This is a genomic window from Niallia sp. RD1 (genome assembly GCF_024219955.1).
Taxonomy (GTDB): Bacteria; Bacillota; Bacilli; order Bacillales; family Cytobacillaceae; genus Niallia; species Niallia alba.
The window spans coordinates 3,500,830-3,558,500 of record NZ_CP100420.1 but is presented as its reverse complement, the minus strand read 5'-3'; the positions used below and the strand labels follow the sequence as shown (position 1 = coordinate 3,558,500).

58 protein-coding genes (2 of these 58 only partly in view) are annotated in these 57,671 nt (G+C 36.0%); all 58 read right to left on the bottom strand.

Annotated elements, in window-relative coordinates; genetic code table 11:
* Positions 1 to 299, bottom strand: partial view of a chemotaxis protein CheW gene (locus tag NKG37_RS16845; RefSeq protein WP_101730021.1) — the 5' portion only. Its footprint begins 178 nt before the window's first position; the window shows 299 of its 477 coding nt (coding positions 1–299); the start codon lies at positions 297 to 299; its stop codon lies off the left edge, out of view.
* Between the two features lie 390 nt (positions 300 to 689).
* Positions 690 to 2,759, bottom strand: coding sequence for a chemotaxis protein CheA (locus NKG37_RS16840; protein ID WP_254414984.1), 2,070 nt, complete (start codon positions 2,757 to 2,759; stop codon positions 690 to 692).
* 20 nt (positions 2,760 to 2,779) lie between these two features.
* Positions 2,780 to 3,889: a protein-glutamate methylesterase/protein-glutamine glutaminase gene (locus tag NKG37_RS16835; RefSeq protein ID WP_016201143.1), complete on the bottom strand. Its 1,110-nt coding sequence runs from the start codon at positions 3,887 to 3,889 to the stop codon at positions 2,780 to 2,782.
* 9 nt (positions 3,890 to 3,898) lie between these two features.
* Complete coding sequence (locus NKG37_RS16830) at positions 3,899 to 4,777, bottom strand: MinD/ParA family protein (RefSeq protein ID WP_254414983.1); 879 nt, start codon at positions 4,775 to 4,777, stop codon at positions 3,899 to 3,901.
* Positions 4,774 to 5,964, bottom strand: coding sequence for a flagellar biosynthesis GTPase FlhF (gene flhF, locus NKG37_RS16825; protein ID WP_016201141.1), 1,191 nt, complete (start codon positions 5,962 to 5,964; stop codon positions 4,774 to 4,776). The genes NKG37_RS16830 and flhF overlap by 4 nt, the downstream gene beginning before the upstream one ends.
* Positions 5,961 to 7,997 carry a flagellar biosynthesis protein FlhA gene (gene flhA / locus NKG37_RS16820; RefSeq protein WP_254414982.1) on the bottom strand — a complete coding sequence of 679 codons (2,037 nt, stop codon included), beginning with the start codon at positions 7,995 to 7,997 and terminating at the stop codon, positions 5,961 to 5,963. The genes flhF and flhA overlap by 4 nt, the downstream gene beginning before the upstream one ends.
* Before the next feature lie 73 nt (positions 7,998 to 8,070).
* Positions 8,071 to 9,150, bottom strand: coding sequence for a flagellar biosynthesis protein FlhB (gene flhB, locus NKG37_RS16815; protein WP_254414981.1), 1,080 nt, complete (start codon positions 9,148 to 9,150; stop codon positions 8,071 to 8,073).
* On the bottom strand, positions 9,151 to 9,930 hold the full coding sequence (fliR, locus tag NKG37_RS16810) for a flagellar biosynthetic protein FliR (protein WP_016201138.1): 780 nt from the start codon (positions 9,928 to 9,930) through the stop codon (positions 9,151 to 9,153).
* Between the two features lie 7 nt (positions 9,931 to 9,937).
* Positions 9,938 to 10,207 carry a flagellar biosynthesis protein FliQ gene (gene fliQ / locus NKG37_RS16805; protein WP_016201137.1) on the bottom strand — a complete coding sequence of 90 codons (270 nt, stop codon included), beginning with the start codon at positions 10,205 to 10,207 and terminating at the stop codon, positions 9,938 to 9,940.
* Positions 10,208 to 10,219: 12 nt separating this feature from the next.
* Complete coding sequence (gene fliP, locus NKG37_RS16800) at positions 10,220 to 10,885, bottom strand: flagellar type III secretion system pore protein FliP (protein ID WP_016201136.1); 666 nt, start codon at positions 10,883 to 10,885, stop codon at positions 10,220 to 10,222.
* On the bottom strand, positions 10,878 to 11,624 hold the full coding sequence (locus NKG37_RS16795; RefSeq protein WP_016201135.1) for a flagellar biosynthetic protein FliO: 747 nt from the start codon (positions 11,622 to 11,624) through the stop codon (positions 10,878 to 10,880). The genes fliP and NKG37_RS16795 overlap by 8 nt, the downstream gene beginning before the upstream one ends.
* Positions 11,625 to 11,648: 24 nt before the next feature.
* Positions 11,649 to 12,011 carry a response regulator gene (locus NKG37_RS16790; RefSeq protein WP_016201134.1) on the bottom strand — a complete coding sequence of 121 codons (363 nt, stop codon included), beginning with the start codon at positions 12,009 to 12,011 and terminating at the stop codon, positions 11,649 to 11,651.
* A 21-nt stretch (positions 12,012 to 12,032) separates the two neighbouring features.
* Entirely contained in the window at positions 12,033 to 13,259 is a 1,227-nt protein-coding gene (fliY, locus tag NKG37_RS16785) for a flagellar motor switch phosphatase FliY (RefSeq protein ID WP_016201133.1), read from the bottom strand.
* A complete protein-coding gene (gene fliM, locus NKG37_RS16780) occupies positions 13,249 to 14,247 on the bottom strand; it encodes a flagellar motor switch protein FliM (RefSeq protein WP_016201132.1) in 999 nt (332 codons plus the stop codon). The genes fliY and fliM overlap by 11 nt, the downstream gene beginning before the upstream one ends.
* A 32-nt stretch (positions 14,248 to 14,279) precedes the next feature.
* Positions 14,280 to 14,708 (bottom strand): flagellar basal body-associated protein FliL, encoded by a 429-nt coding sequence (fliL, locus tag NKG37_RS16775; RefSeq protein WP_016201131.1) that lies wholly within the window; start codon positions 14,706 to 14,708, stop codon positions 14,280 to 14,282.
* Positions 14,698 to 14,919, bottom strand: coding sequence for a flagellar FlbD family protein (locus NKG37_RS16770; RefSeq protein WP_254414980.1), 222 nt, complete (start codon positions 14,917 to 14,919; stop codon positions 14,698 to 14,700). The genes fliL and NKG37_RS16770 overlap by 11 nt, the downstream gene beginning before the upstream one ends.
* Before the next feature lie 52 nt (positions 14,920 to 14,971).
* Positions 14,972 to 15,841, bottom strand: a complete 870-nt coding sequence (gene flgG / locus NKG37_RS16765; RefSeq protein ID WP_169188381.1) for a flagellar basal body rod protein FlgG — start codon at positions 15,839 to 15,841, stop codon at positions 14,972 to 14,974.
* 75 nt (positions 15,842 to 15,916) lie between these two features.
* Positions 15,917 to 16,321: a TIGR02530 family flagellar biosynthesis protein gene (locus NKG37_RS16760; protein WP_169188380.1), complete on the bottom strand. Its 405-nt coding sequence runs from the start codon at positions 16,319 to 16,321 to the stop codon at positions 15,917 to 15,919.
* Between the two features lie 12 nt (positions 16,322 to 16,333).
* Positions 16,334 to 16,972, bottom strand: a complete 639-nt coding sequence (gene flgD / locus NKG37_RS16755; RefSeq protein ID WP_254414979.1) for a flagellar hook assembly protein FlgD — start codon at positions 16,970 to 16,972, stop codon at positions 16,334 to 16,336.
* A gap of 14 nt (positions 16,973 to 16,986) precedes the next feature.
* Positions 16,987 to 19,374, bottom strand: a complete 2,388-nt coding sequence (locus tag NKG37_RS16750; RefSeq protein WP_169188378.1) for a flagellar hook-length control protein FliK — start codon at positions 19,372 to 19,374, stop codon at positions 16,987 to 16,989.
* Between the two features lie 35 nt (positions 19,375 to 19,409).
* On the bottom strand, positions 19,410 to 20,006 hold the full coding sequence (locus tag NKG37_RS16745; protein ID WP_169188377.1) for a MotE family protein: 597 nt from the start codon (positions 20,004 to 20,006) through the stop codon (positions 19,410 to 19,412).
* Positions 20,007 to 20,459 (bottom strand): flagellar export protein FliJ, encoded by a 453-nt coding sequence (gene fliJ, locus NKG37_RS16740; RefSeq protein WP_169188376.1) that lies wholly within the window; start codon positions 20,457 to 20,459, stop codon positions 20,007 to 20,009. It lies immediately after the preceding gene.
* A 3-nt stretch (positions 20,460 to 20,462) separates the two neighbouring features.
* The gene (gene fliI, locus NKG37_RS16735; RefSeq protein WP_169188375.1) at positions 20,463 to 21,779 is read right to left on the bottom strand and encodes a flagellar protein export ATPase FliI; all 1,317 of its coding nucleotides are present in this window, start codon (positions 21,777 to 21,779) and stop codon (positions 20,463 to 20,465) included.
* Positions 21,776 to 22,540 carry a flagellar assembly protein FliH gene (gene fliH / locus NKG37_RS16730; RefSeq protein ID WP_169188374.1) on the bottom strand — a complete coding sequence of 255 codons (765 nt, stop codon included), beginning with the start codon at positions 22,538 to 22,540 and terminating at the stop codon, positions 21,776 to 21,778. The genes fliI and fliH overlap by 4 nt, the downstream gene beginning before the upstream one ends.
* Complete coding sequence (fliG, locus tag NKG37_RS16725) at positions 22,533 to 23,549, bottom strand: flagellar motor switch protein FliG (RefSeq protein WP_016201120.1); 1,017 nt, start codon at positions 23,547 to 23,549, stop codon at positions 22,533 to 22,535. The genes fliH and fliG overlap by 8 nt, the downstream gene beginning before the upstream one ends.
* 13 nt (positions 23,550 to 23,562) lie before the next feature.
* Positions 23,563 to 25,146 carry a flagellar basal-body MS-ring/collar protein FliF gene (fliF, locus tag NKG37_RS16720; protein ID WP_016201119.1) on the bottom strand — a complete coding sequence of 528 codons (1,584 nt, stop codon included), beginning with the start codon at positions 25,144 to 25,146 and terminating at the stop codon, positions 23,563 to 23,565.
* 162 nt (positions 25,147 to 25,308) lie between these two features.
* Positions 25,309 to 25,620 carry a flagellar hook-basal body complex protein FliE gene (gene fliE / locus NKG37_RS16715; protein ID WP_016201118.1) on the bottom strand — a complete coding sequence of 104 codons (312 nt, stop codon included), beginning with the start codon at positions 25,618 to 25,620 and terminating at the stop codon, positions 25,309 to 25,311.
* A gap of 20 nt (positions 25,621 to 25,640) precedes the next feature.
* Positions 25,641 to 26,093, bottom strand: coding sequence for a flagellar basal body rod protein FlgC (gene flgC, locus NKG37_RS16710; protein WP_016201117.1), 453 nt, complete (start codon positions 26,091 to 26,093; stop codon positions 25,641 to 25,643).
* Positions 26,094 to 26,095: 2 nt separating this feature from the next.
* The gene (gene flgB, locus NKG37_RS16705) at positions 26,096 to 26,479 is read right to left on the bottom strand and encodes a flagellar basal body rod protein FlgB (protein WP_016201116.1); all 384 of its coding nucleotides are present in this window, start codon (positions 26,477 to 26,479) and stop codon (positions 26,096 to 26,098) included.
* A 718-nt stretch (positions 26,480 to 27,197) separates the two neighbouring features.
* A complete protein-coding gene (gene codY, locus NKG37_RS16700) occupies positions 27,198 to 27,980 on the bottom strand; it encodes a GTP-sensing pleiotropic transcriptional regulator CodY (protein ID WP_047939996.1) in 783 nt (260 codons plus the stop codon).
* Between the two features lie 96 nt (positions 27,981 to 28,076).
* On the bottom strand, positions 28,077 to 29,486 hold the full coding sequence (gene hslU, locus NKG37_RS16695; protein WP_169188373.1) for an ATP-dependent protease ATPase subunit HslU: 1,410 nt from the start codon (positions 29,484 to 29,486) through the stop codon (positions 28,077 to 28,079).
* Positions 29,487 to 29,501: 15 nt separating this feature from the next.
* Entirely contained in the window at positions 29,502 to 30,044 is a 543-nt protein-coding gene (gene hslV, locus NKG37_RS16690) for an ATP-dependent protease subunit HslV (protein WP_016201113.1), read from the bottom strand.
* Positions 30,045 to 30,077: 33 nt separating this feature from the next.
* Positions 30,078 to 30,980 carry a tyrosine recombinase XerC gene (gene xerC / locus NKG37_RS16685; RefSeq protein WP_016201112.1) on the bottom strand — a complete coding sequence of 301 codons (903 nt, stop codon included), beginning with the start codon at positions 30,978 to 30,980 and terminating at the stop codon, positions 30,078 to 30,080.
* A gap of 820 nt (positions 30,981 to 31,800) precedes the next feature.
* Entirely contained in the window at positions 31,801 to 33,876 is a 2,076-nt protein-coding gene (topA, locus tag NKG37_RS16680) for a type I DNA topoisomerase (protein ID WP_254414978.1), read from the bottom strand.
* 424 nt (positions 33,877 to 34,300) lie between these two features.
* Entirely contained in the window at positions 34,301 to 35,170 is an 870-nt protein-coding gene (gene dprA / locus NKG37_RS16675) for a DNA-processing protein DprA (RefSeq protein ID WP_016201110.1), read from the bottom strand.
* Positions 35,171 to 35,422: 252 nt separating this feature from the next.
* Positions 35,423 to 36,340, bottom strand: coding sequence for a succinate--CoA ligase subunit alpha (gene sucD, locus NKG37_RS16670; RefSeq protein WP_169188372.1), 918 nt, complete (start codon positions 36,338 to 36,340; stop codon positions 35,423 to 35,425).
* Positions 36,340 to 37,515, bottom strand: a complete 1,176-nt coding sequence (gene sucC, locus NKG37_RS16665) for an ADP-forming succinate--CoA ligase subunit beta (RefSeq protein ID WP_169189650.1) — start codon at positions 37,513 to 37,515, stop codon at positions 36,340 to 36,342. Before sucC ends, sucD begins: the two co-directional genes overlap by 1 nt.
* 297 nt (positions 37,516 to 37,812) lie before the next feature.
* Entirely contained in the window at positions 37,813 to 38,109 is a 297-nt protein-coding gene (locus tag NKG37_RS16660; RefSeq protein WP_016201107.1) for an EscU/YscU/HrcU family type III secretion system export apparatus switch protein, read from the bottom strand.
* Positions 38,106 to 39,359: a hypothetical protein gene (locus NKG37_RS16655; RefSeq protein WP_254414977.1), complete on the bottom strand. Its 1,254-nt coding sequence runs from the start codon at positions 39,357 to 39,359 to the stop codon at positions 38,106 to 38,108. The genes NKG37_RS16660 and NKG37_RS16655 overlap by 4 nt, the downstream gene beginning before the upstream one ends.
* A gap of 45 nt (positions 39,360 to 39,404) precedes the next feature.
* The gene (locus tag NKG37_RS16650) at positions 39,405 to 40,181 is read right to left on the bottom strand and encodes a ribonuclease HII (RefSeq protein WP_254414976.1); all 777 of its coding nucleotides are present in this window, start codon (positions 40,179 to 40,181) and stop codon (positions 39,405 to 39,407) included.
* A gap of 324 nt (positions 40,182 to 40,505) precedes the next feature.
* Positions 40,506 to 41,360, bottom strand: a complete 855-nt coding sequence (gene ylqF, locus NKG37_RS16645) for a ribosome biogenesis GTPase YlqF (RefSeq protein ID WP_016201104.1) — start codon at positions 41,358 to 41,360, stop codon at positions 40,506 to 40,508.
* A gap of 28 nt (positions 41,361 to 41,388) precedes the next feature.
* Positions 41,389 to 41,925 carry a signal peptidase I gene (gene lepB / locus NKG37_RS16640; RefSeq protein WP_101730032.1) on the bottom strand — a complete coding sequence of 179 codons (537 nt, stop codon included), beginning with the start codon at positions 41,923 to 41,925 and terminating at the stop codon, positions 41,389 to 41,391.
* 300 nt (positions 41,926 to 42,225) lie between these two features.
* On the bottom strand, positions 42,226 to 42,570 hold the full coding sequence (rplS, locus tag NKG37_RS16635) for a 50S ribosomal protein L19 (RefSeq protein WP_016201102.1): 345 nt from the start codon (positions 42,568 to 42,570) through the stop codon (positions 42,226 to 42,228).
* A gap of 207 nt (positions 42,571 to 42,777) precedes the next feature.
* Positions 42,778 to 43,524, bottom strand: coding sequence for a tRNA (guanosine(37)-N1)-methyltransferase TrmD (gene trmD, locus NKG37_RS16630; RefSeq protein ID WP_101730033.1), 747 nt, complete (start codon positions 43,522 to 43,524; stop codon positions 42,778 to 42,780).
* Complete coding sequence (gene rimM, locus NKG37_RS16625; protein WP_016201100.1) at positions 43,524 to 44,042, bottom strand: ribosome maturation factor RimM; 519 nt, start codon at positions 44,040 to 44,042, stop codon at positions 43,524 to 43,526. The genes trmD and rimM overlap by 1 nt, the downstream gene beginning before the upstream one ends.
* Before the next feature lie 11 nt (positions 44,043 to 44,053).
* On the bottom strand, positions 44,054 to 44,431 hold the full coding sequence (locus tag NKG37_RS16620) for a YlqD family protein (protein ID WP_016201099.1): 378 nt from the start codon (positions 44,429 to 44,431) through the stop codon (positions 44,054 to 44,056).
* A gap of 363 nt (positions 44,432 to 44,794) precedes the next feature.
* Positions 44,795 to 45,025: a KH domain-containing protein gene (locus tag NKG37_RS16615; protein WP_016201098.1), complete on the bottom strand. Its 231-nt coding sequence runs from the start codon at positions 45,023 to 45,025 to the stop codon at positions 44,795 to 44,797.
* Positions 45,026 to 45,036: 11 nt separating this feature from the next.
* Entirely contained in the window at positions 45,037 to 45,309 is a 273-nt protein-coding gene (gene rpsP / locus NKG37_RS16610) for a 30S ribosomal protein S16 (protein ID WP_016201097.1), read from the bottom strand.
* A 175-nt stretch (positions 45,310 to 45,484) separates the two neighbouring features.
* Positions 45,485 to 46,837 (bottom strand): signal recognition particle protein, encoded by a 1,353-nt coding sequence (gene ffh, locus NKG37_RS16605; protein WP_016201096.1) that lies wholly within the window; start codon positions 46,835 to 46,837, stop codon positions 45,485 to 45,487.
* Positions 46,838 to 46,849: 12 nt separating this feature from the next.
* Positions 46,850 to 47,182, bottom strand: coding sequence for a putative DNA-binding protein (locus tag NKG37_RS16600; protein ID WP_016201095.1), 333 nt, complete (start codon positions 47,180 to 47,182; stop codon positions 46,850 to 46,852).
* A 320-nt stretch (positions 47,183 to 47,502) separates the two neighbouring features.
* Positions 47,503 to 50,262 carry a VWA domain-containing protein gene (locus tag NKG37_RS16595; protein ID WP_254414975.1) on the bottom strand — a complete coding sequence of 920 codons (2,760 nt, stop codon included), beginning with the start codon at positions 50,260 to 50,262 and terminating at the stop codon, positions 47,503 to 47,505.
* Entirely contained in the window at positions 50,246 to 52,021 is a 1,776-nt protein-coding gene (locus NKG37_RS16590; RefSeq protein ID WP_254414974.1) for a vWA domain-containing protein, read from the bottom strand. The genes NKG37_RS16595 and NKG37_RS16590 overlap by 17 nt, the downstream gene beginning before the upstream one ends.
* A 97-nt stretch (positions 52,022 to 52,118) precedes the next feature.
* Positions 52,119 to 52,979, bottom strand: coding sequence for a DUF58 domain-containing protein (locus tag NKG37_RS16585; protein ID WP_016201092.1), 861 nt, complete (start codon positions 52,977 to 52,979; stop codon positions 52,119 to 52,121).
* On the bottom strand, positions 52,976 to 53,989 hold the full coding sequence (locus tag NKG37_RS16580) for an AAA family ATPase (protein ID WP_040342514.1): 1,014 nt from the start codon (positions 53,987 to 53,989) through the stop codon (positions 52,976 to 52,978). Before NKG37_RS16580 ends, NKG37_RS16585 begins: the two co-directional genes overlap by 4 nt.
* A gap of 5 nt (positions 53,990 to 53,994) precedes the next feature.
* Positions 53,995 to 55,560: a coiled-coil domain-containing protein gene (locus tag NKG37_RS16575; protein WP_254414973.1), complete on the bottom strand. Its 1,566-nt coding sequence runs from the start codon at positions 55,558 to 55,560 to the stop codon at positions 53,995 to 53,997.
* A 7-nt stretch (positions 55,561 to 55,567) separates the two neighbouring features.
* A complete protein-coding gene (locus tag NKG37_RS16570; protein ID WP_016201089.1) occupies positions 55,568 to 56,413 on the bottom strand; it encodes an ABC transporter permease in 846 nt (281 codons plus the stop codon).
* On the bottom strand, positions 56,410 to 57,342 hold the full coding sequence (locus NKG37_RS16565; protein WP_016201088.1) for an ABC transporter ATP-binding protein: 933 nt from the start codon (positions 57,340 to 57,342) through the stop codon (positions 56,410 to 56,412). The genes NKG37_RS16570 and NKG37_RS16565 overlap by 4 nt, the downstream gene beginning before the upstream one ends.
* A protein-coding gene (locus NKG37_RS16560; protein ID WP_254414972.1) for a hypothetical protein crosses the window boundary here: on the bottom strand, positions 57,339 to 57,671 show its end. Its footprint extends 2,055 nt past the window's final position; the window shows 333 of its 2,388 coding nt (coding positions 2,056–2,388); its start codon lies off the right edge, out of view — the gene reads right to left on this strand; it ends in the stop codon at positions 57,339 to 57,341. The genes NKG37_RS16565 and NKG37_RS16560 overlap by 4 nt, the downstream gene beginning before the upstream one ends.

Below are 57,671 nucleotides of genomic sequence, written 5' to 3'. Positions count from 1 at the left end.
ACATCATTAGCAGAATCAACAATAATTCCTACTTCCATATCTTCTATCATGATAATAATAATTCTTGTGCTGTCTGTGTAAGGAATTTCTTCTAAATTAAAACGAAGTCGTAAATCAATAATTGGAGTAACGACTCCTCTTAAATTAATCACACCTTTAACAAAAGGAGCGATATTTGGAATTCTAGTAATATGCATGTTCTTCTCAATCGACATCACTTCATTGACAGAGATAGCATATTCCTTCCCCTTCAGTTCAAATATTATTAGTTTTTCTTCTGTTGAAACTACATTGCTCATTTCTTTCATCCCTCTCAAGTTAACCTGTCTGCTTTACATAAAATGCAAAGCCCTATATCATCACCATCATATTGTCTAGATTAATTTATCGTAAAAAACAATGGAATATCCGCTTTTCTTCAAGGCTGTTTCGTATCGTTTGTTGCTATTAACCCATAAGTCTGAATACACTTTGCCTTCCATGGGGCATGCTATACAGGATCTCACCTGTCTCGCTAATCCCTCTGCTATCTACGTGTATTCAGACTACTCTGTAATTCTTTTTAGAAATTCCCCTATTGAAAACAAGCTTGTAGAAAACAACCTTCTTCAACATGTTTCGATCTATTAAAAAGGTCAATACTAAACGAAAAAGCTTTGTTCAAAATTCATTTATCTTTCATGTAATGATTATTTAATTAAAGCATTACAATCCATAATTAACGCTACTTGTCCATCTCCTAAGATGGTTGCTCCAGATATAGCATAAGCACTTGATAGATAAGAACCTAGTGACTTTAAGACAACCTCTTGTTGTCCAATAAATCCATCTACAACAAGTCCAGCTAATTTATCGCCTTTTCTTACAATTACAACAGAATAATAGTCACTTTCCAGTCCTGCTGAAGGAACATCAAATATATCTTTTAAGAATAGTAATGGTACCACTTTGCCACGGAAATCAATTACTGTTTGATTATGGGCATACATGACATCATTTTTATTCACAATAGCTGTCTCAATAATAGAAGACAATGGAATAGCGTATTTTTCTGCTTGAATTTCAACTAACATAACTGAAATTATCGATAAGGTTAATGGCAATTGGATAGAGAAGAGCGAGCCTTTTCCTTCCACTGATTCGATCGTAATCGAGCCACCTAAGGATTCAATCGTATTCTTTACTACATCAAGTCCTACCCCACGTCCTGAAATATCAGAGATTTGATCTGCAGTCGAAAAACCAGATGCAAATATAAGTTCAGCAATTTGAGAATCAGTTAATGTTTTAGCCATTTCTTTTGTAACGATTCCTTTATTAATCGCTTTAGAAAGAACTTTCTCTTTATTAATTCCAGCACCGTCATCTTCCAACTCAATAAAAACATGATTTCCGCTATGATAAGCACGAAGAACAACCGTTCCTTCTTCCTCTTTATTATTAGCTCTTCTTACTGCTGGCGTTTCTACTCCATGGTCAAGCGCATTTCGGATTAAATGCACTAAAGGATCACCTATTTCATCAATAACTGTACGATCAAGCTCTGTTTCGGCACCAACGATTTGCAAATTAATTTTCTTATTTAAATCACGTGCAAGCTGTCTCACCATTCTAGGGAAACGATTGAAGACAGTCTCAACAGGAACCATACGCATATTTAAGATAATATTTTGAAGATCCCCTGTGATTCTGGACATTCTCTCAACTGTCTCATGAAGCTCTTGATCTTTAAGGGTAGAGGAAATTTGCTCTAATCTTCCTCTGTCTATAACGAGTTCTTCAAATAAGTTCATGAGAATATCCAAACGCTCAATATTCACACGAATGGTTTTATTGGAAACTTTAGTCGTTGATTGCTTCTCAGCTTGTTTATTGTCTGTAGCGGTAGCCTTCTCTGGAACTTGCGGATTCATTATTTCTTTCTCCACTTCTTCCACAATCTGAGTTTCTGTTAGAACTTGTTCCTTTTGATTAACAGATTGACTATTTGTATAGAACTCTCTTACAACTACCTTTTCTACTTCTGAGACTTTCATGATAGCTGCTTCAATTTTATCTGCTGTTTCTTTTGATATAAGGGTAACCATAAAATCATACTCAAACTTTTCTTCCTCAAGTTCTTCTACTGAAGGAATCGATTTGACAACTTCTCCTAATGATTCTAAAGCTTCAAATATCATATATACCCTTGCAGCTTTTAATAAACAGTCACTTTTTAACGTAATGTTAATTTCATAAGTGAAAAAACCTTGATCAGATGATTGCTGTAATACAGTAGTTTCAAATTCATCATACTGGTTTATTGTTGCTGGTGCCTCCTGCATGACATCTACAGTGGCCGCAACCTCAGTTTCTGAAGAATTGATTTGATTTAAAGGAAGTCCTTTTTCAATTTGTATAAGCTTTTCAACAACTGCCTCTACATTTCTTTTCCCATCTCCACCACTAGCAATTGACTCCACCATTGCATCCAGATCATCAACAGCTAAGAAAATGACATCCAATATTTCTGGAGAAAAAACAATTTTCTTATTTCTTATAGCATCGAGAACATTTTCCATTTGATGGGTTAGACTTGCTAAATCCTCATAACCCATTGTTGCTGACATTCCTTTTAATGTATGAGCTGCACGGAAAATCTCATTTACTATTTTCAAATTTTCCGGGTCCTTTTCCAATTCTAATAAATGTTCATTACATGCTTGTAAGTGCTCTTTACTCTCTTCAATAAAAACTTCTAAATACTGACTCATTTCCACTTGCTTCACATCCCTTGACGTTATACATATTTCATAATAGTTTCAGCAATATGATCTACCTTCTGAACTTCATCAATATAATTCGTGGCAATAGCTGTTTTGGGCATTCCGTAAACTATACATGTTTCCTGTGACTCAGCGATAGCTTTGACATTGCCTTTTCTCGCTAACTTCTTTAACCCATCTGTTCCATCTGATCCCATTCCAGTCATAATAACTGCTATTTTTGCATAGGCTTTCAAATCACTTACCGATTCAAACATGATATCAACAGATGGTCTATGCCCATTTAGAGGGGCTGACTGGTCCAAATCAATTGCTGTATGGACACCAACTGTTTTCACCTTTAAATGCTGGCCTCCTGGAGCGATATAGGCAACTCCATTACGGATAATTTCGCCATGCTCCGCTTCCTTTACCGTAATTGCAGATAACGTATTAAGACGATTTGCAAGAGAACGGGTAAATCCTGCTGGCATGTGTTGAACGATTAAAATCGGCGCTTCTATATCACTTGGTAAATTAGTTAATACTTTCTGTAATGCCCTTGGACCACCAGTTGATGTTCCAATGATTACTATCTTTTTCATGGATTGCATCCAATCATTAGGCGAAACAGTCTTTTGGACTATTCCCTTAACATCTTCTCTCGGTTCCATTTTACTATAAGAAGTTCGTGAAGTAATAGTCTTTTTTCCTTCACTTGAGAGATTTAATAATGTTTTCGGCTTTACATTGCTTGCTAATATAACTTTTTCTACTAATTCCTGCTTTACTTTATATAAATCTAGTGAAATAGATCCAGAAGGCTTTGTAATAAAGTCGATTGCTCCTGCCTGCATGGCTTGAATGGTGCTCTCTGCTCCAACCTTCGTAATACTTGATAGCATAAGAACTGGTACAGGATGTTCATTCATAATTCGCTTTAAAGCACTTAATCCATCTAAGATGGGCATCTCGACATCAAGTGTTACAACATCAGGTGTTAATTCCTTGATTTTCTTAATACCATCTTCGCCATTCCTTGCTGTACCAATAACGGTTATTCTCGAGTCTTCGGAGAGAAAATCTGAGATTAGCTTACGCATAAATGCAGAATCATCAATAACGAGAACTTTTACTTTCTCCACTTTACTCAACTACCTTTCAAACAAAAACCTTTTTAATTTAGACACAAAAGTATGTCTATTAGTTGAATAGGATTCTGTAAACTGTTGTTTACCATATCTATCGGCAATTTCGCGCAAAGCTTTAGCTGCTTCTGATTTTTCATTATAAAAGACAAAAGGCATTTGTTTTCTTACAGCTTGTGCCACATTTTGATCATCTGGGATATATCCTAAATTAATGAGATCTCGATGGAGAAATTTCTTTACTACTTGCTGAAGCTTTTGTAAGGTTTCCACACCATCTTTTCTCGTAAATGTTCGATTTACGACTAGATATAATGGGAGTAAAGGATTTCTGGTATGAATAAATTTCATTGCCGCATAAGCGTCTGTTATAGAGGTCGGCTCAGGTGTAGTAATGACAATACAATCATCAACAGACAAAATAAATTTTAAAGAATCTGTACTGATACCCGCTCCCATGTCAAATAAAATATAATCATAGCGATTTAATAAACCTTGAAAATGCTGAAAGAAGCTATCTAACTTCTCATCCTCCATATTCACAAAATCACTTAGTCCAGACCCGCCTGCAATATACTCTAAACCATCAAATCCTTTAGTAATGATATTCTCAAAATCAATACTATTTCTAAAAAAATCAACAATAGTATATCGAGATTGGGTTCCCATTAAAATATCAATATTTCCCATACCGATATCCATATCAATAAGCAAAGTACGATATCCTTGATTATGGAGGGAAAGGGCAAAATTTAGAGAAAAGTTAGACTTTCCAACCCCACCCTTACCACTTATAATCGCCAGCGTTTTATTATTCGATTGACTTTGTCGATTTGCATTCAATTGTTCGATTTTTTTTCTTAAGATAGAAGCCTGGTCAGTCATTCTTCATCTACCTCAATTATTTTATTTACAAGCTCTAGTGGGGTTGCTGGAACTATATCATCTGGAACATTCTGCCCTGTTGTCATATAAGCAACACCTTTTTTACAAGTTACAATTAAATTAATCATTGCACCATAAGAAGACGTTTCATCTAATTTCGTAAAGACAAATGAATCAATGTTTATTGCTGAAAATTGTTTATAGATCTCTTCTAAATCCTTTTGTTTTGCTGTCATCGATAAAACGAGCAACGTTTCCATTTCCCTTTTATAATCGACCACTTGCATTAAATCTTCAACATATTTTTTATTGCGGAAATTTCTTCCTGCTGTATCAATTAAAATAACATCGCAATCCTTCAGTTTTTTTGTTGCATGTTCAAAATCTTCCATGGAATAACAAACTTCTAAAGGAACATCTAATATATTTGCATACGTTTTGAGTTGTTCGATTGCCCCAATTCTATATGTATCTGTTGTAATAAATCCTACTGTTTTTTGTTGTTTTAAAATAATATTTGCTGCAATTTTAGCCAAAGTAGTTGTTTTCCCAACACCTGTAGGTCCAATGACATTAATATATTTTTTAGATAAAGAAACTTCCCCAAAGGAATATGGGGAAATTTCTCCTAAAAGAAACGCTTGTGCCCACTTGAAAACATGAACATCTAACACATCTTCGCCAGCTGCATACCATTTAGCCACAAGATCTTTTACCAATCTAGCTTTAATCATTTCGTTGATTTCCTGTTTATCCAGCAGTTTTACTACATTTTTTATTGGTGTGGGAATAGAAAAAGACACATTATTGCTTCGTTCACCGAAAGCTTGTACATTTTGATTAATTTCATCTAATTGCTTTGCGATATCTGGAAAATCAGAAATCTTTTTTTCTTTATTTGCAATAGATGAACCAGCTTGATTAATTGGTTCTATCCGTGATGATGGTTCTTTAATTAATACAGAATTGCGCACTTCACGATTCTTCGTTTGGGGCGGGATAGGTGTATCAGAAATACTTGGATCAATGGCAGCAAGTACTTCGATATTTCTCTTTTTAAAAAGGCCTAAAAATCCCCCTGTATAAATTACTTTCGAATGGAGAATTACTGCATCATTTCCTAATTCTGCCCGGATCTTCTTCATTGCCTCTGGCATATTTGGTGCTACATACTTTTGTATTTTCATTCGATATTCACAACTCCCACACTTTGAACTTCCACATTTGCTTCTAATTCATTGTAAGATAATACTGGAACTTGTGGAAAATAACGTTCTGTCAATTGTCTCACATACATACGAACAGCAGGCGAACACAGGAGGATTGGCAACTGCTCCATTACAGATAGTTGTTCTATTTGTCCTGCAATACTCTCTAGGATAGATTGAGAAATGCTTGGGTCTAATGCTAAAAAGTTTCCATGTTCTGTTTGCTGAATATTATCTACTATTAGCTTTTCCACTTTACCTGACAAAGTTACAACCTTTAGGGAATCATTTTGATTCGTATACTGATTAGTAATTTGACGTGCTAATGACTGCCTTACATACTCAGCTAAAAGATCGGTATCTGATGTCATTTTTCCAAAATCAGCTAACGTTTCAAAAATCACTGGTAAATTGCGAATGGAGACATTTTCTCTTAACAGTTTTGCTAAAACCTTCTGAATTTCTCCAATCGACAATGGAGTCGGCGTAACTTCCTCGATTAAAATTGGATAGCTTTCCTTTACATGATCAACTAATTGTTTAGTCTCTTGTCTACCTAATAATTCATAGGCATTTGCCTTAATAACTTCTGTAATATGAGTGGAAACAACAGATGGTGGATCCACTACTGTATAGCCAAATATTTCAGCTTGTTCCTTTGTGCTCTCCGTTATCCATTTAGCTGGTAAGCCAAAAGACGGTTCAATTGTATCGATTCCTTCAATAGAATCATCATCCATACCAGGACTCATCGCTAAGTAATGGTCAAGCAATAGTTCCCCGCGTGCTCTCTCATTACCTTTTATTTTTAATCGATATTCATTGGGCTGTAATTGAATATTGTCACGAATTCGGACAATAGGAATAACTAACCCTAATTCTATTGCTAACTGCCTTCTTATCATGACTACGCGATCTAGTAAGTCTCCCCCTTGGTTAGCATCTGCAAGTGGAATCAGTCCATAGCCAAACTCAAATTCGATTGGATCTACATTCAATAAACTTACTACACTTTCTGGACTCTTTAGTTCATCTGTTTGTATTTCTTCTTCAAGGTCTTGGATTTGCTCTAAGTCCTCTTTTGGTTTTCTCGATAAATAATAAGCACCAAAAATAAGAAGTGCTGCAATTGGAATCGTTAAAAAATCATCAATCGGCGTAAATAACCCTAATAAAAAGATTGTACCACCTGCAACATACAGCATTTTAGGATATGCCATTAACTGAGAAGTGATATCTGAACCAAGATTACCTTCTGAAGCGGCTCTTGTAACGACAATCCCTGTTGCTGTTGAGATTAATAAAGCAGGGATTTGACTGACGATTCCATCTCCTACTGATAATAATGAAAAATGCTGTGCAGCATCCCCTGCCGCCATTCTAAGTTGAGTCATTCCAATTACTATTCCAAAAATCAAGTTAATAAAAACAATAATAATACCAGCAATTGCGTCCCCTTTGACGAATTTACTTGCCCCGTCCATGGAACCATAAAAATCAGCTTCTCTACTAACTTTTTCGCGACGTTGTCTTGCCTCTTGTTCTGAAATAATTCCTGCGTTTAAATCAGCGTCAATACTCATTTGCTTACCTGGCATTGCATCTAACGTAAAACGCGCAGCAACTTCTGAGACACGCTCAGACCCTTTTGTAATAACAACAAATTGAATAATAACAAGAATTAGGAAAACCACTAACCCAACAGCGATATTACCGCCAACAACGAATGTTCCAAAGGTATGGACTACCCCACCTGCATCTCCAGTAGACAAAATAGATCTTGTCGTAGATACATTAAGCCCAAGGCGAAATAAAGTTGTTAATAATAATAGTGAAGGAAAAATGGAGAATTCTAGAGCTTCACTCATATTCATTGTTAATAATAGGATGAGTAGTGCCAACGTAATATTAAGTAATATAAGAACACTTAATAACCAGGTTGGAAAGGGAATAATCAACATTGCAATAATGAGAATTACACCAATCACTACAATTAAGTCTCTTCTTGCCATTTCTTCCGCTCCTTAAAAACATACATTTGTTTCTTTATTATTTACAATAATTCATTTACTAGTTATTCTTCCGTTATTTGTCTCTACTCTGGTAGACAAATGCAAGAATTTCTGCAACTGCTTTATAAAATTCTTCAGGCACTAGATCACCTATTTCTACTTGATTATACATAGCTCGTGCTAATGGACGATTTTCTACCATGACAACATTATTTTCTTTTGCAACTAATTTTATTTTTTGTGCTAGAAAATCTACCCCTTTTGCAACAACATAGGGTGCATCATACTTTTCTTCGTCATACTTTAAGCAAATAGCATAATGCGTTGGATTCGTAATAACGACATCAGCAGTAGGGACATCTTGCATCATACGGTGCATCGCCATTTCTCTCTGTTTCTGCTTAATTTTAGACCTTATTAGCGGATCTCCTTCCATGTTTTTGTATTCGTCTTTAATATCTTGTTTTGACATTCGTATATTTTTTTCATAGTCATAGCGCTGATACATATAATCCATAAGCGACAAAATTAAAAGCGACACAGAAGCATAAAGACCCATTTGCACCGTTAACTTCGCAATTGTTACGGCAATAGAACCAATAGATTTATGGGAAAGGATAAGAATTTCGTTCATTTTGCCCCATAAAACAGAAAATACCACGATACCGATTACCGTAATCTTTAGCAATGACTTCAATAGCTCTACGATCGAGCGCAGCGAGAACATCCTTTTAAATCCTGCAATAGGATTTATTTTCTCTAATTTAAATTTAATGGCTTCTGGAGAGAACAAAACACCAACCTGCATATAATTAGCAATGATGCCTCCTGCCATAGCCGCTATTAGAATAGGACTCAACAAAAGTGCCACTTCTTTGACAATATCAAAAAACAATGTCTGGAGATTATTCACAGATAAATTAATGGACGAAAAGTCACTAAAGGTAAAGGTAAGAATGGACATTAATCCATTTAACAGGTATTCGCCTGTAAAACTTAGTACACCAAAAACAACTAAAAGAACAAGTGCTGTATTCACGTCCTGACTTTTTGCCACTTGTCCTTTTTTTCTCGTGTCTTGTCTTTTCTTTGGAGTTGCCTTTTCTGTTTTTTCTCCTGCAAAAAACTGGAGATCTAATGATAGGAGTTTCATTTAACCCGCTCCTCCTAAAATATTCATAATCCCCCTCATTGTCGTTACAATGGAAGAGAATAAATGAGATACTGTTGACATTAGTACACCCATTACAATAAAAAGAACAACTAAGCCTGCAATTATCTTGATGGGTACACCAACTACAAAGATATTTAACTGTGGTACAGTTCTTGCGACAATTCCCAAACCAACATCCACTAAAAAGATGCTTCCGACAACAGGAATCGACATCTGAAAAGCAATCATAAACATCAAACTGAATGTTTTTATGAGAAACTCCGCTAGCTCCCCGTTACCCAAGTTAATCCAGGGCTGTTCCAGCGGAATAAACTGATAACTATAATAGATACCATCCAGTAATAAATGATGTCCATTAGAAGCTAGTAAAAAGAACATGGCAATAATCGTTAAGTATTGACCTGTTAGAGGACTTTGCATCCCTGTTTGAGGATCTATGACGTTTGCGATCGCAAAACCCATTTGGAAATCAATAAATCCTCCTGCGATTTGAATTGCGGCAAATAACATGTATGCGGCAAATCCAATTAGCAGTCCGACCAAAGCTTCTTTAAGAATAAGAAAATAGTAACTTGTATCAATTGTTAATACTGGTACATCCATTCCCCAAAACATTACTAAAGATAAAAAAAATCCTAAACCTACTTTAAAAGTCGTAGGAATCGTCCGATAAGAAAATAAAGGTAGCATTAAAAAAAACGAAGTGACACGAACAAGAATTAAAAGAAATGCTGGGAAATTTGATAAAAGTTCATCCATCATTCTTCTATCCAATAAACCTTGTTAAATTTGAAAAAATATCTTTTGTATAGGAAAGCATATGACTCAGCATCCATGATCCAAAAAAAACAAGGCCAACAAGGACCGCCACAATTTTTGGTACAAATGCCAATGTTTGCTCTTGAATTTGTGTTGTTGCTTGAAAAATACTTATGATTAGCCCGACTGCTAATGCAATAATTAGCAGTGGACCGCTGATAATTAAAACGGTAAGGACACCTTTCTCAGCAATAGAAATAACCATTTCTTGTGACATATTTTCACCTTCTTAAAAACTTTCTAGCAGTGATTTTACAACTAAATACCAACCATCAACCATAATGAATAACAGAATTTTAAATGGCAATGAAATCATAACAGGCGGAAGCATCATCATCCCCATGGACATTAAAATACTTGCTACAACCATATCAATGACTAAGAATGGAATAAAAATCATAAACCCTATTTGAAAGGCTGTTTTTAATTCACTTATCGCAAAAGCAGGTACCAATGTCGTTAGCGGGATATCCTCAATCGATTCTGGAGCTTCTGCTTTAGAATAATTTAAAAATAAGGCTAAATCTTTCTGCCTCGTATGCTTGCTCATAAATTCTTTAAGGGGTAATGCAGCATTGTCATAAGCTTCTTCCAATGTTATTTCTTCATTAAACAATGGAGTTAATGCTTTATCATTCACTTCCTGAAAAGTAGGAGCCATAATAAAAAATGTCAAAAACAAAGCTAACCCTACGATTACTTGGTTAGGAGGCATTTGTTGTGTTGCAAGCGCCGTTCTGACAAAGGAAAGAACAATCACTATTCTCGTAAAGCTAGTTAGTAATATAATGATACTAGGTGCTAAAGAAAGGACGGTTAATAATAATAACAATTGAACAGAAGTAGAGACATTACCTGGGTCATTGTTATTAAAAAACTGCATAAACTCATTCATTTTTTTCTGACGATCCTTTCTTTTTCTTCTCTAGTACTTCCATCTTTTCCTTACGTTCACTTGATATTCGTTCTAATTCTTTTGACAAACGAATGGAAAAAGATTCTTTTGTCTTCGAAGTAGAAGGATTAGAAGTTACTATATTCTTCACCTTTGTCACAATATCGCTTGGTTGTACTAGCTGATCTAATTTTCGATTATACTCTTCCAATATTTCTTTGTACTCTTGTTCATCCTCAATCTCTTTTATTAATTGGATGCTATCCCCAACGCCTACTATTAATAGACGTTTTCCCACTTTGATTAATTGAATCGAACGATTGGCACCTAGTGCTGTACCACCAATATTTTCAATTATTTGCGAGCTTTTATATCCGTGGTTTCTTTTATTTATAAATCGTAAAATAAAATACATTAAAAACACGACAAAAATTGTTGCAAAAATCATCTTAACAAAGTCCCAAATCGTCACTCCTATAGAACTTTCTTCTTCCGCATTTGTTTCTTCAAGAAGTAAGTCTGATTGATCCGAATTTTGTTCATTGGTTTTAGAATCTTCTTCTACAGTATCTTTTTTAGTACCTTTTTCAGTATCTTCTTGAACATTATTCTCTTTCGATTCATTATGTAATATGTCATATACACTTTTATCAATTTGTTCTGCATAGGCTTGATTTCCAAAGCCTAGCAGAACAATGATGAGTAGTGAACATCGAATTAAGAAATTTGCTTTATTCACATTCGGCACCCTCTAATTTAATTTTTAGCCTAATGTTTTACTGATTGCTTCCAAGACACGATCTGCCTGGAATGGCTTAACAATAAAATCTTTTGCTCCAGCTTGTATTGCATCAATAACCATCGCTTGTTGTCCCATTGCTGAACACATAATAACTTTCGCATTCGGATTAATATTTTTGATTTCTTTTAATGCAGTAATTCCATCCATTTCTGGCATGGTGATATCCATTGTTACTAGATCTGGTTGTGTTTCCTTATATTTTTCAATTGCTTGCATGCCGTCGGCTGCTTCTCCTACGATCTCATATCCATTTTTAGATAGAATATCCTTGATCATCATACGCATAAAAGCTGCGTCATCAACGATTAGTATTTTTTGTGCCATTTTCCTCAAAACCCCCAAAAATTATTTTAAATTCTTTAATCGGTCCTTTTGACTAACAATATCGGTTACACGAACACCGAAATTCTCATCAATTACCACTACTTCCCCTTGTGCAACCAATCGATTATTTACAAGAATATCAACAGGTTCTCCAGCTAACTTGTCCAATTCAATAATAGACCCTGAAGATAATTCTAATATCTCTTTAACAGATCGTTTTGTTCTTCCAAGCTCAACCGTTACTTGTAAAGGAATATCTAACAACATATCCAAGTTCTTTGTTTCCGTAACCGTTTGAGGCGCTGTATCAAAATTAGAGAATCCTGCAGGTTGCACGTTTGGTGGTGGACCTTGTGTAGTATGATGTCCTGAGCCAAAATGTTGTTGCTGATGATTCACATTTGACGAAATGGAATTATTAGTATGAGTATTGACATGATTATTAGCCATTTCATTAGAAGCTTGCTGATAATTATTTGTCGAACGTGACTCTTGCATCGGTTCTTTTGGCTCATATACTGAATTATAATCGACTTCGGGAATATTGGAAACTTCTTCTTCTCCAATATCAGGATTTAATAATCCTTCCACTAACTTTTTCGCAAAAGAAAGCTGTAATAGTTGCATGATATTTGAATCAATTAACTCTCCAATCTTAATTCGAAAGGAAATTTTTGCGAAAATGTCTTCATCAGGAATCGACTCAGTTCCTTCCCCTTGATTAAAGTCTAAAATATCGATACTAGGAGGAGAAATATCAACTTTTTTGCTAAAAATGGTGGACATGGATGTAGCCGCAGAACCCATCATTTGGTTCATTGCTTCTTGCACTGCACTTAACTGTATTTCCCCCAGCATTTCTTTATCAGCATTTAATCCATCACCACCAAGCATTAAATCAGCAATAACAGCTGCATCGGCTTGCTCGATTACAAGCAAGTTCATGCCAGAGAATCCTTCTGTATAATTGACTCTTATTGCTACATATGGGTGTGGGAACTCCTCTGACAGCATATTTTTCGATATTACACTGACAGTTGGTGTTGTAATATCTACTTTTTGATTTAACAATGTAGATAGCGCAGTTGCTGAGCTACCGAAGGATATATTTCCAATTTCCCCTAAGGTATCTTTTTCTATATCCGATAAGTACTTTTCCACATCCAATTCTGGACTATCGTTCGTTACACTATCTCCCCTTAAGAGAGCATCAATTTCATCTTGTGAAAGCATATCCTTACTCACCATCTTCCTTCCCCTCCTCTAAAGTTCCTAATACTTGAACAGCCATTTTTTTATTTAACTTACCAGGTTGTCCAATAAATTTAGGAATATCTCCAACTTTAATGATTAAGGGTTGTTGTATCGTTTGATTCATTTCGATAACATCTCCAATATCCAACATTAAAAAATCTTGGATGGAAATATCAGATGTACCTAGTTCTGCGACTATTGGCACAATCGACTGCTGAATATTCTCTTCTAAACGAGAAGTAAATTCAGGTAATCTTTCTTTCTTCTCTGCCTGCATCCAATAATGGCCAGATAGCTTTGGCATGATAGGCTCTAATACGACATGCGGAATACAAATATTAATCATTCCACTTGTATCTCCAATTGTCGTACTCAAGGAAATTACCACTACTGTTTCATTCGGAGAAACCATTTGTAAAAACTGTGGATTCACTTCAAATTCAGCAAGACTTGGTTCAATATCTATTAGATCCTCCATAGCCTCTCTAAAATGATCAAAAGCACTTTCAAAAGTATTTGACATGATTTTTGTTTCAATTTCAGTCAAATTTTCTACTTTATTTATACTGCTGCCTCTTCCACCCATCATTCGATCCATCATGGCATAGGCTATGTTCGGATTAACTTCCATCAAGATTCTGCCTTCTAATGGAGGAACATCAAATACATTTAAAATCGTCATTTTTGGTATCGAACGAATGAACTCTTCATATGGAATTTGATCTGCTGAAGTAACAGATATTTGCACATATGTTCTTAATTGGGCAGAGAAAAAAGTTGTTAACAACCTAGCATAGTTTTCATGTATTCTTGTTAAACTGCGAATTTGATCTTTCGAAAATCTTAACGCTCTTTTGAAATCATATACCTTAACCTTTTTTTCCTGCTGCTCTTTTTTGAGCTCATCTGCATCCATTTCACCAGATGATAAAGCTGAAAGCAGGGCATCAATTTCATTTTGGGATAAAATATCAGCTGACAAAATTACTCACCTCCATCTTTTTCTCTTTTATTTTATTGGAGTAGAGAGTTTACAATATAAACTTGGACTACTTTGCCTTCTTGCATCAGTTCATTAATTTTATCCTTGAGATCACTCTCTAATTCAATTTGTCCATTTTTTCCTTTTAAATCTTCTGTATTCTTCTCAGATAATTCTTGAATAATGATATTCTTAACTTGGAAGTCTCTTTTTTCTAATTCTTCCTTTGCTTTCTTACTATCTGTCTGAATCTTAAAGGATATTCGGATGAAATTATCGGAAGCTAAATTTGTTGTAATTTCTTCAATATCTACAGATGACTCCAAGATTTCTTCGATCGAAGGTTCTTTTTCCTTTTGATCGCCAGTAAACTTCCATATATAAATGAAAGCTCCAGCTCCTGCCAGTGTAATAACTAGTAATAAAACGAGCATTATAATAATAACTTTATTATTCTTCATCGTCTTTCTCTCCCACATGCGGTAATCCGAAGAGGTTCACTTTTTGAAAAAAATGATTCATTCTCTCTAATACTTCCTCTTCACTTTCTTTAACAACAAATTTGTTTCCATTTGTTAAAGTAATTGTTGTATCAGGAAAAGATTCGACTGTCTCAATAAATAAGGCATTTAATAAAAACTTTTTTGCATTTAGTCGAGTTAAATGTATCATTTTTCATATGAGAGGCTAGCCTAATAGGTAGCCCCTCCCCCCTCCAATTAAATTATCGTTTTAAGTTAACTAATTCTTGAAGAATTTCATCAGAAGTGGTAATGATTTTTGTATTTGCTTGAAATCCTCTTTGTGAAACAATCATTTCTGTGAATTCTTCTGAAAGATCAACGTTTGACATTTCAAGGAATCCACTATTAATAGTTCCAGATCCCGCATTACCAGATAACACCAATCCACCAAATACGTTAGGAAGACCCGCTAATGAGCCGGAGTTATTTGATTCTTGATACATATTTGCACCAACTTTTGTTAAGCCCTCTGGGTTAGAAACTTTTGCCATTAAAATCTGCCCAGCATCTTGTGTATCTCCATTACTATCAACATAAGTAATCTTTCCATCTGCTGAAATACTGAAGCTTTGTGCTGTGTCTGGAATTTTCGTACCAGATACTGCGTTCGCCCCAGCTCTTGTTACACCTGCTTGTGTAAAACCAGTAATACCATTTGCAACTTGTAAAGTCATACCATTAGAACTTACAATATTTCGGTCCCCGTCCAAGTAGAAGTTACCTGATCTTGTAAAGAACGAAGAACCAGCACTATCTTCTACAACGAAATAACCTTCACCTGAAATAGCAAGATCTAGTACTCTTCCTGTTGTTTGCATGCTCCCTTGTGTAGCAATTGTGTCAATAGAAGAGATTTGTGATCCTAGACCGATTTGCTTTGGATTTATACCACCAGTTGTTGCAGACGGAGCAGTTGCACCAGCTGATGTCTGGCTTATTAAATCACTGAATGTTGTACGACCTTTTTTAAAGCCATACGTATTAACGTTTGAAATATTATTACCGATAACGTCTAATTTTGTTTGAAAGTTTTTCATTCCACTGATTCCTGAATATAAAGAACGTAACATTGATAATTATCTCCCTTCGAATGAACTGCCTCTATCACTCAGCAGTTATGGCCTCCATTTTATGGTCCAGCCTTTTTAATTCATAATGATTGTTCCATTTATATTAGTAAAAATTTGGTCTGTTGCTTCTTCCAGATCCATTGCCGTAATCACTGTATTGTTTTTAGCACTTACGATTAATGCAGCATTATTTAGAAGTACGAGCGATTCTTTAATTCCCATTTTTTTTGCTTGGGTGACTTTTTCTTCAATCGCCTTCCATTTATCAGCATCTATTTCAATTCCTCGTTGCTGTAGTCTCTCATTTGCATGTTTGCTGATATTCAGCGTATTTAAGGAAGAAATGGACTGATGTAAATGGCTAGAAAACGATGTGATTTTATTTTGCGTATTATGTGCATTAGATTTAGACTTAATCGCCTCAATACCATTTTTTATTGCATCATGTGATTTTATTGAAGGATAAATAGGCTTATCCATCCCAATCACTTCCTATTCAATTTTTGTAATTTGACTCGAAGTAATTTTACTTCCTGCTTCATCGTCTAACGTTAATTGTAATTGTCCATTTTTTAAGGATACAGACTGAACTTTATTACTTACTTCTTCCTTATTTCCATTTAAATAAGAGATGGTTTTTCCGATTAATTGACTTGCTTGTACCAAGTTATTTTCCGTTGCATTTGTACTCATACCTGAAATATTGGCAGGAGTTACTTTTGTTCCATCATTAAGCGTGAATACTACACTGTCATCTGTATAAGCAACAGAGAGTACTTTTCCACTACCAGAAGTTAGTGAACTATTCCCAGCTTTGTCTGTTTCAATCTTACTCCAGTTCACTTCTTGTCCTACAAATTGTCCGTAAGAAATTAAGTTTGACTGAGTTTGCAAGGAAATTAAGTTTGTCATGGCAGTATTCAAGTTTTGCATTTGTTCAAGGCTAGAGAACTGAGCCATTTGAGCAATAAACTCTTTATCATCCATGGGACTAGTAGGATCTTGGTTTTGCAATTGGGTAATTAATATTTTCAAGAAATCATCTTTTCCTAATACAGAGCTGCCAGTAGATGTCTGTGATTTCTGATAGTCTGATAAATACAGAGAAGGGTCATTAATGGTATTTGGCATGGTAATTTTCTCCTCTAGACGTCCATTTTTAATAATTCCTCGAAAAAGGAAGTTTTTTGGTTATTCTCCTCATCATCTGCTTCTTTCTTCTCTCTTTGTGATGGAGATTGATGTTGCTCTTGCTGTTGTTGCTGATCTTTTTGAAGTTTCTCCTGTTGTTGAGAAGACACGATGATATCTATTTTATCTACTTGCAGATTTTGGGCAGTAAATCCGTGTTTTAAACTAGTAAGCTGTTTATCTAACACTTCTTTCGCTTCAGCAGTTGTTGTAATAATTCTCGCAATCATATTTCCTTCATTTTGCGTCAATTCAATTCGAATCGAGCCTAAATGATCCGGTGCCAAACGAATAGATAGCTTTTGGGTATCTCCAATTTTTGTGAATGTACTATTTGCCAATAGTTTCGCAAACTGCTCTTCCACATTTTTTGGCTGTACCCCTGCTCCTGTATTAGAAAGTACCATTAGCGGTTGTTGTTTAACAAAAGTGCTTTGTATAGAGGGCAATATTTTTGTATCAACTTCTTCTAGATTCACTTCAGATGATTCCTTCAGACTTGTATTGGCTACTAACAATTCACTCGATTTTCTTATTGAACTTACCATGATAGGATTAATAACTTTCTGAACAACTGTTGAACTCTTTCCTTCTAATTGTTTATCCACCTCAGAAAGAATCGCCGAAATAATCGATTTAAGTTCATTACTCGATTGTGCTATACGATTTTCTCCTCTATCTGCTTGCGTAATATTTGGGAGACTTATTTGTGACGAAGTTAACTTCGCACTTGTTGGATTAGCTTCTCTAGTAATGAAAGTACCTTTTTCTTTTAGTAGTCGATTTTGCATTGCCAATAAGTTTGTATCAATCGTCGTATATCGTCTTTGAATATCTCCACGATCCTTACTAGCTGTTACTTGTTCTTCTACTGTTTCTTCGATCGAATTGGTATCTGGAGTATTGCTATTCTCCTTTACACTTTCCATACCGCTGTTTACAGTTTGGGACGGATGTAAGAGAGGTTTATCTGTTGTATCATGATTACCTTGATTGTCTGCACTAAAAAACTGACTAGTAGCTGTAGGATTGGTCTTTTGCTTTTCATTACTATCTGGTGTTGACATTTCTTCTATCGTATTAATCGCACTAGTTACGGAAGAAAAGCGATACTCTTTTGGATTTTCATTTTCGTAATGTAAGTCCCCTAACGGCTGTGAAATTACTTCAGCTTCTTGAGCGTCTCCCACCCACAATTCGTTAACACTCACAGATTTATCATTTGTCTTACTATGTTTATCAACTGTTTGATGCGTGATCTCTGCTTGATCAATTTTAATCAATCTACCCTCAGAAGATGTCCTAATTTCATCTTGGAATATCCCTACAGTAGTGAGTTCTCTTTCGGTTTGGTATGAATTATTACCGATAGTCAAAAGATTGTTAACATGCTTAATCGATGGAAAGCTTGTCTCTTTTTGATCATCCCGATTCTCATTGATATGTTCCTTATATCCAATATTAGGATTTACAATAATTTCTTCATTCCGATCAATCTGTTTTTCAGGAATATGCATATCGGACTTTATTTCTGGTTTCAAAGCTTGCGTATTAAACTGTTCTTCTGATGATGCTTCAACCTTTTGTACAGGTTGCTGCTTTAAGTTCGTCTCAGTCACCGGTAAACTATTCTCGGTTTGGGATAAGTTATTATATCTGCTGATAAAATTACTTTCATTTGAAATCCAATTTCCCTTAATAGAATCCTCATCTTTTTCCATATTCTTCATGGTATTAGATGAATTTTCTTCTACGACTTTATTTAATGACCGTATTAAACTCTGCAAATCATGAACTGTTTCCGCAACTTTACCCTTCAAAGACATGTCTGGAACCAGCATCTCTACTGTATTCTCAAGCATCTTTAAATCAATAAGCAAGATCGGTAACTCTGTATGATTAAACATATCCTGTGTTATCTCTGGATTACTTTGTTTCTTTAATACTTGAGTGATTTGATCTTCCATATTAATTAATAGGTCAGCTAGTATCTTAGTCTTTTCCGATGTATCTAAATGTGGGAAATCTTCCCCAGTAGAAAAATGATGATACGTAGTCAATAGATGTTCAAGATTTGATGATGGCTGGTCATTTCCTACATCCAAGTTACTTTTACCATCTAAACCGATACTCGCATCTGATGAGCTAGACAGAATTGTCAAAAGATCGTTTAACCCATCTTTTTTTTGATTATCCTTTTGGATTGGATTACTTTGTTCGCGATTTGTTTTTAAAGCATTTATCATAGATAAAAACTGTCCATCTATTTTTTCGCTTGTTACTTCTTGATTGCCACTCGCTAACTCCGTATTTCTCCATGAATTAATTAATCCTAGCTTCAATTTTTCACCCCCTTTCAGTGATGACTGTTTGCCCTTTATGGGTTTACTGTAGCTTTATCTGATAATAGCTCTGTATATTTAGATGCAACAGCTGGTTCCATTTTCTCTAATATCGATGCAAGTTTTGCTGGCTTTAGCTCTGCCAAAATTTTCAATGCTTCATTTTCACTCATCTCAGATAAAATTGCTGCAGCATTTTTGGGAGACATGGTATCATATGTTTTCACAATCTCTGCAAGAGCTTTTTTTGTTTCCGCTTGAGCAGATTGGAGAGAATTTAATTCACTTTGTAACTTTTCCTTATCTGAATTGGCAGATTGAACTCTATTTTCACTATTTTCCAATTGTGTTTCTAGCGTCTTTATTAGATCATCTCGTTCTTTTAGCTTAGTTTGTAAAGAACTAATCGTATTTTTATTGTTCTCAAGCAGTTTATCCGTTGTTCTTTTTTCTTCATTGAGAAAAGGAATAGCATTTAACACCTCTTTTCCTTTCTCTGCAACATCTGCACCCGAAGCTATAAGCAATAGCACAACAACGATCAATGCAAAAGTAGTTGGTATCACGATAATCATAAGAAAACGCTGGAAAAAGTTAAATGATTTCTTTTTTTCTTCCCACGAATTTTCCATTTATCCACCTGCCTTCTCTTGTTGCATATATTGTTGAAGCGAAATATCATCCATTTGTTTTGCTTCTTCTAATTTCTCTAATGCTACAAAATTGGAGTGATCTTTTTCCTTTATTTTCACAAACTTCTTCACTTCAATATTCTTCTCTAACATTTTTTCTTGAAAATACACCATCGAATTACGTGCATTTTGCACCATCTTCTGTGCATGTTCAATCGTTTTCGTTAAATTACCTACAAATTGTTGATGATGCCTAATTTCTTGAACAGATAAACCAGTAGTCATTTTTTCCGCTTGGTAGGCTTCTAAATCTTCTTTTCTCTTTAATAGCTCATATAGTTTTTCAGCAGCTTCTTCAAATCTATTAACAGACAGGTTATATGCAGAGCTTGCTTCTTCTTTTTCTCTTTCTCGAATCGTTAAGATTTTTTCAAATTTAAACTGATAGCTCATCTATTATCCCTCTGTTCCAACTAGAGTTAATAAGGAATGAAGGCTTTCCTCAATGGAGATTTTCTCATCTGTGGCCTGCTTTATATAGGAAAGTATATTTGGATATAACGCAATTGCCATATCAATTTCCTTGGAAGAACCCTTCTTATATGCACCTATATTGATTAAATCTTCCGCATTTATATAGGTACTTAAGAGATCTCGTAGTCGTTCAGCAGCTTTTACATGCTCTTTTGGAACAATGTGATTCATTACACGACTAACGCTTTTTAACACATTAACTGCCGGATATTGACCTTTATTTGCAAGGTTTCTATCTAACACATAGTGACCATCTAAAATACCACGTACTGTATCTGCAATTGGTTCATTCATATCGTCACCATCCACTAGCACTGTGTAAAAAGCTGTTATACTACCATTTTCGTTTGTACCCGTTCTCTCAAGAAGTTTTGGCAATATCGCAAACACTGAAGGCGTATAACCTTTCGTAGTTGGCGGTTCACCAATAGCTAGTCCTACTTCTCTTTGCGCCATTGCAACACGGGTTACAGAATCCATCATTAACATGACATTTAAGCCCTTGTCTCGAAAGTATTCAGCAATGGCAGTTGCTGTATACGCACCCTTTATTCTCATTAAAGCGGGCTGATCAGATGTTGCCACGACCACAATGGACCTTTTCAAACCTTCTGGTCCCAGGTCTCGTTCAATAAATTCACGTACTTCTCTTCCACGTTCTCCAATTAATGCAATAACATTTAAATCTGCTTTTGTATTTCTAGCAATCATACCGAGTAATGTACTTTTCCCAACACCACTACCTGCAAAAATACCAATTCTTTGTCCGGTACCCACAGTTAACAGTCCATCAATTAAACGTACACCCACTTCCATCGATTCAGAAATAGGCGGTCTTTTTAAAGGATTAGGAGGCTCTTGATCAATCGGAACGGACTTTAATCCTTTTGGCAAAGGTGATCCATCTAATGGCATTCCTAAGGCATCTATAGCTGTCCCTATCAATGCTGGTCCTACCTTTATTTCTAGTGGTTTAGATGATGCTTCTACTAGGCAGCCAGGTGAAATATCATTTACTGTGGTATATGGCATTAAGATAATATTTTCCCCATTAAATCCGACAACTTCCGCTTTAATAATTCTTTTATGTTTTGTGCCAATATGAATATGGCAAACATCTCCAATAGAGCTTTCTGGTCCCTGTGATTCTATCATTAGTCCAACAACTTTCTTCACACGGCCATATTGCTTATAAGTGTCAATGGATGAAATCGAGCTTATTAACGCTTGTGCCTTCACCCTTCTTCACTCTCCAATACTTCAAGTAACTTCTCTTTTATCATGAATAGTTGGGTATCAATACTTGCATCTAACCGACCATTAGCTGTCTCAATGATACAGCCATTTTCTTCTAGGGATTCATCTGGAAAAACGAATAGGCTAGGCTTTATCGGAAACAACTGCAATAACTCCTCTTTTTCTGCTAGAACTAGTTCATAATAAATAGGAGGAACATGTAGTTGAATCTCTCTCTGTTTTCTTACTTCCTTCAAGGCATTTTGCACAACAGAAAGGAAATTCTGCTCGTCTTCTTTTATTTTGTCGTTTATAATTTTTTCTGCTACTTCAATAGCAAGTTCTAAAATAGTACTTTCTGCGGATTGTAAATACTTTCCGTAATCCATCTTGGAGGCATTTACAGTATCTCTTGCTTGTTGGATATATTGAGATGCTTCGTTATATCCAACATGTTTACCTTCCTCGAATCCTATTTGAAAACCATTCGCTTTAGCTTCTTCTATTAAATTCACTTTTTCGATATCCCAATTTTGTTTTTCACTTGAAAGCTGAACGCGTATCCGTTCAGCTTCCTCTATGGCTTGCATCCTAATCGTTTCTGCTTCTTGATGTGCTATTTCAAGCATTTTGTTATATTCTGCTTGGGTAACCTCTCGAGATTGCTCAAAATTAGGATCAACGGAATCTAGATGTTTAATAGATATGACTTTCTGTTTTGCATGATCTGGAATTGAATATCTTGACTTAATCAACCTAGACAATGATATCATCTCCTCCGCCACGGGCTACCACAATTTCTCCCGCATCTTCAAGACGTCTGATAATCGCAACAATTCTTGATTGTGCTTCTTCTACATCTTTCAAGCGAACTGGTCCCATAAATTCCATTTCTTCCTTAAAGGACTCAGCCATTCTAGTAGACATATTGCTATAAACAATTTCTTTAACTTCATCTCCAGATACTTTAAGAGCAAGCATAAGGTCTTCATTTTCACAATCACGAATAATTCTCTGGATTGCTCTATTATCCAATGTAACAATATCTTCAAAGACAAACATTCTCTTCTTAATCTCTTCTGCTAATTCTGGATCTTGTATTTCAAGTGCGTCTAAAATGGTACGTTCTGTTGCTCTATCGACCCCATTAAGCACTTCAACAACCGCTTCTATTCCACCAGTTTGTGTATAGTCTTGCGTAACTGTGCTTGATAGTTTTCTTTCTAAAATTTGCTCGACTTCATTTATAATTTCTGGAGAAGTACTATCCATTACAGCTATTCTTCTTGCTATGTCTGCTTGAACTTCCTGTGGCAGTTCGGATAGTATTTGTCCAGCCTGTGTTGGATCTAAATAAGACAAGATTAAGGCAATTGTCTGTGGATGTTCATTTTGAATAAAATTTAATATCTGGTTTGGATCTGCTTTTCTAGCAAAATCAAAAGGTCTTACTTGAAGAGAAGAAGTCAATCTATTTAAAATAATCGATGCTTGTTCTGCTCCTAGAGCCTTTTCTAATACTGTTTTTGCATACCCAATCCCACCTTGAGAAATATAATCTTGAGCAAGTGCGATATTATGAAATTCTTCTAATACGTTTTCTTTAGAAGTATTCTCCACTTTTCTAACTCCTGATATTTCTAGTGATAATCGTTCAATTTCTTCCTCACTTAAATGTTTATAAACCGAAGCTGCAACATCAGGACCTAGCGAGATAAGGAGAATGGCCGCTTTCTGTTTCCCAGATAACTCATTTGATTCTTTTCTTGCCATTTAACAACACTCCTTAATCTTCCGTAATCCATGTACGAAGTAATTTTGCAAATTCCTCTGGTTTTTCTTTTGCCATTTTTTCAAGCTGCTTTCTTCTAATTGTTCCTTCTGATTCTTGGTGTTCCTCATTGATATCAGCTACAGGAACAACTGGTTGGATAATTTCTTCTGCTTCTTCTTGTTTTTTCTTTCTCGCTCTCATAAATAAGAAGATTAATAGAATAATAATCGCAAGTAAACTTCCACCTACAGCGTAAACCCACCAAGGAATTGATGTTTGAACTATCTCTGTTGCTTGTTTTTTCCCATTAAACGGTTGAACAGACACAGCAATCTTACTTTGGATATCCTCAGCTGTCAGTTCTCCACCTGTTGATGTTTTATCAATCGATGTTCGAACGATCGTCCCAAGTATATTGGAAATATCATCAATACTTTCCTGCGGTAAGGAAGTAGTATCATTAGCATCAGGTGGCTCCACCATTACTTGGATACCTAAATCACGAATTTTATATGGACTTTCAACAATTTGCTTTTTAATACGATTTACTTCACTATTAACGGTTTGTTCTACTTTTTCATAGTCACCATTCCCAGACCCTGTTTCTGAATTGTACGTTGTTGTATCTGTACCTTCTTCCGCCTGTACAACTCCACCAGCAGCATTTTCACCTGTATATGTTTCCGTGATATTTTGTGCACTTATTTCAATTCCCGCCATATTTTCTTCATCTACTGGCGTAACTAGGTTTTCTTCTCTGTTTTCTTGGGTAAAGTCTATATCAGCAGTTACAGATACAACGACTTTATCTTGCCCCATTAACGTTCCTAGCATTGTTTGTACTTGCCTTTGAATATCACGTTCAATTTGTTTTTTAACATTGTTTTGCGCAGTAAAAGTATCTGTCGCAGAATTATTTGAAGAATTTAAGTCAAAATACTCAAAGTTTTGATTCGTTATGACGATATTATCTGTAGGAAGGTTTGGTACACTTTTGGACACGAGTGTATATAACCCTTTTATTTGATTTTCTGAGAAGTTATAGCCAGGCTTTGTATTTAATACAATGGAAGCTGTAGCTTCTCCACCTTGATCAGAAACAAAAACACTTTCTTCAGGCAAAGTGATAACAACATCAGCGTTATTAATCCCATCAATGCCTTTTATTAAGTTAGCAATTTCTGTCTGTAGGGCATCTAATTTTAAAACATTAAATTCATTATCTGTCATTCCAAAACTTGCATTTTCACTGAAAAAGGAATAGTCTATGCTACCAGACTTCGGTATTCCTTCTGCTGCTAATTCTACTTTTAATGTATCGACTACTTCCTCTGGAACACTAATAACAGTGCCTCCACCAGAAATTTCAGAAGTTATACCTCTACTATCAAGACTCTCTTTAATAGCTCCTGTTTCAGAAGGAGTTAAATTACTATATAGCGGCACAAGCGTTACTCTCGTAAAAAAATAAGCTGCCAATACTCCAACCAGAATAAGCAAAAGTCCGCTACCTGTTATCACAGTCTTTTGCTTTTTAGAACGACTTTGCCAATACTCTTTTAAAGGATTAAATATTTTATTTAGATTCTCTTTCATTCTCTTCCCCCGGCTACCGTAATTTGTTAGGTAAAAACCGCCTATCGTTACTATTACTTGTTTTTAAATCAAGCGCGTGATTGCATGGACACTTGCATTCACGGAGAAGTAAATAAATTCCTACTCGTAAACAAGCAAAAATTTTTGAAAACTGTCTTTATGTTAAACGGACATTCTCATTATTTCTTGATAAGCTTCTACTGCTTTATTGCGAATTTCTAAAGTAGTTTGCATCGTAATACTTGCTTTTTGAGAGGCAATCATCACTTGAGATAAATCGACATTCTCTCCTCTTGCTAACTTATTTGTTAGCACATCTGATTCATTTTGCGCTTGATTAACATTGTTAATCGATTCTTTTAAAAATGAGGCAAAGCTATTTTGTGTATTTGCAACAGATGTCGCTTTACTATTAGCTGTCGTATTTGATAATGGCAATGCAGAAGAAACTGCAGAAAAACTTAATGGTTCCATTTAGATTGCTCCTTTTTGCTTTATTTTCCGATTTCTAATGTTTTCATTAACATACTTTTTGAAGCATTTAATACTGTGACATTGGCTTCATAAGATCTTGAAGCACTCATCAAATCTACCATCTCACGTAATGGATCTACATTCGGCATACGCACATATCCTGTTTCATCCGCCTCTGGATTTTCCGGGTCATAAACCATTTCGAAAGGTGTTTCGTCTTCTACAATCCTCGAAACCTTCACGCCTCCTGCTTGGTTCGATGTATTCCCTCGTGCAGTATTTAAATGAGAAGCAAACGAACCTTCTTGTTCTTGAAAAACAACTTGTTTTCTTTTGTAAGGCTCCCATTCACCATTTACTAGTCTTCCTCTCGTTGTATCAACGTTTGCCATATTAGATGAAATGACATCCATTCTTAGCCTTTGAGCAGTTAAAGCAGAGGCCGTAGTATTGATACTATTAAAAATAGTCATTCTTACTTACCTCCTCTTATTACATTTTCTAGCGAACTAAATTTTCCGCTAATCCGATCAATTAATGCATTGTAATATATTTGGTTTGTTGCTAGATCCGTCATTTCCTTTTCCATATCCACACTATTTCCGCTGTTATTGTATGTCACTCCATTTTTTGTAACAACTGCTGTCGAAGCATTGTTAGTAGCTGAAAAAGGAATATGTTTATTATTTGTTACATTTGCATTCATCGCAGAAGATAACGAATCTTTGAAAGTTACAGTTTTCGCTTTATAATTCGGCGTGTCGACATTTGCAATATTTTGGGCGATAACCTTTTGTTTCTGATTCGAATAATTTATTGCATTTTCTAAGGTAGTAATTGTATTAGAGAAAAGTTTCACTTGCCACACCTCAAGAAATCATATTTGGGAAATTTGTTGAATTTTGTTTTTTAATGACGTTTTTTTTACATGATAGGTTTAATTTTAATTAATTTGTAATAATATGTCCATGGAAAAGAGGAAAATTTTAATAATCCTTTTTACCTATTTTAGTTAACATTCGGTTTAAACCATCTTAATATTGGGTAAAAACAATAATTTCGCGCCAAAACTTGCTACTATTTACATGGTTATTACTTACTAATTTATGAAATATTTATTGGTTATGTGAACTAATATACCTTTTTTAATCTCTGTAATGTAAATGAAAAATAAATGGTAAATACGCAGTTTTTGTCGAATGAAATGTACATATTTTGTCCATTTCTTTTTATAACAAAAAAACTTTTCCATTGCTGGAAAAGTCAGACTATATACAAACTCCTGAATTCTAAAAATAAAAGTTTGTATATAGTATATTTATTGATCCCTTTGAATAGAGATGTTGCTTTCCGCTCCAGGGGTTCGCTTTCCGTGGGACGAGCGCCAAGCCTCCTCATTCCTGCGGGTCTTGGACTTTCTCGCAGCTCCCATAGGAGTCTACGTGTATTCAGGCTGCGGGTGATCACCACAAACCTTCTTTCTTAAAATGAATAAAACCCCAAACAATTGTATGAACTTTTCTTAGCATGTTCATATAATCGTTCGGAGTTATTTGGCTAAAAATACTTATGTCCCATTATTTATTTGTTTTTAGTTTTTCAAGCTCTAATAAAAATTTGTCATTAAGGACTTTGATATACGTACCTTTCATCCCTAAAGAACGAGACTCAATCACACCAGCACTTTCTAGTTTACGTAATGCATTAACAATAACAGATCTTGTTATACCAACACGGTCCGCTATTTTAGAAGCTACTAACAAGCCTTCACTTCCATTTAACTCTTCAAAAATATGTTCAATTGCTTCTAATTCACTATAAGAAAGAGAGCTAATTGCCATTTGTACAACTGCTTTGCTTCTTGCTTCTTCTTCGATTTCTTCTGCTTTTTCACGAAGAATTTCCATTCCAACAACTGTAGCTCCATATTCAGCAAGAATTAAATCATCATCATGGAATTGCTCTTGTAATCTTGCAAGAATAAGTGTTCCAAGTCTTTCGCCACCACCGATAATAGGAACGATTGTTGTAAGACCTTTTGCAAATAATTCTTTATTTTCAACTGGGAAAGCAGTATACTCACTTTCAATTTCCAAGTTACTAGAAGTTGTTTGAATGTTGAACAAGCTGTTTGTATATTCCTCAGGGAATTGGCGATCTTCAAGCATCTTTTTCATACGATCATTTTCTATTTGCTGATTAACAGCAAATCCTAATAATTTCCCTCTTCTGCTTACAACGAAAATATTTGCTTCAATAACATCACTTAGTGTTTCTGACATTTCCTTGAAGTTAACTGGTTTACCAGCAGCTCTTTGTAACATCGCATTTATTTTTCTTGTTTTTGTTAATAAATCCATTTTTATTCCTCCTGTTAACTAAAACCAATACTAGAAATAATCTATGTCTACTTATACCTTTACCATTTCAGGAGTTAAAATTCTGATTGAACTAAATTATAGTATAAATTGACTTAAGTCTTTATTTCTTGAGATGGCTCCTAACTTCTCCTCCACATATGCTGGAGTAATTGTTATCTTTTCCATTGTTATTTCTGGTGCTTCGAAAGACAAATCTTCCAGTAATTTTTCCAGAATAGTATGAAGTCTTCTTGCACCGATATTATCTGTATTTTGATTTACTTCAAAAGCCACTTCAGCTATCTTACGAATAGCTTCGTCAGAAAATTCAATTTCTATACCTTCTGTTTGCAATAGCGCTTGATATTGCTTAATCAATGCATTATCTGGTTCTACAAGAATTCGATAAAAATCATCCACTGTTAATTTCGTAAGTTCCACGCGAATTGGAAATCTACCTTGCAGTTCTGGAATTAAATCAGATGGCTTTGACATATGGAATGCTCCAGCAGCAATAAACAATACATGATCAGTTTTAACAGATCCATATTTTGTAACAACTGTTGAACCTTCCACTACAGGTAAAATATCTCGTTGAACTCCTTCTCGTGAAACATCCGCAGAAGAGCTGCCATTTGACTTGCTGGCAATTTTATCAATTTCATCGATAAATATCATACCCATTTGTTCTGCGCGAACAACCGCTTCTTGTGTAACCTCATCCATATCAATTAGTTTTTGCGCTTCCTCGTTCGTTAAAACAACTCGAGCTTCCCTAACTGTTAATTTTCGTTTTTTCTTTTTTTTCGGCATAAAACTACTTAAAGCATCCTGCATATTCATTCCCATTTGTTCCATACCAGAACCTTGGAGCATGTCAAACATAGAAGGCTGTTGCTCTTCCATTTCTACAGAAACTACTTCCTCTTCTAGTTCCCCGAGGGCAAGCTTTTCTTTTACTATTTTTCTTTTTTCAGACTTACTAGGTTCTTCTACTGTAGACTCTTCCTCATCTGTGTCCACAGCTCCGCCGCCAAAAAGCATTTCCAGAGGATTTTTGTAGTTGGATGTTTTCTTTGCAGTAGTAGGAACTAACAATTCAACAAGACGATTATTTGCTGCAATTTCCGCTCTTTCTTTTACTTGAAACATCTTTTCTTCTTTTACCAAGCGAACAGATGTTTCTACAAGATCTCGGACCATTGATTCCACATCGCGACCAACATACCCTACCTCTGTAAATTTTGTAGCTTCTACCTTAACAAATGGGGCATTGACAATTTTTGCAATTCTTCTTGCAATCTCTGTTTTCCCGACACCAGTAGGACCAATCATCAAAATGTTTTTCGGACTAATTTCATCTCTTAGCTTTTCATCTAGCAAGCCTCTGCGAAAACGGTTTCTTAAAGCGACAGCCACAGCTTTTTTTGCATCCTTTTGTCCTACAATATATTGATCAAGTCGCTCTACAATTTGACGAGGTGTTAAACTAGCACTTTTTTGCATAATAAAAATCCTCCCCTATAATTCTTCCACGATGATATTATTATTTGTATAAACACAAATTTCACCAGCAATCTCTAGAGCCGCTTTCGCAATGTCGTATGCAGAAAGATTATCTCCAGAATAAGTTTTCAACGCTCTACCAGCAGCCAAAGCATAGTTACCGCCAGATCCGATTGCAAGTATACCATCATCTGGTTCAATTACTTCGCCTGTTCCAGATACTAATAAAAGGTCTGTTTCATTCATCACAATCAACATTGCTTCAAGCTTTCTAAGAACTTTATCACTGCGCCAAAGCTTCGCAAGCTCTACTGATGCACGTTGTAAGTTCCCGTTATACTCATCTAATTTCCCTTCAAACAATTCAAAAAGAGTAAAGGCATCCGCAACTGATCCCGCAAATCCTGCAATTACTTTCCCGTTAAAAAGCTTTCTTACCTTACGGGCAGTATGTTTCATCACTACAGCATTCCCTAATGTGACTTGACCATCACCAGACATTGCCGACTTCCCTTTATGTTTTACCGCAAAAATAGTTGTTGCATGAAATTGTGGCATTTCAGACATGTTACTTCCTCCTTATCCAATTGACTATGCCCTAGGGTGATAAGACATATACGTCTTTTTTAAATACTCGTTTGTAACATGAGTATATATTTGCGTTGATGTTAAAAATGCATGACCTAATAATTCTTGTACCGTTCTCATATCTGCACCATTTGCCAACAAATGAGTTGCAAAGGAATGTCTTAATTTATGGGGATGAATTTTTCCTTGTGAGGATGAAGTATTCATCATTTTATTTAAGATATCACGAACTCCGTTATCTGTTAAAATTCCTCCGCGATAATTAACAAACAAATAAGAATGAGTCGAAGCATTCTTCATCAACTTATTCCTACCTGCTTTTATGTACGCTTCAAGAGCATTATGTGCAAAACTGCCAAATGGAACATACCTTTCCTTTTGACCCTTTCCCCTAACTAATACGGTAGAAACACTAAAATCAATATCACTTAATTGAATTTTTGTACATTCCCCAACACGAATGCCAGTGGCATACAATAATTCAAGCAATGCTTTATTTCTTAAACCAAGGGGTGTATTTGTGTCACATGATAAAAAGAGTTGCTGCAATTCTTCCTCGTAGAAAAAATCAGGTAATCTCTTTTCTAGCTTCGGGATCGATACAGCAGAAAACGGATTGTTCTCTACTACTTTTTCCCTAAGCAAAAAACGATAAAAACTTCTCAAACTAGATATTTTTCGCGCAATTGTTTTTCTCGCCAATTGCTCTGAAAAAAGTTCTGTTAAGTATATTCTTACATCAGATGGACTTACGTCTTCTAACTTGTCTATTACTTGATCTTTCATAAAGTGAAAGAATTGATTAATATCTTGCGTATAAAATTCTATTGTATATGGTGAGTAATTTTTTTCAATCTGCAAATAAGTAATAAATGCTTGAACATGATTGTTTAATTCCTGTTTCATAACCCCACCTCACAACGGCTACATCATATTATCATACTTTTTATCTACAATCAATAAATTTACATATTTTTCACAAAGTTCCGAATTGTTCGTGACAATTCTTTCCTTTCCTGTTATTTCTTCTTTTTCCCTCTTGCTCTTATTACTAATCCTATTTAATTGTCATACATTCTAAAGAGGACAAATAACTGTGATTACAAAATGAAATCTTAAACAAAAATGCAAACTATTGTCAATCGTATTTCTTTCCACAAAGTATGTATGATGTTCACTCATAGCATTTTACTATACGAGTGAAAGAATGAAAAGTTTCTACTACAAGAGATTTAATTATTTTTTCGAAGGCTGTTTTCGTAAAGTTTGTTGCGATTACCCGCAGCAATACACTTCACTTTCCGTTGGGCTAAGCTTAAGCCTCCTCACTTCAGCCTCCGGGGTCTCACACTCACACTGTCTCACTAATCCCCGTGGCGTCTTCGTGTATTCCGGCTGCTCCATTTTTCCAACTAATTCTTTTTTCCTGTTGGAAAAACTTTTACTTCCATTATATATAATATTTAGTTGATATAATGAGTGATAAAGTGAACTTCCATCAGTGGGTTTTCTTTCATCCCTCACTGATGGATAGTTGAACCAATCGGACCTTTACAGACAGTTGATCTCCTATCTTCCTCGTATTTCCATAAGCTTTTAGGGAGTCTACTGCCCGTTAAGAGTTGGGATAAACTTTGGTAGTAACGTGACAAGAGAGTGAGCATAACGCTCACCCTCAAAATCTATTTTTATCCTATTCATGTTACTCTTTATAAAGATATACCTGTTAGCTTTGTGGTTCTTCTTTATAATCGCAGTTTACACACTGAACTTGAACACCTTTTTTCAATTTCTTCTCTACTAGCATGCTCTCACACTTAGGACATGGTCTTTGTAGTGGCTTATCCCACGAAATGAAATCACATTCTGGGAATCGGTCACATCCATAAAAAATTCTTCTTTTTTTACTTTTTCTTTCAATAATATTTCCTTCGTGGCACTTCGGACATTTCACACCAATATCCTTCACAATAGCTTTCGTGTTTCTGCAATCTGGGAAATTACTGCACGCCATAAATTTACCATATCGACCCATTTTAAAAACCATTGGATGACCACACTCTTCGCAATCTTCTCCAGCTGGTTCATCTTTAATTTCGATTGTCTGCATTTCTTGTTCTGCTACTTCCAGCCTTTTCTCAAACGTTTTATAAAAGTCATCGATAACCTTTACCCAATTGACCTCCCCTGCCTCAATATTATCTAAATCTTGTTCCATATTTGCAGTGAACTCAATATTTAATATTTCAGGAAAAAATTCTAAAATTAACTCTAAAACAATTTCACCTAATTCTGTAGGGACAAAACGTTTGTTATCAAGAGCAACATAGCCTCTTTTTTGAATGGTATCAAGAGTTGGAGCAAAGGTAGACGGTCTTCCTATCCCTAACTCTTCTAGCGTTCTAACTAATCTCGCTTCCGTATAACGTGGAGGCGGCTGTGTAAAATGCTGCTTTGTATCAATATCTTTATTTAATACCGTATCCCCTTCCTTTAAATCAGGAAGCTGGCGATCTTTTTCATCAACATTATCATCTGTGCCTTCAACATATACTTTCATAAAGCCAGGGAATTTAATTTTTGAGCCATTAGCACGGAAAACAACGTTACCATTGGATAAATCAACACTCATCGTATCCATTACAGCTGGCGCCATTTGACTAGCAATAAATCTTTCCCAAATTAGCTTATATAATCTAAATTGGTCTCGAGATAAGTATTCCTTCATCTTATTTGGTTCGCGAATAATGCTAGTTGGACGTACTGCCTCATGGGCATCTTGAACTTTTGGATTCTTTTTCTCTTTTTTCTTATCTTCTTTCGTATACTCTTTCCCATAATGACTGGTTATATAGTCAAATGCTTCGGTTTGCGCAACTTCTGAAATTCTTGTTGAGTCTGTTCTCATGTAGGTAATCAAACCGACCGTTCCTTCTTTACCAAGATCAATTCCTTCATATAATTGTTGCGCTAGCATCATTGTTTTCTTCGCACGGAAATTTAATTTACGGGCCGCTTCTTGTTGTAGGGAAGAAGTTGTAAACGGAACGGCAGGATTTCTCTTCCGCTCTTTCTTCGTTACTTTATCGACAGTAAATTTATTCCCTTTTAGTTGGCTTGTTATTTTCTTAACATCATTTTCTGAATGAAGCTCGATTTTTTCGCCATTCATACCATAAAAGGATGCTTCAAAATTATTTTTGCTTTTAATAAAACTTCCTTCAATAGACCAGTATTCCTCTGGTATAAACTCTTTAATTTCTTGTTCTCTTTCAATTATAAGACGAACAGCAACAGACTGTACTCTTCCGGCACTAAGTCCTTTTTTTACTTTTTTCCATAATAAAGGGCTTATATTATAACCCACTAATCGGTCTAATATCCTTCTAGCTTGCTGAGAATCTACTAGGTCCATATTAATCGCTCGAGGATGCTTGAATGACTCTTTAATGGCATCTTTCGTTATCTCATTGAATACTACTCGACAATCTGACTCGATATCAACATTCAAACTATTTGCCAAATGCCATGCAATTGCTTCCCCTTCGCGATCCGGGTCAGCCGCTAAGTAGATTTTTTTCGCTTTTTTCGCAGCTGTTTTAAGTTCCTTTAAAACGGGACCTTTTCCACGGATTGTTATGTACTTCGGTTCGAAGTCTTTTTCTATATCAACACCCATCTGACTCTTAGGTAAATCCCTAATATGCCCCATCGATGCTCTCACTTTATATTTTTTTCCTAAATATCGTTCTATTGTCTTTGCTTTCGCTGGTGACTCAACGATTACTAAAAAATCTGACATCCACTGTCCTCCTTAAGAGGGATTTAAATATTCACTATTATTGTATACTATGTTTTGATTTGTCAAACATTCCGATAACTAGCAAACGTTTTCACTCTCTTTATTTACGTAATTTTATCAGTTTAAATATCTATACGTTGCAAAATGTATAACAAATTGCTAAAAATAGCAACACTTTTTTGAAGTTTCATGAAAAAAATCCAAATTTATGGAAAGTTTACGAACACAACAATAAAAAAGCATTAAACTCTCAATAAAAAGATAATTCCCTATATAATTTTATGCTTATAGCGTAACACTTTCCTTTTATATTGAAAACTAATTTAAATTGGGAATCTGTAAAAATAATTATTTTATCTTGACAAATTTGTTATGAAAACTGTTGGTATATAAGAAATACGGTACTTTTTACTTTTTTTCTTACTCACATTAAATGCTTCCATTCTTCGAGTATATCCTTTGCTTCAAGTACTGGCTTTGCGCCTTGTTGGATTAATTCATTGGGACCATCTGAATAGGAGCTAAATATATTGCCTGGCACAGCGAATACATCCCTTCCTTCGTTTACGGCGAAGTTCGCAGTGATTAAGGAGCCGCTTTTTTTCTTGGCCTCTACGATCAATGTTCCATTGCTTAACCCACTAATAATTCGATTTCTCATCGGAAATTGCCACTTTTGAGGTTTTGTTAACGGGGGATATTCAGATAATACTAGATGATGTTTCATCATTTCTCCTGCTAACTCCCTATTTTCTTTCGGATAGATATGAAAAATTCCTCCAGCAATAACGCCGATCGTTTTACCGCCATTTTCGATAGCAAGCTTATGGGCAATCGAATCTACTCCATGCGCAAGACCACTTACAATCACGATTTCTTCCGCTACTAATTCTTTCATAAGCTTTTGAATCACTTTGGTACTATACAGAGTAGCCATACGCGAACCAACAATTGCAAGTTTTTTTTTCGATTGAAGCAAAGAAAGATCTCCTTTCGCATAAAGGACCCAAGGGGGCTGATATATCTCTTTTAGAAATGGAGGGTATAATGGATCAAAAAAAGTGATTACGTGGATGTGATTGTATCGATACTGATTCAATTGCTCTTCCACATGGTTAGAACGGATAGTTTCAACGATTTCCCTCTGCATAGTAGGAGATAATGAGGTTGATATAAAGGAAGGGATATTATCCAACTGAAGAGTAGGATCTACTTTTAGAAGACTATCAATCATTTTCCAACTGATTCCTCGACAATGGTGCAATTTAATTAATGATTCATTTGCTATTTCCATCTTTTCTTCCTTTCGCTTATCTACTTTTCCACAAAAATTCAGCTTAAAATACAGAAAGGAAGGTGAAAAAACACATGTTAAATAAGGAATTATCTTCCTTCATTATAAATAGTTTTTTCAAAAATGCCTAGTATTCATGCGCTCTATCCATTTGTAAATCTGTAGATTGCCTATTCCTTACGCTATCCCCTTGAAAAATCACGAAAAAACCTAGCCTTATTTTGTAAAAACAAGGCTAGATTTGTTTCTCTTTTATTTTGTTACTACTTCATGCGTTTTACATTTTTCATATAATGACTGCTCTTTTAATACTTCAATTAGGGTGGCTCCCATGTCAGAAGGTGTTGGAGCTACTTTAATGCCACATTCAGTTAGAACATTAATTTTTTCATCTGCTGTTCCTTTTCCACCTGAGATAATCGCACCTGCATGACCCATGCGCTTGCCTGGAGGAGCAGTACGTCCACCGATAAATCCTACTACAGGTTTTGTCATATTTTCCTTAACCCATCGTGCCGCTTCTTCCTCTGCAGTACCACCAATTTCCCCAATCATAATTACTGCATACGTATCTTCATCTTCATTAAACGCTTTTAACGTATCAATAAAATCTGTTCCATTTACTGGATCTCCGCCAATTCCAACAGCTGTAGATTGGCCAATTCCAGCCTGGGAAAGCTGATGAACTGCCTCATATGTTAGGGTACCTGAACGAGAGACAACCCCTACATGGCCTTTCTTATGGATATATCCTGGCATGATTCCAATCTTACATTCTTCTGGCGTAATAACACCTGGACAGTTCGGGCCTATTAATCTAGTCTTTTTCCCTTCCATATAACGTTTTACTTTCACCATATCAAGAACTGGGATATGCTCTGTAATACAGATTACCAAATCAAGTTCTGCGTCAACTGCTTCCAAAATGGCATCTGCAGCAAATGGTGCAGGTACATAAATAACAGATGCATTTGCCTCTGTTACATCTACTGCATCCTTTACAGTATTAAATACTGGTACACCTTCTACAGTAGTACCGCCTTTGCCGGGCGTAACACCGCCGACAATCTTTGTACCATACTCCAGCATTTGTTTTGTATGAAAAAGTGCTGTTGCACCTGTGATCCCTTGGACAAGGACTTTTGTATCTTTATTAATAAAAACACTCATTATTCGTTCCCTCCTTGTTCTACTAAGGTTACAATTTTCTCAGCACCATCAGCCATTGATTCCGCTGCTACAATATCTACTCCTGATTCACGAAGAATCTTTTTGCCAAGTTCAACATTTGTTCCTTCTAGGCGGACAACTAGAGGTACATGAAGACTAACTTGCTTTGCTGCCTCCACAATCCCTGTTGCGATAACATCACATTTCATGATACCGCCAAAAATATTGACAAAAATACCTTTCACTTTTGAATCAGAAAGAATGATTTTAAATGCTTCTGTTACTTTTTCAGCTGTAGCACCGCCCCCAACATCTAAGAAGTTCGCGGGCTCGCCGCCATAATGCTTTACAATGTCCATGGTTGCCATAGCAAGTCCAGCCCCGTTTACCATACAGCCAATATTTCCATTTAAAGCAATATAGCTTAAATCATATTTAGAAGCTTCTAATTCCTTTTCGTTTTCTTCATCTAAATCTCTGTATGCAACAATATCTTTATGTCTATACAAGGCATTTGCATCAAAATTCAGCTTCGCATCTAGCGCTATAATGTTTCCATCCTCTGTTAGCACCAGTGGATTAATTTCCGCAATTGAGCAGTCTTTGTCTACAAACACTTTATATAAGCCAGTCATAAATGCAACTGCTTTATTTACTTGCTTACTTGGAATATTAATCGCAAACGCAACTCGTCGTGCTTGGAACGGAGTTAAGCCAGTCACTGGATCAATGACTTCTTTCACAATTTTCTCTGGATACTTCTCTGCAATCTCCTCAATTTCTGTACCGCCCTCTTCAGAAGCCATTAGTACAATTCGAGATGTTGCACGGTCAACGACAAATCCTATGTAATATTCCTTTTTGATTCGGCAACCTTCTTCAATTAATAATCGTTTTACTACTTTTCCTTCTGGACCAGTTTGATGTGTAACCAATGTGCTGCCTAAAATTTCGGATGCATAAGTCTCTACTTCTTCCAAACTTTTAGCAACCTTTACTCCGCCAGCTTTTCCACGACCACCTGCATGAATTTGCGCTTTTACTACCCATACGTCACTGGTTAATGTTTCTGCAGCTCGTACTGCCTCTTCTACTGTAAAAGCTACTTTTCCTTTTGGTACTGAGACGCCGTTTAATTCTAAAATTTCTTTCCCCTGATATTCATGAATATTCAAGCTTCCACACCCCTTTAATTTCCCTTTTTGTGTAAAATTGGAGACAACTGCATTATTACATTTTATAACGAAAGAACGAAATTTATTTCTTTCTTTTTTTGTTTTCTCCTTTGACATTAAAATCGTTATCACTGTATTAATAGGCTTTTTGAAGCGATTTACGATTTGTTTATGTTTTTAGAAAAAACAAAAATATGGTCACGCTTTCATTTTAAATGAAAAAACCTTTCTTTGTCTATAAAAAAGGCTTTTATCTTTAAATATTTTACATTTAAAAATATTTTTTCTTTATTTCCACTATTTTTCCTCATCTTTTTTAGTCGTTTCCTTCTCTAAAGAATAAATAAACGCAAAAACCTCAGCTACTGCCATATATAAATCTTCAGGGATTTGTTCATTAATATTTAATTTACTTAAAAGTTCGACTAGAGAAGGATCTTCTTGAATCGGGATATTTTCTTTTCGGGCGCGCTCAAGAATTTGTTCTGCCACAAGCCCTTTCCCTTTTGCAATAACAGCAGGAGCAGAATGTTTATGCTGCTCATATGTTAACGCAATCGCTTCTTTTCTCTTCAAAGGATTTGGTTTAGTCATATTTTAATATCAACCCCTTTGTAGGTACTCGCACTGATTGATTGTGGGGAGCTCCATAGCGGCTTATTCTCTTTTGTCAAAGCTTTCACATGAACTGACATTAACATATAATCTAATTCCCTAAGCTTTTCCTTTAAAGGTTCTTCCGCCTTCTTAATCAAAGGCATTAGTTCTAGTGCTCGATCATTTAAGACACTCATATTCATGATACGATTTTGAATGTTTATATCAATAACTGTATCCTCTAAATGAGCAAGTTCCAAGTAAAATAGAATTCGACAATAACTACTGTCCACTTTCCCATCCGCTTTTTTTCTCCCAGTATACTGCATCGTAACATCGACTTGTTGATTAAAAAACCGAAGCGGAATTTCAGTTATCATTTGCATAATTGGACCTGTCTGCTGAGATATTAGCTGATAACCTGTTACTTTATCAATCAATTGTCCTGCTGTCTCTTTCACAACAGCTGGAACGTCTTTCCCCATTAACTCTAACAGCATCGGCTTTAACATTTCCTGAGATGATCGCTCCTCTATCTGTACCTGTTTTAACAGTTCGGCTTCAAACGAATAGCCTATTTTATGAAAAATCTCTTTAAGTGAAGCAACAATATTATCTTGAGCAATTTTTCCCCCTTCCCTTAAACTAGCAAGCAAATTAGATAAGGTTGGTTCTTTGACGTTGTTGGTAAAAAGCTGATGTTGCAGCTCCTCTATCAGTACACTAACTCCTTTGCCCGTTTGCAAGGATGAAATACTCGAAAAAACTTCTTTCGTTAATGGAAGCTCTCTTTCAATCATAAGGCCAATTACAGAAAGCTCTTGCTTCCCAATCGAATGTGGCAGCCATTCACTTAATGCTTTCATTGATTCTTTTGTAATAGGCAGATTATGAGATAGTAGATAACTAGTTAACAGTTTATTTTCTTTCGTATCAGGAAGATGCAGCTGATGAAATAATCCCCTAATATCACCTTTTTCAGCTAGTACTTCTTGTGATTGGGGGAGCACTTTTAATACTGGTTTATCATCTGTCACAGAAACTTGGAACCAATGACTTTGATCCACAGTTAATGGTATAGTTAGGTTTGCTAGCATTTTTTGCGAGCCTATTTGCACCTCCGCCATTTGATGAGGAAATAGTTTAGTTAATTTCCCATATACTAGTTGTCCGTCTCGTAATTCAAGAGCTTTATTGCTTGTAAGATTTTCTTGAAATAAACTTTGGACAATATGGTTAACATTCATCTTTTATTTCCTCCTCCATTCGAACATAACTATTCACTGCAAAAACTATCTATTTTCTACCATTTCTTTTATTGGGGAAAAACTTTTACGGTGATGGATCGTAATTCCACATTCCTTCAGGGCAACTAAATGCTCTTGTGTCCCATAGCCCACATTGCTTGCGAAATGATAATCTGGATATTCTTGATGTAACTCTTTCATCATCCGATCCCTTGTCACTTTTGCGATAATACTTGCTGCAGCAATCGAAACACTTTTACTGTCCCCTTTAATTAAAGACTGACTTGGGTAGGGAGTTGCCAGTTTCATTGCATCAATAAGCAAATAGTCTGGGGTTTGAGAAAGTTCTTGGACTGCCTCGAGCATCCCCTTTTTTGTCGCCTGATAAATATTGATTCGATCAATTTCGGCGGGCTGGATAATACCGACCCCAATAGCAATTGCTTCCTGTTGAATTACTTCGTAAAATAATTCTCGTTTTTTCTCGGACAATTTCTTAGAATCATCAATGCCAGGTAAATAAAAATCCTCAGGAAGGATGACAGCTGCAGTGACAACCGGTCCTGCCAACGGACCTCTGCCTACTTCATCAATTCCAGCAATATATGTATAACCTTGATTTCTAATTTCTTTTTCATAGTGATTCATCGTTACAAAATGATCATGAAGCCTTTGTTCCTTGTCTATGCGCTTTAGCCATGCTTTTAAAAGCTTCTGAGCCCCTTTTCTCTCGTCTTTTTGTAATTCGAGGATAAATGGGTCGTTTTTTTCATTTATTGCTTCAAGCGCCTCTTTTATTTCTTTCATTGTTGCTAATTTCATCTTTTACACCTCGTTACTTATATCGGTTAATAGATCGTTTTTTTATTATATTCCACTCTTATAATGGGCAGTAAGCTCCTTATTTCAAGCTACGAGAAATCAAGGAAGCTAGGTGAGGGATGAGGAAAAACCTTCACTGATAGAAACTTTCTTTATATTTTTTTGTTTTTCCCATGAGTATCTTCCTTCAAAAAACATTTGAATTTTAGATAATATTTTTATTCGGTTCGTTGATACCAACAGAGGATTCTATTAACAAAATAAACCTATAGCCTTTCCATAAAAAAGAGAAGTGTCTGTTTTTAGCCACTTCTCTTTTAAGCTTTATTGCATATCCTCTGTTTTTTCAAATGTTAAAGGTCCGAATTTTTCGCCTCTAATGTCTCGGATAATCAGTTCTGTTACTTTATCATAGTCTATCACGCCGCCGCCTGATAGCGCTCCTCTAAACGTTCCGATACGATCAAACAACTCTACTGTATCTTCTGGTATCGTTTCTAGCTGATATCTTTCTTTTAATCGTTCTGGATATTCTTTTTCTAAAAAGCGAAGTCCAAAGATAGCGATATCCTGTAAATTTAAAATGGTATCCTTTATAGCACCCGTCAAAGCAAGCTTTAAACCAACTTCTTGGTCTTCGAATTTCGGCCATAATATTCCTGGTGTATCCAATAGCTCTAGTTCTTTTCCCACTTTAATCCATTGCTGTGCCTTCGTAACACCAGGGGTATTTCCGGTTTTCGCAATATTTTTTTTCGCTAATCTATTGATTAAAGTCGATTTACCTGCATTCGGAATCCCAACAATCATCGCTCGAATCGCTCGCGGTCTAATTCCTTTTGCTTTCATCCGATCAAACTTTTCCGCTAATACCTCTTTCGCTAAGGCCGTAATTTCCTTCATTCCAACCCCAGCGTGTGAATTAATCGCAAGTGCTTGAATGCCTTGCTTTTTGAAATAACTTATCCATTCCTTTGTTCGTTCTTTATCTGCCATATCTGCTTTATTCAATAAAACAATTCTCGGCTTATGCTGGATAATTTCATCGATCATTGGATTTCGAGATGATTGCGGAATTCTCGCATCCACTAATTCAAAAATAATATCTACCAGCTTTAATTTTTCCGTTACTTGCCTTCTAGCTTTTGCCATATGGCCTGGAAACCATTGTATAGTCATGCATGCACCTCTGTTTCTTCCACTTACATTATTCTACTATTTTCAAATCCGATATTGGCCAATATACTACACTAGTACTGCCGATAATTTTATCAAAGCCAATTGTACCGATATGACGACTATCTTTACTGTTACGACGGTTATCTCCCATCACAAACAATTCCCCTTCTGGTACAGTTGCTGTAAAGTCTTCTGTTAAGGAACCAATTATTCCTTCTTTATTATGCTCTAAATACGGTTCTTCATAAGCTTGTCCATTTACATATAATACATCATCTCGATACTCAATCGTATCTCCCGGAAGGCCGATTACTCTTTTTATGTAGTCTTTACCTTCTGGTGCGTGAAAAACAATAATATCAAAACGCTTCGGTTCACTTATTTTATAGTTTATTTTGTTTACAATCATTCGATCTTGATCAAGCAATGTATATTGCATGGATTCGCCATCGACTACTATTGGTGCAAATAAAAAATACCGAATCACAAAAGCAAGTAAGACAGCAATAATGAGTGCTTTACTCCATTCCCATACTTCATTTTTCTTCTTCTTTTCAGTTTCCATGCCTTTCACCAATCCTTAACTGAACCAATATAGGTATTTTTTTATGTATGAATGAACGCTTATCTAACATGATATATTTTAGCGGAATTTCTGGATGAAGTAAAATTGGAAAGTTTGTCAGTTGTTGATCTATCGAATTATTATCATTGAATGTTCTTTTACCTTCTGAAGGAAGCCCGTTGTTTTCCACTCCAATCAACTCAGGTGGTTAACTTTAATTACATATTTAAAAGTACAAGCTTGTGATAATAAGATATAAAAAAGAGCTTGTTACAAGAACAGGCTCTTTTTTGGTAACAATTATCGAATTTCTTTAATACGAGCTTTTTTACCACGTAGGTTACGTAGGTAGTAAAGTTTCGCACGGCGTACTTTACCGCGACGGATAACTTCTAGCTTCGCAATTTTAGGTGTGTGAACAGGGAATGTACGTTCAACGCCAACTCCATAAGAAACTTTACGAACTGTGAAAGTTTCGCTAATTCCTCCACCACGACGCTTAATTACAACACCTTCATAAATCTGAATACGCTCACGAGTACCCTCAACAACTTTCACGTGTACACGTACAGTGTCACCAGGACGGAACGCAGGAAGATCAGCACGAAGTTGTTCTTTTGTAATTTCTTCTATTAATTTTTGCATCGTTTTCAACTCCTTCCAACAGACGCTCTTGCACTCTAATTTGAGACCTCTTGCAGCGGAACATCGTTATAAGACCCTTCACAGAAATACATCTGCTTAAGTCACAAGTGTTATATTAACATAAAAGTAGAATAACAGCAATATTTTTTTAAAAATAATAGGACTTTGTTGTTTCGGATAAGACTATGTTAACATAATCAAATTATGTCAACTTGGATGATGCTGTTTTTTTAATTCCGTTACTAGCTTTTGCTGCTTCTCTGTTAGCGGATAATTTTCTAGTAAATCAGGTCGTCTTTCAATCGTTCTACGAAAGGATTCCCTTTCTCTCCATTCATCAATATGCGCATGATTTCCAGATAATAAAGTGTCTGGCACCTTCATACCGCGAAAATCCGCTGGTCTTGTGTAATGGGGGTGTTCTAGTAAACCAGTGCTAAAGGAATCATTTACATGGGATGCTTCTTTTCCAAGCACACCTGGCAATAACCGTACTACACTATCAATAACGACCATAGCGCCTAATTCGCCGCCAGTAAGAACATAGTCACCAATAGAGATTTCATCTGTTACTAAATGCTCTCTAATTCTTTCATCATAGCCTTCATAATGTCCACAGATGAAGATTAAATGCTCCTCTTCTGCTAATTCTTCCGCTTTCGATTGACTGTATCTTTCGCCTTGAGGGCACATAAGAATGACACGAGGCTTTAATCCTTCTTCTTTTGGTTTTAAAGCATCGACAGCATCAAATATCGGCTGAGGTTTTAACACCATCCCAGCCCCGCCTCCGTATGGATAATCATCAACGGCTTGATGTTTGTTGTCGGAGTAATCACGAAAATTAATAACATTGTAAGCTACTTTTTCCGCTTCTTGCGCTTTTTTTAAAATGGAACTATGGAGAACCCCTTCAAACATCTCTGGAAATAAAGTGAGTACATCGATTTTCATTAAGACAACAGCCCTTCCATTGGCTCAATTACAACTACTTTTTCTTTTACATCTACTTTCATTACCACATCTTCAATATAAGGAATCAATATTTCATTTCGATTTTTTCCTCTAACAACCCAAACATCATTTGCACCTGGTGTTAGAATCTCTGTTATTTCACCAAGCTCGTCTCCTTCAACCGTTACCACTTTACAACCAATGATTTCATGAAAGTAGTATTCATTTTCTGCCAGCTCTCCTAGAAAGCTTTCCGGCACTTTTAAGAGACCGCCCTTCATAAATTCCACATTATTTACATTATCGTAGCCTTCAAACGTAAGTAGATTAAAATTTTTATGTTCGCGATGGCTTTTAATTTTCAGCTCAAGGGGATCCGCTTTATCTGTTTGAAAAAAATAGATCGTATTGCCAACCTTATATCGTTCCTCTGGAAAATCAGTTCGAGAAATTACCCGAATTTCCCCTCTAATTCCATGTGTGTTCACAACTTTTCCGACATTAAACCATTTTTCCATTACTTTCACCTCTATCGAATATCAACCACTATTCCATCTTTCACAATAATCGTCTTATTAGCACTTTCCCAAACCTGTCCGATCTCCACATCGACAACAGCCGTTACTTCCTGTTCTTTGATTTCTGTCTCTAATGGTAGTATATGTAATTGATCTAATTGAAACTCTATCAATTTTTGTTTCTCTAGTTTATTTATAACTTCCTTACGAAAAAAACTTTTTATTTCCGAACCAGAAGGATGATTTTTTAATTGTTTTCTTTCTTCAAATTGAAGCTGCTGCACTTCTTTTTCTAGTTGTTGTATTTCTTGCATGTATCGATTGGAAATCGACTTTCTTGTAGCCTCGGTTAAGACTTGTTTTACTGTTACAGACTGAAGAATCTTCATACACTTCCTCCTAACAGATGACAGCTTTAGTACTTACTACTAACAAGGTAACATATATAGCTGTTTTCGTCTAAAAGCAGGGAGGAATTGATTTTTCAAATCAAGTGCGTTTATCAACCAAAATCTCAATTTATCAGCCAATGTTGCTCCTTTATCAGCCAAAATCTCGTTATATCAGCCAACTCTGCACCCTTATCAGCCAAAATCTCGTTATATCAGCCAACTCTGCACCCTTATCAGCCAAAATCTCGTTATATCAGCCAACTCTGCACCCTTATCAGCCAAAATTCCAATTTATCAGCCAACGGCTTCTGTTTTTTCCTAAAAAACAAAGGAAGGAGGGTTCCCCCTCCTTCCTTTCATTTAATCTCTAATATCAACAATAATTCTCTTTTGTTGTAATGATCCTGCTGCATAAACAATCGTTCGAATTGCTCTTGCAACTCGCCCTTGCTTCCCTATTACCTTTCCGATGTCATTCTCGTTGACAGAAAGCAAGTAAGTGATACGATTATCCTCTTCTGTTACAGTTACAGCAACTTCCTCTGGAAAATCAACAAGGGGCTTAACAATCGTTTCTATAAGCTCTTTCATTGCATCAAAAATTATTTACCGTTTTTGATATTATGGAATTTTTCCATAATACCTTGGTTAGAGAATAGGTTACGAACTGTATCAGATGGTTTTGCACCATTTTGTAACCATTGTAGAGCTTTATCTTCGTTGATTTCTACGATAGCAGGGTTTGCTACTGGATTGTAAGTTCCTACTGTTTCAATAAAACGTCCATCACGTGGTGAACGAGAATCTGCTACTACGATACGATAAAAAGGAGATTTTTTTGCTCCCATTCTTTTTAAACGAATTTTTACTGCCATTTAATATTGCACCTCCGAATAGTTTCACACAAGATAGTATATTATCAGATACTCCAACACTTTGTAAAGTGTTTTTTCTTGTCAGTGTTAAAAATCTTTATTTAACGCCTTCTAACAGACTGTTTTTACGCATTTTCAATAGACAAATAAAGCCACTTCCATACAAAAAACGTCGTTAAAAAGGGTTGAATGGTAATTTGAATTTACCTTTTTTCTTGCCTTTTTGACCCATATTGGTCATTTGCTTCATCATTTTTTTCATGTCATCAAACTGTTTTAAAAGTCGATTAACTTCCGGAACGGTTCTTCCGCTTCCTTTAGCAATACGCTTTCTTCTGCCAGCATTGATGATTTCTGGATGTTCTTTTTCTTGCTTTGTCATGGACTTAATTATTGCCTCGACATGTGCAATTTGTTTTTCATCCACTTTCATATTGTTTAAGCCTTTAATTTTGTTCGCACCTGGCATCATTTTTATTAATTCGTCAAGTGGCCCCATACTTCTAACCTGGCTTAGAGAATCAAGAAAGTCATCAAAAGTGAATGAATCTGACTTCATTTTCTTTTCTAGCTCTCTTGCCTTTTCTTCGTCCACGTTAATTTGTGCTTTTTCAATTAAGCTGAGAACATCGCCCATCCCCAAAATTCTGGAAGCCATTCTTTCAGGATGAAACGTTTCAAGCGCGTCCATTTTTTCTCCCAAACCAACAAATTTAATTGGTGTGTTTGTGACAGAACGAATGGAAAGCGCAGCTCCCCCACGAGTATCACCATCAAGTTTTGTTAAGACAACTCCCGTTAACCCTAACTGCTCGTTAAAGCTACCAGCTACATTAACAGCATCTTGCCCTGTCATAGCATCGACAACAAGTAATATTTCTTCTGGGTTTGCTAGCTCTTTGATTTGCTTTAATTCATCCATAAGCGCTTCATCTACATGAAGACGACCTGCAGTATCAATTAAAACATAATCATGATGATCTTCTTTCGCTTTTTCAATCGCTTGCTTCGCAATTTCAACTGGACTAACTTGGTCTCCTAATGAAAACACAGGAAAATCAAGTTGTTTACCCAATGTTTGCAATTGCTTAATCGCAGCAGGGCGATAAATATCTGCAGCTACCAATAATGGATTACGATTATGTTTTTTACGTAGTAAATTTGCAAGTTTACCGGTGGTTGTTGTTTTACCTGCCCCTTGAAGTCCGACCATCATAACAACAGTTGGAGGACGTTTACTAACGCCAATTTTACTTTCTTCTCCACCCATTAATTCGGTAAGTTCCTCTTTTACTACTTTAATAACTTGTTGTCCAGGAGTTAAGCTTTTTAGCACTTCCTGTCCAACTGCACGTTCACTTACTTTTTTTACAAAGTCTTTTACCACTTTAAAGTTAACGTCTGCTTCTAGGAGCGCAAGACGAACTTCACGCATCATTTCTTTAACATCCGCTTCGTTTACTTTCCCTTTTCCACGGATTTTTTGCATCGTGTTCTGCAGTCGGTCAGCTAAACCTTCAAATGCCATACGTCAGCCTCCTTAATCTAATTTCTCTAGTTCCTCTACTGCTTCTTGCAACGCAGATATAGATAAGGTATCATGTTCTAGCATTTTTTTCATCTTTTCAAAAAGAACTTGGCGTTCCTGAAATTTCTGAAGTAACAATAACTTATTCTCATATTCTTCTAGCATTGCTTCTGTACGTTTAATGTTATCATACACCGCTTGACGGCTTACATTGTACTCAGCAGCAATCTCCCCAAGAGAGTAATCATCCAAATAGTAAAGAGACATATAGCTTCGTTGCTTCGGTGTTAACAACGACTGATAGAAATCAAATAAATAATTCATTCTCGTTGTTTTTTCAAGCATCGAATAATACCCCCGTGTTAAGTCAAAAGCCTTTACAACGACTATTTTACACACCCAAAAAAAAGATGTCAAGAAAATATCTTTACAAATCGAAAAGCGGAAGCGCCTTGGTCATCGTTGTACAAACTGGAAGGTATCTGACTGAGATAAAGGAAACACGGTGAACGGTAGGGAATACAAACAACATTCTTGTGAATCTGCTTCCTTTGCCACAAGGGCATTAAGCCCACTCGCGAGTTAAAAATACAATCATAAAAAAACTACAGACAACTAACTAAGTCGCCTGCAGTCTATCACGAAAAACAAAATCAAAAGTAAATTTAGCGCTTTTTCTTTCGCTTCATTTCTAATAATTGATCCAAATGATTTTCGCTCTCTGTTTTCTCTTTATCTACCTTCGCCTTTTTAAGTGGTTTCTCTTGCTTTTTACGCTTCTCTCTAATAGGCACTTGCTGTTGTACATCTTTCTTTTGAACAACTGCTGCCTCTTTCTTTTCCTTAGTGACGAAACGATCCTTTTTATCCTTCACATTTCTCCGCTTATCCAAGGAAACAAGTAATGTCACCGGCAAACCAAATCTTCTAATCGCTATTTCTATAAATAACAAAAGAAAGCTAATGAACAGTAAGACTTCGGTAATTTCCTGCTTTTGCTTAGCTGGGTCCTTTAGTGGACGGAATGCTTGTGATTCCTTTTGCAATTGGATACCACCTGTAATAGCAAGAAGTTCTTCCATTTTTTCTTCATTTATTCCAGTAATTAAATATTCATCTGAGTACGGAATGGTAAAACCGGATTGGTAAACAGATATGTTTCCATCCTCATCTGTTTGTTTAACATGAATAAAATAAAGCCCAGGATCATTTCCAATATCTACCTCATATTTTCCAGGCGCAATCATTTTTGTGTTTCCTTCAATCGTTTCTCCTCTTTCAGAGGTAATGGTTGTTTCAATTGGAAGCATCGATAATTGATCAGCGGAAACAGAAAGATAGGTTCGATCCTTCTCTTTTTCTACCGTCAATGAATACGCCTCAGAATCGTATTGCGGTAGCGTATTTGCGACCATTTTTGTTATAAAGTTGCTCCATTGATTCCAGCGGGCCCAGTCTCCTGCCCATGCGCCATTAACATCCGAGGTAAACGCAATCGTCTTTCCTAAACCGTATTGCCATTCTGCTAAAATCGGATCCTCCTTTGTACTAACAATCGGAACGGTGCTTTCGGATTTCGCACTTGTCGCAATATAGGCATTCATTTCTGGAACCCCTTGATTAAATAAAGAATCCCATCCATAGCCAGATTTTATTTGAGGATAAAATGGAGTATCCTCAATATAGGTTCTTGTAGCCATAACCGTTTCTCTTGATAAAATGGAGGGAATTACCGTAGAGTCTTGCACATCATAAAAACGCCCTGCTCCAAACTCTGCTAATTCCTCTAAGAGATTTCTATCTGCATCGGCACCTAGAGCTACCGTTGAAAGGGTGACATTTTTCTTACTTCCATTATTAATTAGCTCTTCATAATTGTTATTCGTTGCAGACTGTCCATCTGTTAATAAAATAATGTGTTTTCTTTTTACATCTAAATCACTAATTTGATCATATGCTTCCACCAAAGATCCATAAATTTCTGTACCGCCACCAACAGGCACAGAACGGATTTTATCCACTACTTCTTCTTTATTTTTCAAAGGTTTTGGTTCTACAATTACCCATGGCTTATCGTCAAAAGCAATAAAACCTAAAGTATCTGATTCTTGAAGTAGTTCAACCGAACGTGCCGCAGCCTCTTTCGCTAATGAAAATTTAGATCCGTCCATACTCCCAGACCTATCTAGTACAATCATTAATGCTAGAGATGGCATTTCCTTTTTCCCTTTTATATCCATATCAACAGGCAACAATTTTTCAATAGGCGTTTGGAAATAACCACCTAGTCCAAAACTATTTTCCCCACCTGTCATGAGGAAGCCAATTCCAAAGTCTTTCACACTTTTCTCGACAAGATTCATTTGGTTTTCTGTAATATCCGTTGCTGCAATATTATTAAAAATAATGGACTGATAGTTTAAATAGCCAGAAAGGACGGTAGGAAGCTGAATGGAGGAACGAACTTCTACTTTGTATCCTGCTGCTTCCAAGGCTTGAACAAGCGCTTCATTCGGGCTATTTTGCACTAATAATATTTGTGGAATTGTCTTAACCATATTAACAACCTGGAGTTTATTATTTTCCGCGTAAGCATCATTTGTTAACTCTACTTCTGCTTTAAATGTTACCAATCCAGCTTGTTCCACTGTAAACTCGATTGGAACGATATTTGTTCCTTCACTAATATCAATCGGTTTCGATATTATTTTATTATTATTTTCATAGAAATGAAGCAACCCTGTTTTGGCTGTATTACTTTCAATAGTTACAGAAACTGCTGCTTTTTCCCCTTCATACAAAGTCGATGGTACCTCCACTTCTGTTACAGCAGTGTCTTCATATTGATGGGGGTCGAGTAATACCGTATCCAATTCAATAGAGCGATTTTTTAATAATTTTGCTGCTTCAGTCAGATTCCCCATTGTTTCATTGCCGTCCGTGAATAATACAATTCTACCTCCACTATTATTCGAAAATACACTGCTGGCAAGATTAATGGCACCCTCTATATTTGTATGATCTTTGCCTGTCTCCTCATCCCATTTAGGAAAACGAAGACCTTCTTTTCCCATCATCTGTTCAATGGTTGCTTTTTCTCCAAAGGAAAGGACACTATATTTATCTTTTTCATTCTTATTTTGCAGGCTTTTTTCCAGCCACTCCAGTTGCTGTGCTCCTGAATCCTGCACACTTGCACTACGATCCATTACAAAAACAACCGGTGTTTCTTTTTGTGGCAGAACAACTTGAGGTATGGCTAGTGCCACAATTAGCAAAAGAAAGATACAGCTTCTTAGAAAAAGAATGAGATACCTTTCCTGACGATTTGTTACTGTTCTCGTCTGTTTCCAATATCGATATAGAAGAAATGCGATAGGAAGGAAGATTAATAGAATGAATGGGTATTTAAACTCTATTTGCACGTCGATAAACCTCCCATTCTATACATAAAATTAGAAAAGCAAGCATACATAATAGGTACCAGAGCCAATCACTTTGTGTTTTGGTTATTTCATTCTCCTTTAATTGATCTTCATTTAGGATAAACGATTTTTGGGAGGCAATCATCTTTTCGCGATCATCTAAATTTACGGAAAAATACATCAGGTCTGAATCATTTGTTAGCTGATAAACGCCAGGTAGTTTGGGTGCTTGAAACCCATCCCCTTCCATCGAAAACGAGCCGACTAGTTGATCACTTTCATTATAAATATCCCAATCTGCTGCTTGATTCGTTAAGTGAATCGTTCTCGATTCTAAAGGCTGAAAATCCCCTATATAATTTGATTGAGAGGAAAGCCATTGATACATATTATATAAAAAGATTGGAAAACTAGGATGCAATGGCCAATCACTGTCCTTCAAATCAAAGTGAATTAGAATGGCTGGCTGATTATGGACCATACCTTTTTGAATTAATGGCAGGTCTCCACCTTTAACAATTGGTTTTACCCCTTCTATTGTTTGATTCATTGCACTCGCAATAAAAACATCCTTCATATCTACATGTAATAATAGCTCGTCTTCACTTGCTTCTACAGCTGTTTGTACTTCGGCCTTTTTCCCATCAACAAAAAAGAAGACAAATGGCGCCTCAATATTTTTCGGCAGTGTGGAACCAGATAAGAGAAAAATACTATCCTTTTTATTTAAAAATTCCTCTTTATTCTCCATTTGAATCACACGAAGACCAATCGCTTCAAATCCTTTTATTAAAAATGGATTCATCTCCTTATCTGTATACATCGTCGTTGCCTGTTTATTAAATACAGCTGTTTGCCTATTGTCCACTAAATAGTTATCGCCTACGTCGATCTTGGCATTATAATAAGACTTCTCTGGAAGATCATTTATCGCTACTATTTTTCTCTCTTGTGGCTGCAGTTCCACTTCTTGTTGAAAGAGCACGATTTTTTCACTTTCTACAAGTAAAGGTACTTTTTGGAGGGAATCTGTTTGATTTTCCAGCATTGCTATACCTGCCACTTTTTTATCTTTTTTTGATACACCAAAAGATAAAATAGAAAGATTTTCTTCTTGGCCCTGCTCTTGATTATGTACTTCCACATAGAAGGAATCGAGATTATTCATCTTTTCCTCCTCCAGTCCGTCAGAAAAAATATGAATAGCACTCTTGCCTTCTTTTGCAAGGCTTGCCGTAAGCTCTGTAGCACTTTGCCAGTCTTCGTGAGTATAAGAAAGCTCTATGTCTTTAATTGCACGACTTATTTTGTTTCGATCTGACTCGCCATGAAGAATTATTTTTGGACGATCATTTACCTCTAAAATCGTGACTGTTTGGTTTTGCTGGATACCTTGCACCATTTCAACTGCCTCATTTTTACTATCTTCCAAACGGTTAAAGTCTTTACCTTCTGCTGCCATAGATGCCGAAGTATCAAAAAGAAGAATAATTTGTTCCCCTTTCATCGTCTCTTTTGAAAAATATGGTCCAACTAGTGCAAACATTAATAAAAGGAGACATAGAAGCTGTAGCCAAAACAATAGATTATTTTGCCATTTATGAAACCAGGATGTTGCCCTCATTTCCTTTAGAACTTCTTCCCACAGTAAATTAGAAGGAATAATTTGTTTTGTATATTTTTTTCGAAAAAAATAAAATAGGATAAATGCCACAATAAAAATTAGCAGCAAAAAATAGTACGGATTTGCTAAGTGCATTTTTTCTCTCCTTTTTGCTCGGTTAAGAAAGATAAGAACACTGAAATGAGATATCAGATAGACTTAAGAGACTTATACTTTCTTAACCAAAAAAATATTATTGAATCAATCCAGCAAACGCTAGTTCACGCAAAATAATCGTTTGTATATCTAGTTTATCGCTTATTCGGCAATAGTGGATTCCATATGTGGCACAAAGAATTTCAAGATTATCATTATGATCATCTAGCCTATTTTTATATAGCGTTTTAATCGAAGGATTCAAGCTTACATCAACCATTTTTCCATTTTCACTATCCACTAGCTGGATATCTCCCGAAAAGGGAGGATTTATCTCTGTTTCACTTAATAATTGAATCAGCCATATTTGCTGATTACGATATTTTAATCGTTTAAAACTTTCTTCAAATAACGTTAACGGTTCTAAACCATCTGTAATCAAAATAACCAGTTGCGTTGGCGCTGTTAAGGAGTTTGCTAATGATTGAGTAAAGCTTTCATCCTGGGTATCGTTCCTTACACCGACAATTTCATAAAAGGTCCGTTTATTATGAACTGATCCTTTACGGTGAAAGGAAAAATCTGTAGAAACGGCAGCAAAACTTAGACGATCTTCATGAGATAGCGTAATATAGGCTAAGCTTGCAGCTAATTCTCGCGCTAACTCCCATTTCACAGGAACCTGTTTCATGGAAGAAGTAGCATCTAGGAATATACTAACTGAAATCTCTTTTTCATCTTGAAATCTTTTAATATAGGGCTTATTTGTACGACCATATACATTCCAATCGATTTGGCGGATATCATCGCCAGGATGATAGACTTTATAGTCAGCAAAATCCAAAGAGGTTCCATGAATATGGGATTTTCTTCTGCCGTTTTGCATCCCTGCTCCTTTTGTAGAAACTTGCAAGCTTCTTCGATTCATTCGAGCCAATAATTGATGATAATCCTTCATCGTCCTTTCCCTGCTTCAACCCGCAACGTTTGATCTAAAATATCGTCAATAATTTGATCTGGCGTTATTCCTGCTATTTCTCCTTCAAAATTAAGTAAAATTCGATGTCTGAACACAGGAAGAGCAGCATGTCGTAAATCCGCTATAGAAACATGATATCTACCAGAAGCTAACGCTCTTGCCTTGGCCATTGATACTAATGACTGCAAACCCCTCGGTCCGCTGCCTGCCTGAATATATTTATTTCCTAATTCTGTTGCATCCTCTGAACTAGGATGAGTCGCCGAAACAATGTTAACTGCAACCTCTAAAATATCGTCAGCTAAAAGAATTTGTTTGACAAGACTTTGTAAGTAAATAATATCTTCGACAGATGCTACACGTGTTAATAAAGTTGTTTCCGTTCCTGTTGTCCTTCTAATAATTGCTTTTAATTCCTCTTTCGATGGATACGTGACATGTAATTTACAGATGAAACGATCGAGCTGCGCTTCTGGCAATGGATAAGTTCCTTCCATATCAAGAGGATTTTGTGTAGCTAGTACAAAAAACGGCGCTTCTAATTTTTTCGTTTCTCCCATAATTGTGACGGTTTTTTCTCCCATTGCTTCTAATAACGCACTTTGCGTTTTCGGAGTCGCCCGGTTTATTTCATCGGCAAGGACAATATGATTGAATAAAGGTCCCTCATGAAAATGAAACTGCTGTTTCCCGCTTTCATCAGGCTGCAGCACCATCGTACCCGTAATATCTGCTGGCATTAGATCTGGTGTAAACTGAATTCTAGCAAAGGATAAATCCATTACTTCGGAAATTGTTCGAATCATCATTGTCTTCCCAAGACCTGGCAACCCTTCTAAAAGCACATGCCCCCCTGCCAACATACTCCAAAGAACCTCATCGGTAATTTTTTCTTGGCCGACAATAAATTTTCCAATTTCATCTTTCACCTTTTTAAGTAATGCTTCTGCTTGGATAAAATCCTGTTCCATTAATTCTTTTTTCATCATTTCCCCTACTTTTCATTTGGTTTTATTTCGGTAAAATAATTTTTTACTATGTTTTCTAAATCATGTGGTAATTTATATCGAGAGGTACTTTCCCGGTAAGCAGTTTCATAGTCTGAAAACACTTGTTCATATGGTCGAACATTCCCTTTTAGGATTGGACCTTCTCCTTCTGTTATCTGACCTTGCTTACCTTCGCCTAACTTTCCTGCATCCACCTCTGTATTTTGTTTTCCATCTAGTTTTTCCGGCACCGTTAGCTCTCTGCCTCCGCTCCCAAAGCCGGCTCCTGTTCCGTTGCCATTTCCTGAGCCACCGCCACTACCACTTCCTGTTCCAGAACCAGAGCCGTTACCTGAACCAGAGCCTGTTCCTGATCCGCTTCCTGAGCTAGAGCCATTACCGTTACCTGAGGAAGCACCATCATCTCCGCTATCTGAGTCATTCTGACCTTGCTGACCATTGGAATTGGAATTACTAGAAGAATTAGATTCCGTATTATTGGAGCCACTGGCAACTGTATTAGAATTAGGAATGGCAATTCCATTTGCGAGACTTTCCTTTTTAAGGATATTTTCTAGCTGTGCAAGTTCTGTTTGCATCGTTTCTAATTGTTGTAAAAGCCCCTCATTATTAAGTAATTCATCCATTTTCTCTAGAAGTTGCTTTAATTGTTCTTCTGAAAGCTGCTGATTTCCTCCTGTTAATTGATTGAGCGCCTCTTTTTGCTTATCTGTTAACTGTTCATATTGTTCGTTTGCTTTTTGTAATTCCTTTTTTAAGGCTTCTTGATCACCCTCTGATATAGCTTTAGAAAGAGACTTTAAACCTGCCTCATTAAGCTTTTCCTCTGCTTTTTGGCGTTCGCTGCTTTTTTCTTGAAGCTTTCTTTTTTTAAGCTGCAACTCTTTTGCTTGCTTTTCGAGTTCAGCAAAGGTTTTTTCTACTGTATCCTTCTTTTTGACTTCCTTTTGCAGCTTTTTCAACTCTTTTTGAACTTGTTTATCTGTTTCTTTTTTGATCGCTTTTTCTAATTCCTTCTCCGTCTTGGCTATTGTTTTTATTTCATTTTCTTTTTTCTTAGCAGCTTCCATATTGGCAGATGGGAATATCTGCAAGAGAACAGTGATAAGAAGACAAACAATGCCTGTAAAAATGGGAATAGGGTAAACTAATTTTTTCTTTCGCTTTAATACATACGTTTGATTACGTCCCATTTCTGCGATTGCCTGCTTTACAACTAATTGTTCCACCGCCCCCTCACTCTCTAAATAAGAATAGGCAGCTATTGCATAGTCATCTGACACAAACTGATTATATAGCCTTACTGCCTGCTTTTCTGTTGGCCATTTTCTCCATAATCGAAAGAGAAAGAACAATATAGAAAGACACGTAGCTATTAATAGAAAGCAAAACAAAAACGGAAGAATAAAAAGACTAGCACTAATAGAGAGGAGAAGAAATCCTCCTCCTAAAAGTGCAAGTAATAAGCATAGCTCTTTTGCAATCAATTCTCTCGCAATGGACCTTCTTACTGGTTTGATTAATTCCTTGTATTGTCGGAGATTTTCCATAGACCTATCAACTTCCCTTTTTCATATTGGCACGTAAATTACGAACACTAATTGTTAATGAAAGCACAATAACAATGCAATAAGTAATAAGGTGAGCAGCCCATATTGGAAATTTAATTCCTGTGATTTCTTTTATTTGTTCAGAAACAGTCGGTTCAAAGACATCAGCTAAAACAATGCCAGGATTAAACATGGCACTAAAATACACAGATGGAACCTTTTTTGGCGTGGCAACAGCATAGATATCCGCAATTTGAAAAAGAATTAGGGAGATAACTGCCGTTCCAGCAACAATAAATAAAGTAACACTATATGTTGTGACCATACTTACAATTGTTTTACGTATAAGGGTAGAAAACAAAACACCAAAGCTGCCAATCACAAGCATCGTAAACAAGCTAAAGAAAAATACTTGCGCTAACTGAGTCGGCGAAATTCCACCAAATAAAAACACAAAACTATAAATCGGAAGACTTGCTAAAATTAACAAAACTAAATACGAAATGGACGAGAGCAATTTACCAATAACAATTGTAAAGCTGCTTTGGGTGGTTGTTAATAGAATGCTTAGTGTTTGTCTTTCTCGTTCACTACTAATAACTCCGCCTGTCAGTCCTGGGGTAATAAATAAAACTAATCCTAATTGAAAAAATGCCAAAAACATAAACATCAATCTACTTTCTTGCGGCTTAAAAAATCCGCTTGGACTTGATGTTCTGAGCACATACATTAAAGCAACCATCAACAAGGTGAGTGCAAGCAGATAAAACAGGATCCCGACAAACGTTTTCCCTGAACGAAAGCGCAGTTTTAGCTCTTTGTTTAATACGGGGTTCATAAAATAAGCTTTCAAGAGAATTCAACCTCCTTTGTGATCTCCATAAAGACATCTTCTAAATTGCTCTCCATTTCTGAGAAACTAATAATCGGAATCTCTTTTTGAATCGCTGTTTTTAATAAAGCTTGCTGTTCTTCATCTCCACCTTTAAAGAGGAACTGAATGGCTTTTCCTTCTTCTAAAACTTCTATTTTTGTAATCCGTGGATTTTCTTCAAAAAACGCAATCGTTTTTTGCATATCAAATGTTTTTACACTTATAATTTTTTCACTTTGTAATTGCTGTTGAATAGCTGATACAGTTCCTTGTGCCACTAATTTTCCTTGATCTAAAATTCCAATGACATCACACATTTCAGCTAATTCAGGTAAAATATGGGAGGAGATAAGAATTGTTTTTCCCATATTCTTTAATTCTTTTAAAATCTCACGCATTTCAATCCTCGCACGTGGATCTAAACCAGATGCTGGTTCATCGAGAATTAGGACAGCAGGATCATGGATTAAACTCCTCGCAAGGCATAGTCTTTGTTTCATCCCTCGCGACAATAAATCTACATAATCTTTTCGCTTATGCGAAAGATTAACTAGCTCTAATAGCTGAGGGATTAATTTTTCTCTTTGTGCTGCTGGGATACCATAACTAGCACCATAGAAATCTAAATATTCTTCTGCTTTTAATTGATCATAAACACCAAAGAAATCAGGCATATATCCTAATTGTTTTCTTACCTCTTTCGGTTGCTTTATGATATCTGCTCCATTAATGGTTGCTGTACCCGATGTCGGTGCTAATAGAGTAGCAAGAATAGAGAATGTCGTTGATTTACCCGCTCCGTTTTGTCCAACAAACCCAAACACACACCCAGCATCGATTTGAAGATCTAATGGCTGTAGTGCTGTAAACTTTCCATACTTTTTGGAAAGACCTTTAATTTCTATCATTCTTTTATCTCTCCTTTGACCTTAACAGATGGCAGTTGCATATATGAATCTCCATTCGTTGCTTTATCCACCTTAATAGTGATTTTTCTATTTTTATCAACATAATCGCCAATTTTTTCTTTCTCCACCTTAAAAAGACTTTTCACTTCTTCATAATCATCCGTGCGTTTATTATAAATACTATATTTCACACCCATATTTCCCATTGGTTGTACGGTTAAAGAATCCAAAGCAACGGAGCTTTCTTCATAAGATTTAGGAATACCAAGCGTATATAGATACTTCCCATCTTCTAAGGAAATATCATTATATTGGAAGTTCTCATTATA

Bases quoted from the DNA above. Each gene is read 5' to 3' on its own strand.
- NKG37_RS16600 (WP_016201095.1), bottom strand. From the start codon at position 47,182: ATGCTTGAAAAAACAACGAGAATGAATTATTTATTTGATTTCTATCAG.
- rimM (WP_016201100.1), bottom strand. From the start codon at position 44,042: ATGGAAAAATGGTTTAATGTCGGAAAAGTTGTGAACACACATGGAATT.
- NKG37_RS16770 (WP_254414980.1), bottom strand. From the start codon at position 14,919: ATGATACATTTAACTCGACTAAATGCAAAAAAGTTTTTATTAAATGCC.
- flhA (WP_254414982.1), bottom strand. From the start codon at position 7,997: ATGGCAAGAAGAGACTTAATTGTAGTGATTGGTGTAATTCTCATTATT.
- NKG37_RS16790 (WP_016201134.1), bottom strand. From the start codon at position 12,011: ATGGCACAAAAAATACTAATCGTTGATGACGCAGCTTTTATGCGTATG.
- flhB (WP_254414981.1), bottom strand. From the start codon at position 9,150: ATGAAACTCCTATCATTAGATCTCCAGTTTTTTGCAGGAGAAAAAACA.
- NKG37_RS16580 (WP_040342514.1), bottom strand. From the start codon at position 53,989: ATGATGAAAAAAGAATTAATGGAACAGGATTTTATCCAAGCAGAAGCA.
- NKG37_RS16760 (WP_169188380.1), bottom strand. From the start codon at position 16,321: ATGGATAAGCCTATTTATCCTTCAATAAAATCACATGATGCAATAAAA.
- NKG37_RS16660 (WP_016201107.1), bottom strand. From the start codon at position 38,109: ATGACTAAACCAAATCCTTTGAAGAGAAAAGAAGCGATTGCGTTAACA.
- fliY (WP_016201133.1), bottom strand. From the start codon at position 13,259: ATGGTGAGTAAGGATATGCTTTCACAAGATGAAATTGATGCTCTCTTA.
- dprA (WP_016201110.1), bottom strand. From the start codon at position 35,170: ATGGAAATAGCAAATGAATCATTAATTAAATTGCACCATTGTCGAGGA.
- ffh (WP_016201096.1), bottom strand. From the start codon at position 46,837: ATGGCATTTGAAGGTTTAGCTGACCGACTGCAGAACACGATGCAAAAA.
- NKG37_RS16615 (WP_016201098.1), bottom strand. From the start codon at position 45,025: ATGAAAGAGCTTATAGAAACGATTGTTAAGCCCCTTGTTGATTTTCCA.
- NKG37_RS16620 (WP_016201099.1), bottom strand. From the start codon at position 44,431: ATGAAGATTCTTCAGTCTGTAACAGTAAAACAAGTCTTAACCGAGGCT.
- hslV (WP_016201113.1), bottom strand. From the start codon at position 30,044: ATGCCACAATTTCATGCAACAACTATTTTTGCGGTAAAACATAAAGGG.
- flgG (WP_169188381.1), bottom strand. From the start codon at position 15,841: ATGTTACGTTCTTTATATTCAGGAATCAGTGGAATGAAAAACTTTCAA.
- ylqF (WP_016201104.1), bottom strand. From the start codon at position 41,360: ATGACTATACAATGGTTTCCAGGCCATATGGCAAAAGCTAGAAGGCAA.
- fliE (WP_016201118.1), bottom strand. From the start codon at position 25,620: ATGGAACCATTAAGTTTTTCTGCAGTTTCTTCTGCATTGCCATTATCA.
- codY (WP_047939996.1), bottom strand. From the start codon at position 27,980: ATGGATTTATTAACAAAAACAAGAAAAATAAATGCGATGTTACAAAGA.
- flhF (WP_016201141.1), bottom strand. From the start codon at position 5,964: ATGAAAATACAAAAGTATGTAGCACCAAATATGCCAGAGGCAATGAAG.
- fliL (WP_016201131.1), bottom strand. From the start codon at position 14,708: ATGAAGAATAATAAAGTTATTATTATAATGCTCGTTTTATTACTAGTT.
- NKG37_RS16830 (WP_254414983.1), bottom strand. From the start codon at position 4,777: ATGACTGACCAGGCTTCTATCTTAAGAAAAAAAATCGAACAATTGAAT.
- rplS (WP_016201102.1), bottom strand. From the start codon at position 42,570: ATGCAAAAATTAATAGAAGAAATTACAAAAGAACAACTTCGTGCTGAT.
- topA (WP_254414978.1), bottom strand. From the start codon at position 33,876: ATGTCAGATTTTTTAGTAATCGTTGAGTCACCAGCGAAAGCAAAGACA.
- flgC (WP_016201117.1), bottom strand. From the start codon at position 26,093: ATGACTATTTTTAATAGTATCAATACTACGGCCTCTGCTTTAACTGCT.
- fliF (WP_016201119.1), bottom strand. From the start codon at position 25,146: ATGAAAGAGAATCTAAATAAAATATTTAATCCTTTAAAAGAGTATTGG.
- fliJ (WP_169188376.1), bottom strand. From the start codon at position 20,459: ATGAGCTATCAGTTTAAATTTGAAAAAATCTTAACGATTCGAGAAAGA.
- fliQ (WP_016201137.1), bottom strand. From the start codon at position 10,207: ATGTCACAAGAAATGGTTATTTCTATTGCTGAGAAAGGTGTCCTTACC.
- sucD (WP_169188372.1), bottom strand. From the start codon at position 36,340: ATGAGTGTTTTTATTAATAAAGATACAAAAGTCCTTGTCCAAGGGATC.
- hslU (WP_169188373.1), bottom strand. From the start codon at position 29,486: ATGCAAAAAAGTGCTAGTTTAACACCTCGTCAAATTGTAGAGCGACTT.
- NKG37_RS16575 (WP_254414973.1), bottom strand. From the start codon at position 55,560: ATGGAAAATCTCCGACAATACAAGGAATTAATCAAACCAGTAAGAAGG.
- fliP (WP_016201136.1), bottom strand. From the start codon at position 10,885: ATGAATGAGTTTATGCAGTTTTTTAATAACAATGACCCAGGTAATGTC.
- trmD (WP_101730033.1), bottom strand. From the start codon at position 43,524: ATGAAAATCGATGTACTCACTTTATTTCCAGAGATGTTTGAAGGGGTT.
- NKG37_RS16655 (WP_254414977.1), bottom strand. From the start codon at position 39,359: ATGAATGTTAACCATATTGTCCAAAGTTTATTTCAAGAAAATCTTACA.
- lepB (WP_101730032.1), bottom strand. From the start codon at position 41,925: ATGGAAACTGAAAAGAAGAAGAAAAATGAAGTATGGGAATGGAGTAAA.
- xerC (WP_016201112.1), bottom strand. From the start codon at position 30,980: ATGAAACAGGAATTAAACAATCATGTTCAAGCATTTATTACTTATTTG.
- NKG37_RS16565 (WP_016201088.1), bottom strand. From the start codon at position 57,342: ATGATAGAAATTAAAGGTCTTTCCAAAAAGTATGGAAAGTTTACAGCA.
- rpsP (WP_016201097.1), bottom strand. From the start codon at position 45,309: ATGGCAGTAAAAATTCGTTTAAAAAGAATGGGAGCAAAAAAATCTCCT.
- NKG37_RS16590 (WP_254414974.1), bottom strand. From the start codon at position 52,021: ATGCACTTAGCAAATCCGTACTATTTTTTGCTGCTAATTTTTATTGTG.
- NKG37_RS16585 (WP_016201092.1), bottom strand. From the start codon at position 52,979: ATGAAGGATTATCATCAATTATTGGCTCGAATGAATCGAAGAAGCTTG.
- NKG37_RS16650 (WP_254414976.1), bottom strand. From the start codon at position 40,181: ATGAAATTAGCAACAATGAAAGAAATAAAAGAGGCGCTTGAAGCAATA.
- NKG37_RS16745 (WP_169188377.1), bottom strand. From the start codon at position 20,006: ATGGAAAATTCGTGGGAAGAAAAAAAGAAATCATTTAACTTTTTCCAG.
- fliG (WP_016201120.1), bottom strand. From the start codon at position 23,549: ATGGCAAGAAAAGAATCAAATGAGTTATCTGGGAAACAGAAAGCGGCC.
- flgD (WP_254414979.1), bottom strand. From the start codon at position 16,972: ATGCCAAATACCATTAATGACCCTTCTCTGTATTTATCAGACTATCAG.
- fliR (WP_016201138.1), bottom strand. From the start codon at position 9,930: ATGGATGAACTTTTATCAAATTTCCCAGCATTTCTTTTAATTCTTGTT.